Source organism: Armatimonadota bacterium, assembly GCA_031460175.1.
GTDB lineage: Bacteria > Sysuimicrobiota > Sysuimicrobiia > Sysuimicrobiales > Sysuimicrobiaceae > Sysuimicrobium > Sysuimicrobium tengchongense.
Genome location: JAVKGW010000003.1, coordinates 170649 through 226270, shown reverse-complemented (window position 1 = coordinate 226270; position 55622 = coordinate 170649). Strand labels below are relative to the sequence as shown.

Genomic DNA, 55622 nt, shown 5'->3' with positions numbered 1-55622 from the left:
CCGCGGTGGGGAAGACGGAGGTCGCGGTGCGGGTGGCAGAGCGGATCGGGGGAGAGATCGTCTGCGCGGACTCCCGCACCGTGTACCGGGGCATGGACATCGGAACCGCAAAGCCCACGTGGGAGATGCGGTCCCGGGTCCCCCACCACCTCCTGGACGTGGCGGATCCCCATGAGGTGTTCACGGTGCAGCTTTTCCAGCGGCTGGCCCGGGAGGCCATAGCCCAGATCCGGGCCCGGGGCCGGGTGCCGCTTCTGGTGGGAGGGACCGGGCTTTACATCCGGGCGGTGCTGGACGGGCTGCGGATCCCTCCCGTTCCCCCGGACTGGGAACTGCGCCAACAGCTGGAAGAGGAGGAGCGCCGCCACCCCGGGGTGCTCCATGCGCGGCTGAGGGAGGTGGATCCGGAAAGTGCCGCCCGGATCCATCCCACGAACCTCCGGCGCCTCGTCCGTGCCCTGGAGATCTGGCACCACCTGGGCGTGCCGCCCAGCCGGGTGCAGGCCCGGGGACCGGAGGAACCCTCCCTGCGGGTGGGCCTCACCATGGATCGCCGCGTGCTCGATGCCCGGATCGACCGCCGCATCGACGAGCAGCTGCAAGCGGGGTTCGTGGAGGAGGTGCGCAGACTGCTGGAAGAGGACGTGCCTCCCTCCGCGCCCGCCCTCCAGTCCCTGGGCTACCGGGAGATCGCGGCGTACCTGCGCGGGGAGCTGAGCTGGACGGAGGCGATCCGGCGGTGGCGCCGCAACACCCGCCGCTATGCCCGCCGCCAGCTCATCTGGTTCCGGGCGGAAGCCCGCATCCGGTGGCTGGACGTCACGGCCCTCCGGCCGGAGGAAGCCGCGGAGCGCATCGTCGAATGGTTCCTTGTGGAGGCGAGGGAAGGACTCGCCATCCGGTGACGCGGATCTCGACGGAGGCGGAGATGGAGTCCCGACGACTGCAGCGGATCCCGCCCTACCTCTTCGCGGACCTGGATCGCCGGAAGGAGGAGCTGGAGCGGGAAGGGGTGGAGGTGGTGAGCCTCGCGGTGGGGGATCCGGACCTCCCCACCCCGGATCACATCGTGCGTGCCCTCCAGGAGGCGGTCATGGACCCCGCCACCCATCCGTACCCGCCGTATGCGGGCACCCGGGGGTTCCGGGAGGCCGTGGCCGCCTGGTACGCGCGGCGGTTCGGCGTGACCTTGGATCCCGACCGGGAGGTACTGGCCCTCATCGGCTCCAAGGAAGGGATCGCGCACCTCCCTTGGGCCCTGGTCAACCCGGGGGACGTGGTGCTGGTGCCGGATCCCGGGTATCCCGTGTACGGCACCGCGACGCTCCTCGCGGACGGCATCCCGCACCCGTTACGGCTGCGGCCCGACCGGGGCTGGCTCCCCGATCTGGCCTCGGTCCCGACAGAGGTCGCCCGCCGGGCGCGGCTGCTGTTCTTGAACTACCCGAACAACCCCACGGGCGCCACCGCGGATCTGGGGGTATTCGAGGAAGTGGTCCGGTTTGCCCGGGAGTACGGCATCGTGGTGGCTCACGACAACTCCTACTCCGAGATCGCCTACGACGGCTACCAGCCCCCTTCCTTCCTGCAGGTGCGGGGTGCCCGGGAAGTGGGGGTGGAATTCCACTCCCTCTCGAAGACGTTCTGCATGACCGGATGGCGGCTGGGATTTGTGTGCGGGAACGCGGAGGTGGTGGCCGCCCTCGCGAAGCTGAAGACCCACCTGGACAGCGGGGTGTTCGTGGCCATCCAGCGGGCCGGGGAGGCCGCCCTCCGGGGTCCAGAGGGGCCCGTGCGGGAGCGGGTGCGGATCTACCAGGCCCGGCGGGATCTCGCGGTGGCGGCCCTCCAAGAGGCGGGCTGGCGGCTTGCGAAGCCCCGGGCCACCTTCTACCTGTGGGCGCGGGTGCCGGAGGGATTCCGCTCCGTGGACTTCGCGGCTCGGGTCCTGGACCAGACGGGTGTGCTGCTGACCCCCGGGATCGGCTACGGGGAGGGAGGGGAAGGGTACGTGCGCCTGTCCCTCACGGTTCCGGACCACCGCCTGCGTGAGGCCCTGAGCCGGCTGCAGCGGGTGGGCTAGGGTGCGGCTGCCGTTCCTCCTCGGGGTCCCGCCCAGGTTGAGCCCCTCCATCCGCCAGGAGCTCAGCCGGCTCCGCACCTTCGTGGTGCGGGAGGATCTCGCCTGTCCCCCGGAGCTGGCCCGGCAGCTGGCCTCCCTCGCCCACCGGATGCAGCGGGAGGTGGGGGTTCTGGTGAGCCGTCACGGCACCGTGGTGTACGGGCTCGTGGGGCGCAGCTGGCCGGGCCTGGAGGAACGGCTGCGGGGGCGGCGCAAGGGCTTGCTCTGTGGCCTGCGGTTGGTGCTCGCCTACAATCAGGCCCTCTCGGAACCCACGGAATCCGACCTCGACCTATTGGAGCGCGTCCGATTGGACCTGCTGGTCACCGTGGGACACCGGAAGGGCACGCCCACGGAGGCGTGGGTGAGTTTTCTGGACCACCGGGGACCCCGCGTGGAAGGACCGCTCGCCCTGGAGGAGTTGGAGACCGTGCGGAGCACGGAGCGGATCCGATCCGCAGAGGCTGCCCTCCGCCGTCTGCCGGGCGATCCGGAGGAAGATCGGAGGGTGGAACGGGCCATCCTGGTGGGCCTGCAGGTTCCCGGTCGGGACGGTTGGTCCACGGACGGGACCTTGGAGGAGCTCCGGCGGCTCGCGGAGACCGCGGGCGCGGAGGTGGTGGACGTGGTGCTGCAGACCCGTGCCCGGCCGGATCCGGGGACCCTGATCGGGAGGGGGAAGGTGGGGGAACTGCGGTCCCTGGTGGAGCTGGAGGCCGCGGATCTCGTGATCTTCGATGAAGAGCTGAGCCCGGCCCAGCAGCGGACCCTTGAGGAGGAGCTTGGAGTCAAGGTTCTGGATCGGACCGCCCTGGTGCTGGACATCTTCGCCCATCGGGCCCGCACCCGGGAAGGGGCCCTCCAGGTGGAACTCGCGCAGCTCACGTACCTGTTGCCGCGCCTGACCGGTAGAGGGGTCTTGCTCTCCCGCCTGGGCGGTGGGATCGGCACCCGGGGTCCGGGCGAGACGAAGCTGGAGACGGACCGCCGGAGGATTCGGGCCCGGATCACGGACCTGCAGCGGGAGATCGCGACCCTAAGCCGGGTACGGCGCACCCAGCGGAGGGCCCGGAAGCAGGCCAGGATGCCCGTGGTGGCCCTGGTAGGCTACACCAACGCGGGCAAGTCCACGCTCCTCAACGCCCTCACCCGGGCGGGGGTGTTGGTGGAGGACAGGCTCTTCGCCACCCTGGATCCCACCGCCCGTCGGGTGCGGCTTCCCGGCGGAGGAAGTGCGGTCCTCGTGGACACCGTTGGGTTCATCCGCAAGCTGCCGCCCCAGCTCATCGCGGCCTTCCGGGCCACCCTGGAGGAGGTGACGGAGGCGGACGTGCTCGTGCATGTCCTGGACGTCTCGCATCCCGACTGGCCGATGCAACGGAGGGTGGTGGAGGAGATCCTGGCGGATCTGGGCGCGGGCGCAAAACCCACGGTCCTCGCCCTCAACAAGACGGATCGCCTCCCCGCGGGCGAGGCGCAACGCATCGCGGCCCAGACGGGCGGGGTTCCCATCAGCGCCCTCCACGGCATCGGGCTGGAGGCCCTCCTCCTGAAAATCCAGCAGGTCCTCCCGGAGCCCGTCACCCGGGTCACGCTGGAGGTGCCGTACGCCCAGGCCGGAATCCTCCACGCCCTCTACGAACACGGCCGGGTCCTGGCTCGCCGGGACGGACCAGAGGGGATGCGGGTGGAGGTGGAGGCTCCCTGCTTCCTCGTACGCCGGATCCAGGCCCTCCTGCAGCGGGGGCTCAGCGGAGGCGACGAAGGAGGCCCACCGCCTTCCCCTCGATCACCACTTCCCTGGATTTGATGGGCTCCAGCAGGGGATTCTCAGGCTGCAGCCGGATGCCGTCCGGTTCCCGGTAGAACCGTTTCACCGTGGCCTCCTCCCCGATCCGGGCCACCACGATGTCCCCGTTCTCCGCATGGGATTGCCGGCGGACGATGAGGTAGTCCCCGTCGTAGATCCCCGCTCCGATCATGGAGTCTCCCCGGACCCGGAGGAGGAAGTGCTCTCCAGGACCCAGGAAGTCCTCGGGCAGGAGGAAGGCGTCCTCGATGTTCTGCTCCGCCAGGATCGGAGCACCCGCGGTCACCCGCCCCACCACGGGCAGCACCACGGGACGCTTGTGGGGAAGCGCCGCATCGTCCCGGATCACCTCGATGGCCCGAGGCTTGCTGGGATCCCGGCGGATGAATCCCTTCTTCTCCAGGGCGCTGAGGTGACTGTGGACGGTGGAGCTGCTGGTGAGGTGCAGGGCACTGCCGATGTCCCGCACGGACGGGGGATATCCGTGCCGACGGGTGTAGTCCACGATGTACTGAAGGATCTCCCTCTGCCTGCGGGTTAGGGGTCTAGGCATGGCTCCCTCCCACGGGTTCAAGTTTAGCAGACGGAAATTCGACATGCAAACACCTGTTCCCTTCCTTCCTTGACCCCATTTCCGGATGACGAATACAATTGGGGAAAAGAGGGAGGTGAGGCACCACGGACACCGCGATGGCCGTTCTCGTGGTCATGGCGGTGGGTGCGGTGGCCTTCCTCGCCGGATACGTCTTCCGGAAGTGGATCGCGGAATCCAAGATCCGCTCTGCGGAAGAAGAGGCGAAGCGAATCCTCCTGGATGCCCAGCGGGAGGCGGATGCGAAGCGGAAGGAAGCGCTCCTGGAAGCGAAGGATGAGGCTCTCCGGATCAAGCGCGAGGCGGAACGGGAGATCCGGGAGCAGCGGGCGGACCTCCAGCGGTTGGAACGGCGGCTGAGCCAGCGGGAAGAGGCGCTGGAACGGCGCGCGGAGCAGCTGGAACGCCGGGAGCGGACGCTTCAACAGCAGGAACAGGAACTCGCCGTCCGGACGGAGGAAGTTGCCGCACTCATCGCACAACAGCGTCGGACCCTGGAGGAGATCGCAGGGTTGACCCGGGAGGAAGCCCGACAGCGCCTCCTGGAGGAGGTGGAGGCCGAGGCCCGGGAAGACGCCCTGGCCCGGATCCGGAAAGTGGAGCGGGAGGCCCGGGAGGAGGCGGAGCGCCGGGTCCGAGAGATCCTCGCCCTGGCCATCCAGCGAACCGCCGCGGACCACACCGCGGAGCTCACGGTCTCCGTGGTGCCCCTGCCCACGGAGGAGATGAAGGGACGGATCATTGGCCGGGAAGGTCGGAACATTCGGACCCTAGAGGCCCTCACGGGGGTGGACTTCATCATCGACGACACCCCGGAGGCCGTGACCCTCTCCTCCTTCGATCCCGTGCGTCGGGAGATTGCGAAGATCGCTCTGGAGAAGCTCATGGCGGATGGCCGCATCCATCCCGCCCGGATCGAGGAGATGGTGGAGAAGGCCCAGCAGGAGCTGGATCGGCGGATCCAGGAGGCGGGGGAACAGGCGGCCTTCGAGGCCGGGGTGCACGGGCTGCACCCCGACCTGGTGAAGCTGCTGGGCCGGCTGAAGTTCCGAACCTCCTACGGCCAGAACGTCCTGCAGCACTCCGTAGAGGTGGCCCTCCTGGCGGGAGAGCTGGCGGCCCAGCTGGGGGCGGATGTCCACATGGCCCGGCGGGCGGGACTGCTCCACGACATCGGCAAGGCCCTCACCCATGAGGTTCAGGGAACCCACACCCAGATCGGGGTGGACATCGCCCGACGGTACCACGAACCGCCCCAGGTGATCAACGCCATCCTGTACCACCACGGGGAAGAGGAGGCAAAGTACCTGGAGTCCGTACTGGTGGCGGCCGCGGATGCCATCTCCGGATCCCGGCCGGGGGCCCGGAAGGAGTCCGTAGAGGCCTACATCAAGCGGCTGCAGGCCCTGGAGCAGCTCGCCCAATCCTTCCCGGGGGTGGAGAAGGCGTACGCCATCCAGGCGGGTCGGGAGATCCGGGTCATCGTTCGCAGCGGGGAGGTGGACGACCTGGCCGCGTACCGCATTGCCCGGGACCTGAGCCGCAGGATCGAGCAGGACCTGGAGTACCCGGGCCAGATCAAGGTGACCGTGGTGCGGGAGACCCGGATCGTGGAGTATGCCCGCTAGCCTCGCCATGTGGACCCTGCGCCCGGACCGTTCCCTTCCGGACAGCGCCAGCTTCTTGGCCACGCTCCTGGTGCGCTTCGGGGAGTTCTCCTCCGCGGCCCTGGATCCCGGGAGGGGAACCCTACGGCTTGTCCTCTTCCTCCCTCAGGCCCTCTCCCCGGCGGTCTACCGGGCCTTCCGGCGGCGGGTCCTGGACGCCCTTGCGGTCCTCCACGAGCTGGAACGCCGCCCCGCCCCTAGGGTGTGGATTCGACAGACGAGAACCCGACACTTCACCCGCATCGAGGTGGTTCGGGAGCTCGCGGACCTCATGTGCGAGGAGCTCGGTCTGGTGGCGCATCTGGCGCGCGAGATGCTGCCCTTGGAAGGACCGCGGGAGGACTGGCCGGAGGAGGAACGCGTGCGGCAGGAGGAACGGTTACGGGAACAGCTGGAGCACCTCCGGGAGCGGGGGAGCCTGCGTCCCCTGGTAGGACTCCGGGAGGAGGGCCACGTCTTCATCTACGCGGTGGGAGCAGGTCGGCAAACCACCCCGGACTAGGCCCGTGCGGATCCTGTTCATCGGGGACATCTGCGGCAAGCCCGGGCGGAAGCTGGTGGCCCGCCGGGTCCCGGCCCTCCGCCGGGAGCTGGCCTTGGACTTCGTCGTGGCCAATGCGGAGAACAGCGCGGGAGGAGCGGGCATTACCCCCGGCACTGTCCAGGAGCTGTTGCGCTGCGGGATCGACGTGCTCACGGGGGGGAACCACACCTGGCACCGGAAAGAGGCGTACGAGGTCCTGGACCGGGAGCCCTGCGTCCTGCGCCCCGCGAACTTCCCCCCGGGCGTGCCGGGCCGCGGCAGTACCGTGGTCCGGCGGGACACCCTCCGCCTCGCCGTGCTGAACCTGCAGGGGCGGGTGTTCATGGACCCCCTGGAGGATCCCTTCCGCTGGGGCCGGGCGGAAGCGATGCGTCTCCGGGAGATCACCCCTTATGTCCTCGTGGATTTCCACGCGGAGGCCACCAGTGAGAAAATGGCCCTTGCGTGGTACCTGGACGGCCTGGTCACCGCGGTGGTGGGGACCCACACCCACGTGCAGACCGCGGACGAGCGCATCCTCCCGGGCGGCACCGCCACCATCACGGACGTGGGGATGACGGGACCCGCCCACGGGATCATCGGGATGGACCGGGAGGCCATCCTGCAGCGGTTCCTCACGCACCTGCCCGTCCGGTTTGAGGTGGCCCAGGGTCCCGTGCAGTTCAACGCGGTGGTGGTGGAGGCGGATGAAACCGGGCGGGCCACCGCCATCCGCCGCATCTTCGAGGTACACGATGCGGATTGACCTGCACACCCACACCACGGCCTCCGATGGACTCTTGAATCCCCGGGACCTGGTCCACGCGGCCCGCAGGGCAGGCGTGGGAGTCCTGGGCGTGACGGACCATGACACCGTGGACGGGATCCCGGAAGCCTTGGAGGCGGCCCCAAACCTGGGCGTCACCGTCGTCCCAGGGGTCGAGCTGAGCGTGGAGTACGGAGAGGAGGAGTTGCACCTTCTGGGGTACTTCGTGGACCACCGGGCCGGCTGGTTCCGGGATCTCCTGCAGGAGTTGCGGGCGAGCCGGGTGGACCGGATTCGGGAGATGGTCTGCCGCTTGAGGAGACTTGGGGTTTCCGTCTCCTTCGACGAGGTGACGCGGTCAGGGCAGGGCGCCGTGGGGCGCGCACACCTGGCCAGAGCCCTGGTCTCCGCGGGATTCGTGCGCACCCCCGCGGAGGCCTTCGAACGATACCTCGGTCGGGGGAAGCCCGCGTGGGTCCCGCGGAGCACCCTCTCCCTGGAGGAAGCCCTGAGGGCCATCCGGGAGGCGGGGGGCCTGGCCATCCTGGCGCATCCTGGCCGGTCCAGAGTCCTCGCGCACGTGGCGGCCCTCAAGGCCGCGGGCCTGGATGGGATCGAGGTGTACTATCCCGAGCACACGCCCCAGCAGGTGGAGCGGCTTTTGGCCCTCGCCCGGGACCTCGGTCTCCTCGTGACGGGGGGAAGCGATTACCATGGCGATGGGGTCGGGACGGGGGCAACCCTAGGTGGTCAGTACGTCCCCCCCGAAGTGGTGCGGGCCTTAGAGGAACGGAGGAGGGTGCGGGATGCGGTGTCCGAAATGCGGAGCTGAGAACCGACCGGGGAAGATCGTTTGCGCCCGGTGCGGGACGCGGTTGCGCCCCACATCCCCCGCGCCTTCGCCGGTGACCCGGGAAACCCCCGAGGCCCTGGTCCACCGCGTGCGGTACGATCTGCTCCGGTTTCTGGCCTGCGTGGGGGTTGCCGTCGCCCTGGGGGCCGTGCTGGGGTTCGTGCTCCTGTGAGGGAGGACCGCTCGAAGGGATTGCACCAGCACCTGCGGCAGCTTCCCTCCGTGGATCGGGTGCTGTCCGCCCTGCGGATGCGGGACGGCGTGCGGGGAGTGGCGCACGCCGTCCTGGTCCGGCTCATCCGGGAGGTGGTGGAGGAGTACCGGGCAGAACTCCAGCGAGGCAATCGGGAACACGTGGACCTCACGGACCTCGCAGAGGCCGTGGAGACCCGGATCCAGGCGCTGGTCCGTCCCTCCCTGCGTCGGGTCCTCAACGCCACGGGTGCCCTCCTCCACACAAACCTGGGTCGGGCCCCCCTCGCCCCTGAGGCCCGGAGGGCGGTCCTGGAGGCCGCGGGAGCCTGCAATCTGGAGCTGGACCTGGCCTCGGGAGAACGGGGCTCCCGACAGGACCACGTGACCTCGCTGCTGCGGCGCCTCACGGGGGCGGAGGGAGCCCTCGTGGTGAACAACAACGCCGCCGCGGTCCTCCTGGCCCTGAGCGCCCTCGCTTCCGGCCGGGAGGTGGTGGTGGCCCGCAGCGAGCAGGTGGAGATCGGGGACTCTTTCCGGATGCCGGACGTGATGCGGGCGGCGGGAGTGCGACTGGTAGAGGTGGGGACCACGAACCGGGTGTACCTGCGGGATTACGAGGCCGCCATCACGCCCGATACCGCCCTGCTGTTGAAGGTGCACCGCAGCAATTTCCGGATTGTCGGGTTCGTGGCGGATGTCCCCCTGCAGGAGTTGGTGCACCTGGGACGGCGGGTGGGGGTTCCCGTGATGTACGACCTGGGGAGCGGGGGCATGGTGGACCTCCGGGGCCGCGGTCTCCCCTACGAGCCCTCGGTCCCGGAGGCCGTGGCGAGCGGCTGCGATCTCGTGCTCTTCAGCGGAGACAAGCTCCTCGGGGGGCCGCAGTCCGGCATCCTGGTCGGACGGACCTCCCTCCTCGAGCGGCTCCGGACACATCCCCTGTATCGGGTGGTCCGGGTGGACAAGTTGGACTTGGCGGCCCTGGAGGCCACGCTCCGGCTGTACCTGGATCCCGAGGTAGCCTGGCAGCGGATCCCCGTGCTGCGGATGCTCGGCGCTTCCGTGGAGGACCTGCAGGAGCGGGCCGAGCGTTTGGCCCGGCGCCTGAGGGAGGTGGGAGTCGCCGCCGAGGCGGTGCCCTCGGAGGCGGAAGCCGGGGGAGGTTCGCTTCCGGGGATGGTCCTCCCCTCCTATGCGGTCCGCCTCCGGCATTCTTCCCTTCCGGCCCACGCCCTGGCCGCCCGACTCCGGACCGCAGCCCCGCCGATCCTCGCGAGGGTCCAGGAGGAAGCGGTGCTCCTGGACCTCCGTTCGGTGCTTCCGGAGGACGATCCAGACCTGGAGGCAGGCCTTGTCGCGGTCCTCGCGGAGCGGTCCTGAGCCGAAGCAGGTGCGCACCGCGGTGGTGGGGACCGCGGGGCACGTGGATCACGGAAAGAGTACCCTCGTACGCGCCCTCACCGGGATCGACCCCGACCGGCTGGAGGAGGAGAAGCGGCGAGGGATGACCATCGACCTGGGGTTCGCCCACATGGATCTCCCGAGTGGAGTCCGGGTGGGATTCGTGGACGTGCCCGGACACGAACGCCTCATCCGGAACATGCTGGCCGGGGCCGCGGGCTTCGATGCGGTCCTCCTGGTGGTGGCGAGCGACGAAGGGGTCATGCCCCAGACCCGGGAGCACGTGGACATCCTGCGGTTTCTGCGGATCCCCACGGGGATCGTGGCCCTCACCAAGCGGGACCTGGTGGATGAGGAGTGGCTGGAGCTGGTCCGGGAGGACGTGCGTAGCTTCTTGCAGGGCACGTTTCTCGAGGCCGCGCCCGTGGTGGCGGTCTCCGCAAGGACGGGAGAGGGACTTGCGGATCTCGTCGCCGCCCTGGATCGCGTGGTGGCGCAGGGCTCCCCACGCCCGGCCGAGGGTCCCGTGCGGCTCCCCGTGGACCGATCCTTCCAGGTGGCCGGGTTCGGCACCGTGGTGACGGGGACCCTGTGGAGCGGCCGAATCCGCCCGGACGACACCCTGGAGGTCCTTCCCGCAGGTCGGACCGTCCGGGTACGGGGCATCCAATCCCACGGGGAGCCGGTCGCGGAGGTGCGGGCGGGACAGCGGGTAGCCCTCAACCTTCTGGGGGTTTCCCGGGACGAGGTGGAACGGGGAGACGTGATCGTTACCCCGGGGGCGTTCGAGCCCGCCACCACCCTGGACGTCCGCCTCCACCTCCTGCCGCACACCCCGCCCCTCCGGCACGGGGACCGGGTCCGGCTCTACCTGGGAACCGCGGAGGCCATCGGTCGGGCGTTCCTGCTGGAGGAGACGGTGCTCGCGCCCGGGGAGAGCGGCTTTGCGCACATCCGGTTAGAGCGGCCCATCACGGCCGCCTTCGGAGATCCCTTCGTCATTCGTCGGTTCTCGCCCTTGCTGACCTGGGGCGGAGGGGAGGTCCTTCGGGTAAACCCGCCCCGTTCCCGGAGGGGGGATCCCGTGGTCCTCGTGCACCTGCGGACCCTGGAGTCCCGGGATCCGGAGGGCGTGCTCCTGCTGGCCGTGGGGGCCTCCGGGACCGAGGGGAGCACGGTCGCGGATCTCGTCCGCCGTACGGGGATGGCCCCGGGTCAGATCCAGGGACTGCTGGCGCAGGCCCGGGCGAAGGGGCTGGTGTGGGACGTCCGGGATCGGTGGGTCCACGAGTCCGTCCTGGGCCGGGTCGAGGAGGAGGTCGTTCAGGCCCTCGCCGCGTACCACCGGGAGCGTCCTTGGCGGCGAGGGATGCCGCACGCGGAGTGGCTCACCCTGATCCGCCGCCTTGCGGGGGCGGCATGGGAGCTGGTGGCGGAGCGGGTGGCTTCCCGAACCGCAGGAGAGGGGGGATTCGTACGGCTGCCGGACCACCGTCCCACCCTAACACCGGATCAGGCCCGAGCGGTGGAGGCGCTCCGTTCGTGGATCGGGCGGTGCGGGCTGGAGGGACCGAGCCGGGAGGAAGTGGAGCAGGTCCTGGGGGGTCACGCGGAGGTGGCGGTGCAGTTCCTCCTGGATGCGGGCGAAGCGGTGGAGCTGCGGGGATTGCTGTACCATGGGAAGTCGGTGGAGCGCGCCGTCCAGGTGGTCTCCGAGGCGCTGCGGTCTCAGCCTGCGCTCACCGTGGCCGCGGTCCGGGATCTCCTGGGGACCTCCCGGAAGTACGTGCTGCCCCTCCTGGAGCACCTGGACACCGTGGGGATCACCCGGCGGCAAGGGGAGCTCCGGGTGCCGGGACCCAAGCTCGTGCGGGGAGCCTCTTAACGGAGGGCGAAGGGCCCTGGTGGGCCTCCCGGTCTTCAAAACCGGTGCCGCCCCGCTCGGGCGGGGTGGGTTCGATTCCCACCGCCCTCCGCCAGAAGGCATTCCCGCCTCCGGGATCGTATAGATCGCATAGTTAGGTTACCTGGGAGGAGGGTCGGCGCATCCCGGTCATGCCGCGCGTGGAGGTGCAGACGCTCATACGGGCTCCCGTGGAGACCGTCTATGCCCTCGCGAAGGACGTGGAGCGGTTCCCCGAGTTCATGCCGGATCTGGAGACCGTACGCCTGATCGCGCGGGACGGCCACCGGACCACCACGGAGTGGGTGGGGCGGGTCCAGGGGCGGCGGATCCGGTGGGTGGAGGAAGACACGTGGGACGACGCCACGCACACGTGTACCTTCCGCCAGCGGGAGGGGGACTTCGACCGATACGAGGGCGTGTGGACCTTTGAACCCGTGCAGACGGGGTGCCGGACCCGGCTCGTGGTGGAGTTCGAGCTGAGCATTCCCTTGCTCGGACCGCTGCTCGCAAACCTCGTCCTCCTGCTCATGCGTAAGAACGCGGAGAGGATGTTGGATGCCCTCCGACGACGGGCTGAGGAGGGAGCTCCCCCAGGCCCGGAAGCGGAGGAGGATCGGAGCTGGAGGTGACCCCATGCTGTTTTTGCTTCCCCTCCTGGAAACGCGGATGCGCAGCGCCCTGCGCCGTCTCGGACGAGATGAATCCGGCCAGGCGGAGCTCTTCGTGGTCCTGCTCCTGGCCTTCCTCATCTGGGTCCTGGCCACGAACCGGCGGGTGATCATCCAGTAATCGTCCTCCCCGCCCCCGACCCAGGACTTGCCCAGGGGAGACGATTCCAGAACATTCCGTTACCATGTTCAGTAGGATGATCCCCATCGCGCGGCCCGTGGTGACGGAGGAAGACCAGGCGAGGGTCCTGGAGGTGCTTGCCTCCGGGCAGCTCTCCCATGGGGATTGGGTGGAACGGTTTGAAGCGGCCTTCGCGGCCTACGTGGGGGCGCGCTTCGGGATCGCCACCTCCTCGGGGACCGCGGCCCTGCAGGTGGTGCTGGAGGCCGCGGGCATCGGACCCGGAGACCGGGTGATCGTTCCTCCCTTCACCTTCGTGGCCACCAGCAACGCGGTGGTACACCGGGGCGCGATCCCCGTATTTGTGGACATCGAGGAGGACACCTTTAACCTGGATCCCAACCGGGTGGAGGATGTCCTTCGCCGGCACCGGGGTGTGCGCGCCGTCCTGGTGGTGCACCTGTACGGGCTTCCGGCCCGCATGGAGGCCCTGTGCGACCTCACGCGGCGGTATGGGGTTGTGCTCATCGAGGACGCGGCGCAGGCGCATGGGGCCGCCTTCCGGGGACGGCGGGCAGGGTCCTTCGGGGACGCGGCCATCTTCAGCTTCTACCCCACGAAGAACATCACCACGGGGGAGGGCGGGATGATTGTCACCTCGGACGAGGCCCTGGCCCGCCGGGCACGCCTCCTGGTACACGCGGGAGCCCAGGATGGAACCTACGAGTACGAGGTGGTGGGGTACAACTTCCGGATGACGAACCTGGCGGCGGCCCTGGGCCTTTCCCAGCTCGAGCGGCTGGACGTCCTCAACGAGATCCGCCGGCGCAACGCGGCGTACCTCACCGCGCACTTGCGGGACGTTCCGGGCATCCGGACGCCCGTGGAGCCGCCGGAGATGTACCACGTGTACAACCAGTACACGGTCCGCGCCAAGGAACGGGACGCCCTCCAGGAATTCCTCGCGGGTCGAGGGATTGAGACTCGGGTCTACTACCCGAGGCCCGTTCCCGCCACCAGGGCCTACCGCCAGGTCCGATACGAGGGGGGACCCTGGCCCGAGACGGATCGGGCATGTCGGGAGGTCCTGTCCCTGCCGGTCCATCCCGCCCTCGGCCCGGAGGATCTCCGCGGGATCGTCGAGGCGATCCAGGCCTTCGCGGATTCCCGGGCCGTGGTGCAGAAGTGAAGGACAAGGTGGACTCCGCCCGGGGAGAGCGCGTGCGGGTGGCCGTGGTGGGGCTGGGACGGTGGGGCCGGCACCACGTCCGGATCTACCACGAGCTCCCGGAGGCGGACCTCCGGGCCGTGGTCTCCCCAAACCCCGCGGAGCTGGAGGAGTTCTCACACCGGTACCGCATCGCGGGCTATCTGGATCACCGGGAGCTCATCGGGAAGGTGGACGCGGTCAGCGTGGTGGCGCCCACCAGCCACCACTACGAGATCGCCCGGGACCTGGTGGAGGCCGGGATCCACGTCCTGGTGGAAAAGCCCATCACGGGTCGTGTGGAGGAGGCGGAGGAGCTCATCGCCCGGGCCCGTCGCAAGGGAGTCTTGCTGCTGGTGGGCCATGTGGAGCGGTTCAAGCCCGCGGTGGAAACCCTGCTCCATCGGGTGCGCGATCCCCTCTTCATCCGGGCCCGTCGGGTACGGCCCTTTCAGGCGGGTCGCGCCACGGATGTGGGGGTCGTGGTGGACCTCATGATCCACGACCTCGATCTGGTTCTCTCCCTCACCGGTTCGTCCCTCCGGTCCATCTCCGCGGTCGGCACCCGGCTGTGGGGAGACGGTGAGGACCTCGCGGCGGTGCAGCTGGTATTTGAGGGAGGCTGCACGGCAAGCCTTTTCGCGAGCCGCGTGGATTCCGCGAAGGCCGCGGAGATGGAGGTGGTCACCCCGGAGGAGCGGTGGCACCTGGATTTCCTGCGGGAGTCGCTGACGGTGTGGAGGGGGAACCGGCGGGAAGAGCTCCTCCTCTTGCGGGAGGAACCCCTCCGTGCGGAGCTCCGGCACTTCCTCGCCTGCGTCCGAGGAGAGCAAACCCCCCGGGTTCCCGGAGAAGCGGGGCTTGCCGCCCTTGTTCTCGCGCACCGGGTGCTGCAGGCGATGCACGTGGTGACCCCGCGCGTCCGAACCCCCTAGGCCACCGCCACGCAGGTCAGGACCTTTACCACCCCGTGGACCCGGCTCACCCGTTCCGTGATCTGCGGGATCTCCCGGGTGTGTTCCGCGCGGACGATGGCGATCACGTCGTAGTCGCCCAGAGTGGCGTGGGCCTCCGAGATCCCCGGGATGGTGCGGACCTCGCGGGCGGCCTGGGCCGGGGTGTTGCCATCCAGGGAGATCAACAGGAAGGCGATGTGCATGGTCCTCCTTTCCCGCCCTGCGGGTTCCCGATGCCAGGATGGTAACCCGGTGGCCCGGATCTGCCAAGGAGGGATCTCCCTTGCAGCACCCTCCTCCTCGGTGGTTTTACTTGGCCTGAGCCAGCTCCCGGATCACCCCGGCCAGGATCCCGGCTCCCCGGCGGACGTCCTCCAGGGAGAGGCCCCCGTATCCCAGGAGGATGCCGGTGCGGGTAGGGGATCCCAGGTAGTAGGGGGTCAGGGTCCGGACGCGCACCCCCCGTTGCGCGGCGCACCGGGCGACCTCTTCTGCGTCCAGGCCGCTTTGGAGCTCGAGGAACGCGTGAAGGCCCGCCTCCAAGCCCCGGAGGCGGGCCAGGGGCTCCACGGGACCGAGGGCGTCCCGGAGGGCCGCCCGCAGCTCCGCGTAGTGGCGCCGCATCCGCCGGATGTGGCGGTCGAAGTCGCCGCTCCTCAGGAGTGCCGCGAGGGCCCGCTGGACCGGCCAAGGCGTATGGGACTCCGAGGGATCCCGCACCCGCAGCAGACGCTCCCGCAAATCCGGGGGGGCCACCAAGTAGCCCACCCGCAGGCCGGGCAGGAGGACCTTGGAGAAGGTCCCCATGTACAGCACGCGCCCTGAGGCGTCGAGCCCTGCGAGGGCAGGAAGGGGCGGGCCGTGAAACCGGAGTTCGCTGTCGTAGTCGTCCTCCACCACCAGTGCGCCGGCGTTCCGAGCCCACTCCAGCAGGGCGAGCCGCCGGGCCAGGGGGAGACGGCCCCCCAGGGGGAACTGGTGGGAAGGGGTGACGTACACCGCGGCAGCCCGGGCAGGGAGCAGGTCCACGCGGATCCCGTCATCGTCCACGGGTACAGGTTCCACAACGAGTCCCCGGCTGAGGAGAACCCGGCGCGCCGCGGGATAGCCGGGCTCTTCGTAGGCCACCCGGTCTCCGGGCTGCAGGAAGGCCCGGGCCATGAGATCCACCGCCTCTGCGGCCCCGGAGGTGATGAGGACATCCTCCACGCTGCACCCCACTCCCCGGGCCCGGCCCAGGTAGGCGGCGATGGCCGCCCGCAAGTCCGGGTCCCCCGCGGGATCCCCGTATCCCGCGGGCGGCTGCTCCCGGGCCACCGCCCGCCACATCCGGCGCCAGGCAGCCGGATGCAACCGTTCCACCGAGGGCCTGCCCGGCACGAAGTCCACCACGTACTCGGGGGGCGGTTCTTCCCGAGGCGGGCTTTGGGGACCTGCGGGGCGCCGGGCAACCCTCGGAAACTCCGGGAGGGCCCGGGTCACATAGGTCCCGGATCCCCGCCATGCCTCCAGATACCCCTCCGCCACCAGCTCCTCGTACGCGGAGGTCACCACCACCCGGGAGACCCCCAGGGAGGCCGCAAGTACCCGGCTCGCAGGGAGCCGCTCCCCAGGCCTTAGCCTCCCCTCGAGGATGGCCTCCCGGATCTCCTCCGCCACCTGGCGGTACAGGGGCCTCCGGGCCTTCGGGTCAAGCCGAAGCGCGAGTTCCATGGATTGGCCCTACTTATCTTGCTTGTCATTGGTTCTTTTCTCAAGCCACTTTTGGACGTAAAACCCAACCAGACTTGTTTGCCGGAGGACCCCATGAGCACGCGGCACCTCACGTTGGGAGGTCTGGGTGTGGCGCTGGTGGTGGTCGCGACCCTGGTGATCCGCATCCCGATCCCCGCAACCCAGGGCTACATCAACCTCGGGGAGACCATGGTATACCTCACGGCCCTGCTCCTCGGCCCCGTGTTCGGGGCGGTGGCCGGAGGGGTGGGGTCAGCCCTCGCGGATCTCCTGGCGGGATATGGAGCCTTTGCGCCCTTCACCCTCGTGATCAAGGGGGTAGAAGGCGCGGTGTGCGGGTGGATTGCCGGGCGCATGTTCGGATGGCCGGAGGGGGAAGGTCCGAGGCTGGTGGGAGGAGGGATCGTGGCCTGTGCGGTTGCGGGGGCGTGGATGGTTCTGGGCTACTTCGTAGCGGAGGCCTACCTCATGGGCCTGGGTGGGGGGGCCGCGGCCGCGGAGGTGCCCGGGAACCTCTTCCAGGTCAGCAGCGGCATCGTGGTGGGGGTTCCGGCCGCGGCCTTGCTGCGGCGGTCTATTCTACGTCCCGCCTGATGCGGCCCGGTAAGGTTCCCCCGGAGCTCCTGCAGCGCCTGGTCTATCCCTACCTGGGGCGGCGCCCGGACGTGCTCGTGCACGCCTCCTGGGGGCAGGACTGTGCCGTACTGGACTTCGGGGAGTGGGTGTGCGTGGTGACCACGGATCCCATTACGGGGGCCAGCCGGCACCTGGGCCGGCTGGCGGTGCACGTGGCCTGCAACGACCTCGCGGCCACGGGCGCTGAGCCGGTAGGGCTGTTGCTGGACGTGCTCCTCCGGGAGGGAAGCACGGAGGAGGACCTCCGGGAGCTCATGGAGGAGGCGGGTTCCACCGCGGCGGAGATCGGGGTGGAGATCGTGGGAGGGCACACGGAAGTCACCCCGGGGATTGCCCGGACCCTGGTGGTCATGACCGCCCTGGGGAAGGCTCCGAGAGACGGCTACGTGACCACCGGGGGGGCCCGTCCGGGAGACACCCTCCTGGTCACCAAGGCCGCGGGGCTGGAGGGGACCGCCATTCTGGCCACGGACTTCGCCCCCTACTTTTCCGAGCGACTGGGCGAGGACCTCGTGCGGCGGGCCCAGGCCTTCCTGCAGGAGATCAGCGTGCTCCCGGAGGGGAGGGTGGCGGTGCGGGCGGGAGCCGTGGCCATGCACGACGCCACGGAGGGGGGGATCGTGGGCGCAGCCCTGGAGATGGCCCACGCCTCGGGGGTGGGTCTGGAGCTCTGGGTGGACCGGGTCCCGGTGCGGGAGGAGACCCGGAGGATCTGCGAGGTGGTGGGGATCGATCCGCTGGGTCTAGTCAGCAGCGGGAGCCTCCTCATCGCCACGCCGGACCCGGCCCGCACCGCGGGCGCCCTGGCGCAGGCCGGGATCCCCGCGGAGGCGGTGGGCCGGTTCGTGCCCCGTGGACGCATCCAGGTCCGGGACGGAAAGCGTACGGAGCTTGTGCCCTTTGCCCGGGACGAGCTGTGGCGGGCTTTGGAGCTCCTGGAGGAGGTGCGGGAATGAGGGAAGAGGGAACGGAGCGCATCAAGCGCGGGTTTGCGGCCATGCTGAAGGGCGGGGTGATCATGGACGTGACCACCCCGGAGGAAGCCCGGATCGCGGAGGAAGCCGGAGCCGTGGCGGTGATGGCCCTGGAGCGGGTGCCCGCGGACATCCGAGCCCAAGGGGGAGTGGCCCGGATGGCGGATCCGGCCCGCATCAAGGCCATCATGGAGGCGGTCAGCATCCCCGTGATGGCGAAGGTGCGCATCGGCCATTTCGTGGAGGCCCAGGTGCTGGAGGCCATCGGGGTGGACATGATCGACGAGAGCGAGGTCCTCACCCCCGCGGACGAACGGCATCACATCGACAAGCATCCCTTCCGAACGCCCTTCGTGTGCGGGGCACGGGATCTGGGAGAAGCCCTCCGCCGGATCGCGGAGGGGGCCGCCATGATCCGGACCAAGGGCGAGGCGGGGACCGGGAACGTGGTGGAGGCGGTGCGCCACGTGCGCCAGATCCTGGACGAGATCCGCCGGCTGCAGGCCCTCCCGGAGGAGGAGCTGGTGACGGTGGCCCGGGAGTTGGGAGCGCCCTTGGAGCTCGTGCGGGAAGTCCGGCGGCTGGGTAGGCTGCCGGTGGTGAACTTCGCCGCGGGAGGAATCGCCACCCCCGCGGACGCGGCCCTGATGATGCAACTGGGGTGCGATGGGGTGTTCGTGGGAAGCGGCATTTTCAAGAGCGGCGACCCCGCCCGGCGGGCCCTGGCCATCGTGGACGCGGTGGCCCACTTCGACGACCCGTACGTGATCGCCCGGGCCAGCGAGGACCTCGGGGAGCCCATGCGGGGGGTGGACGTGCGGGCGCTGACGGAACGGGAACTGCTCCAGACCCGGGGGGTGTAGGATGCCCAGAGTCGGAATCCTGGCCCTTCAAGGGGACGTGGCGGAGCATGCGGAGGTTTTGCGGCGGCTGGGCGCCAAACCCGTGGAGGTGCGGGACCCCGAAGATCTGGCTGACGTGGACGGGTTGGTGCTTCCCGGGGGCGAGAGTCCGGCCCAGAGCCGTCTGCTGGAGCGTGCGAACTTGAGGGAAGCCATCCAACGGCGCGCCCGCGCGGGCATGCCCGTTCTCGGGACGTGCGCGGGCCTCATCCTCCTCGCCCGGGAGGTCACAGGCGGTCCGGTCCGTACCCTGGAGCTGATGGACATCGCCGTGGTCCGCAATGCCTACGGGCGGCAGCGGGAGAGCTTCGAGGCGGAGGTGTGGGTGGAGCGCCTGAGTCCTCCCCCCCTTCGGGTGGCCTTCATCCGGGCTCCCCTCATCACCCGGGTGGGACCGGAAGTAGAGGTGCTCGCCACCTTCGAGGACCACCCCGTTCTGGTGCGACAGGGTCCGTGGTTGGGCGCGAGCTTCCACCCGGAGATCACGGGGGAGGTGCGCCTCCACCAGCTCTTCCTCTCCCAACTGGAAACCCTACGGCAAAGCCCGTAGCAGGAACCCCCCTCCGCAGGGTAGGCTTGTCGGCAGCACGCTATTTAAACAACGGTTGCTTCATGCACCAACCAAACCACCTTGCACCCCGTGCGATAATGTTGGGAGAAAAACCGAACAGCGGGCCCTGGGGGAGCTCGGTGAAGCCGGGCTGAGAGTGCGGCCGGCCCGAGCCGAAGCCCGGGGATCGGTCCAGCGATTCCCTGGGTGGTTCGGGCGATGTCGCAGACCCCGCTGAACCCGATCCAGGTAATGCTGGCGTGGGGAATGGGCGGCTTTCCCGCAACCGCCAGGTCCTCGATCGGGCCTGGCGGTTGCGTTTCAGAGCCATGGGGATCGCGGCGCGGTTGTGGGAGGAAAACCAGGACTTGGCGGAGAGATGCCTCCGGCACCCCTTCGTTCAGGGGATCGCCACTGGCCGGTTGGAGCGGTCCCGGTTCGCCTTCTACGTGGGACAGGACGCCTATTTCCTCGAGGCCTTTGCCCGGGCCTACGCCCTCGCCATGGCCAAGTGCCCGGACCGGGAGGGCTTTCGGGCGTGGAAGGAGCTGCTGGACGGGGTGCTGCAGGAACTGGAGCTGCACGCGGGATATGCCCGTGCCTGGGGCGTGGATCTCACCCCCCAACCCGCCCCGGCGACCCAGGCCTACACGGATTTCCTCCTGCGGGTGGCAGCCCTTGAGCCCGTGGGCCACATCGCCGCCGCCATGACCCCCTGCATGCGTCTGTACGCGTACCTGGGGCGGTCCCTGGAGCCCATCGCCCGCCCCGAGAGCCCCTACCTGGACTGGGTACACACCTACGGGAGCCCCGAGTTCGGCGCCCTGGCTCAGCAGCTGGAGACCCTGCTGGACCGGTACGGCACGGAAGGTCCGCGGATTCGGGACCTTTACCGGCGCGCCATGCAGCTCGAGTACGACTTCTTCGAATCCGCCTGGAGGTCGGCGTGAGGGTGCGGGAGCTGGTAGGGGCGTTGGCGGAACGGTGGCAGAGGGCCACCCGGCACCCCTTCCTCGCGGTCGTGCGGGACGGGACGCTGCCGCCACAAGCGTTTGCCACGTGGCTGGTGCAGGACTACCACTTCGTGCGGGGATTGCTGCCGTTCCAAGCGCGCCTGCTGGCCTTGGCCCCGCGGCGGGACCAGAAGGTGCTGGCCCGGGGGACTCTGAGCCTGGTGGAAGAGCTCGGGTGGTTTGAGGATCAGGCCGCGCGGCGCCACCTGGACCTGCAGGCGCCCGTCCACCCCGTCTGCCGCAACTACGTGAACTTCCTGTGGGCCCTTTCCTTCGGACCCTACGCCGCGCAGCTGGTAGCCTTATGGGCCCTGGAGCGCATCTACTTCGAAGCGTGGAGCCACGCGAAGCCGGGTGTGGAGCCGTACCGGGAGTTCGTGGAGCGCTGGACCCACCCCGGCTTCGAGGAGTACGTCGGGGAGCTGGAAGCGGCGGCGGACCGGGCCCTGGCGGAGGCGACCGAGAAAGAGCGGGAAGCGGCCCGGGGAGCGCTGGGGGAAACCGTCGAGCACGAGATCCGGTTCTGGGAGTTGAGCTGGGAGGGAGGAGCGTGACCGCGGCGGTGTACGAACGCGAGGCGGTGACGGAATGGGGGATCGACCCCATCCCGGAGGAACGTCGGCCGCTGGGAGGATGGGACATCTTCGTGCTGTGGCTCAACCTCGGCATCAGCCTGCTGCTCCTCGTGGCCGGGGCCCTGCTGGTCCCGGGGCTGGGCCTTCGGGATGCACTTCTCGCCACCGCGGTGGGCGTGGTGCTGGGGAACCTGCTCCTGGGATTGGGGGCGTGGATCGGGGTGCGCGCGGGGGTCCCCAGCATGGTCCTGCTGCGGGCGCCCCTGGGGATCGCGGGCTCCGCGGCGCCGACCGTGCTCAACATCCTTCAGAACGTCGGGTGGGGAGCGTTCGAACTCCTCATCATCGCCCAGAGCGCGGACGCGATTACACGCCGGGCCCTGGGAACCTCCAGCTACGTGGCCTGGGTGGCGGTCTTCGGGCTGTTGACCACCCTGATGGCCGTGGGCGGACCCATCGTGGTGGTGCGGCGGTGGCTGCGCAAGTACGCCGTCTGGCTCGTGATCGCCTCTACCCTTTACCTCACCGGGTACGCCCTGTTCCGGCTCGACGTCCGGAGCCTCTGGAGCCAGAAAGGGACAGGGCAACTGCCCTTCTGGCTGGGGGTGGACCTGGTGGTGGCCATGCCCGTCTCCTGGATCCCCCTCGTGGCGGACTACACCCGGTTCGGAGTAGGGCCCCGCGCGGCCTTCTGGGGCACGGCCCTGGGGTACGGGCTTGCGAACTTCTGGTTCTACGCCCTCGGAGCGCTCTTCATGCTGGCCCTGCGGGCCGAGGACCTGATCGCCGCGGTTCTGGCCATCCCCGTGGGGGCCGTGGCTCTCGGGATTCTCCTCGTGGACGAGACGGACGAGGCGTTCGCCAACCTCTACTCCACCTCCGTCTCGCTGCAGAACCTCTGGCCGCACGCGGACCGGAGGCGGCTCGCGGTGGGCGTGGGCATCGTCTGCTCCGCCCTCGCCGCCACCATTCCCCTCGCCCAGTACGAGGCCTTCCTGTTCCTCATCGGTGCCTTCTTCGTGCCCCTTTTCGGTGTCCTCGTGGCGGACTACTTCGTGGTGCGAGGCGGTCAGCTCGCGGCCGAGGATCTCTACGGGCCGCAGGCATCCGGCATCCGATGGACGGCCTTCGTGCCGTGGCTCGTGGGCTTTCTCCTGTACCAGTGGATCGTGCCCACGGAGGCCCCGGGGTGGAAGGATCTGCTGACCGTCCTGTTCCGGACCGTGGGACTTCCCTTCCCGCTGAGCGCCTCGGTTCCATGGCTGGGCGCCTCCATCCCCAGCTTCCTGGCCGCCTTCCTCCTCCACGCCCTCCTGGGAACTGTGCTGCGGAGGTCGCGCCGTGCCGCTTGACCCGCGGTTGTATGTGATCACGGACGCCACCTTCCGGGGCCGCACCCACGAGGAGGTGGCGGAGGCCGCGTTGCGGGGGGGAGCCACCGTGCTCCAGTTCCGGGAAAAGCACGCCACGACCCGCCAGCTGTACGAGATCGCCCGGCGCCTGAGGGAGCTGTGCCGGGCCTTTGCGGTGCCCTTCATCGTAAACGACCGGGTGGACATCGCGCTTGCGGTGGACGCGGACGGGGTACACGTGGGGCCGGACGACCTGCCCGTGGCCGTGGCCCGCCAGCTCCTGGGACCTCATCGCATCGTAGGGGCGAGCGCGGGGACCGTGCAGGAGGCCCTCCGGGCGCAGGAGGAGGGGGCGAGCTACCTGGGTGTGGGCGCCGTTTATGCCACGGGGACCAAGCCCGACGCGGGCGCCCCCATCGGACCCGGAGGCCTCGGGGAGATCGTCCGGGCCGTGCGGATCCCCGTGGTGGGGATCGGCGGCATCACCCAGGAGACCGTTCCGGAGGTGATCCGGGCCGGGGCGGCGGGGGTAGCGGTGATCTCCGCGGTGGCTTCAGCGGAGGACATGGTGCAGGCCACCCGGGCCCTGCGCCGGGCGGTGGATGAGGCCCTTGCCCGAAGAGGGGAGGTGGGTACGTGACCGTTCCCAGAGCCCTGACCATCGCGGGCTCCGATTCCGGAGGAGGAGCCGGTATCCAGGCAGACCTTAAAACCTTCTCCGCCCTCGGGGTCTTCGGGATGAGTGCCGTGACCGCCATCACGGCCCAGAACACCACGGGAGTCTACGCGGTGCACGAAGTGCCCCCGGAGGTGGTGGCCGCCCAGATCGACGCGGTGGTCACCGATATCGGGGTGGACGCGGCGAAGACCGGGATGCTCAGCAGCGCCCCCATCATCGAGGCGGTGGCGGACCGGGTTCGGGCACACCGCATCACCAGGCTCGTGGTCGATCCCGTCATGGTGGCGAAAAGCGGCGCGCCGCTTTTGCGTCCCGAAGCCCAAAAGACCCTGCGCACGCGCCTTTTGCCGCTCGCCCTGGTGGTGACCCCGAACCTGCCTGAGGCGCGGGTGCTCGTGGGTCGGGAGATCCGCAGTCTGCTGGAGATGCGGGAGGCCGCCCGGCGGCTTGCGGATCTGGGACCCCGGTACGTGCTCCTCAAGGGCGGGCACCTCCCGGGGGATCCCGTGGACGTCCTGTACGACGGGGAAGGGTTTTTGGAGCTTCCCGCTCCCCGGATCCCCACGCAGCACACCCACGGCACGGGCTGCGTGCTCTCCGCGGCCATCGCCGCCCACCTGGCCCGGGGACTGTCGCCCCAGGCGGCGGTCGAGGAGGGCAAACGTTTCGTCACCCGGGCCATCGAGGCGGGCCTCCCTCTGGGGAAAGGGGTCGGCCCCTGCAATCCCCTCTTCTCCCTGATCCGGCCCCCGGAAGACGATCCGTGAGGGTTCAGGGGCCCGGTGGGTGGTCGTGCGGAGGACGGATCCGGTGGCGGTGATCGTGAGCGGCGGCCGGGGCTCGTTGCCGAGGGGGCTGAGGGGCGCCGCCCTCGTCGTGTGTGCAGACGGCGGCGCCGTGCGGGCCCGGAAGGCAGGGTGGCACCCACACGTGGCGGTAGGCGATCTGGACTCCCTGGATCCGGACACCTTGGCGTGGCTGGAGCGGATCGGTGCGCAGGTCGTGGTGCATCCAAAAGACAAGGACAAGACAGATACGGAACTGGCCGTGGATCTCGTGGCAGAGCGGGGCTACCGGAGGGCATACCTTCTGAGCGCCCTCGGGGGACGTCCGGACCACCTCCTCGGGAACCTTCTCCTCCTGCACTACGCGGCCCAGCGGGGTCTTGACCTCCGGATCCGGCAGGGCGGGACCCTGGCCCAGGTGGTGCGGGGTCGGGTTCGACTGGATGCCCGCCCCGGGGACATGGTCTCCCTCTTTTCCCTGGCGCCGGTGAGCTCGGGAATCTCCACCCGGGGCTTGCGGTTTGCCCTCATGGAGGGCACCTTGAGGCTTGGGTCCTCCCGGGGGATCAGCAATGAGGTGGTGGACCCGGATCCGGAGGTGGAGGTGCGGGACGGAGAACTTCTGGCCATCCGAATCCGCAGGAGCCGGTGAGGGTCGCTCCGTGGATACCCTGGTGCGGGCGCTGGGAGCGGACGGGTCGGTTCGGGCGTTTGCCTCCGTGACCACGCGGCTGGTGGAGGAGGCAAGGCTTCGCCACGGGACCGCGCCCACGGCCACGGCAGCCCTGGGGCGGGCCCTGACCGCCTCCGGGCTGCTCGCGGGCACCCTCAAGCATGGCCAGAAGGTAACCCTTCGCATCCTGGGAGATGGTCCGCTTGGCGGGATCCTGGCGGACGGGACCGCGGAGGGGGCCGTGCGGGGATACGTCCAGAATCCCCACGTCCACCTCCCCCTCCGGCGACCCCGCAAGCTGGATGTAGGCGCCGCGGTGGGCCGGGGGACCCTCCACGTGACCCGGGACCTGGGTCTGCGATACCCGTATCACGGAAGCGCCCCCCTCGTCTCCGGGGAGATCGGGGAGGATCTGGCCTACTACTTCGCGCAGTCCGAACAGATCCCCTCCGTGGTGGCCTTGGGCGTGCTGGTGGAAGCCGACGGCCGGGTGGTCGCCGCGGGCGGTTTTCTCGTGCAGGTCCTGCCGCGGGCCCCTGAGCAGGTCCTCGCCTACCTGGACGCCCACGCCCGCGCGCTCCCGCCCGTCACGGCCCTCGTGCGGCAGGGGTTGCGGCCTGCGGAGATCCTCCAGGTGGCGCTTGGGGATCTGCCGTTTCAGGTGCTGGAAGAACGGCCCCTCCGGTTCCGGTGCACCTGCTCGACGGAGCGGGTGCGGGAGGTTCTCGCGAGCCTGGGCCCGCAGGAGCTCACCGCCCTCCTGGAGGAGCAGGGCCAAGCCGAGGTCCGGTGCCGGTTCTGCGGGGAGCGCTACCTGCTTGACGGTCCCGCCCTGCGCGACCTGCTCCGGAGTTTTGCCTAGACTGCCCGCCGGACGCGGCCCGAGCGCAGGCAGGTGGTGCAGACGGTGATCCGCCGGACCCCTCCTCCGATCCGGGCGCGTACCCGCTGGAGGTTTGGGAGAAAGCGCCGCTTCGTGTGCCGGTTGCTGAAGGAGACGCTATGACCGCTCGCCGGTCGCTTGCCGCAGATCTCGCACACCCGTGCCATGTTCCTCCCTCCTTGACCCGGCGCATTCTACCATAGGCGGGAAGGGAGCGAAAGGATCGGAGGAGATGAGACGGAAGGGTGCGAACACAACTCCTCGAATGGCCAGCGGGTCGGGTGGGCTGCAGCAGGGCGTAGAGGCGGTCCGGGGTGTGGGTCCCGCCCTCGCGGACCAGCTGCGCCGTCTGGGCCTGGAGACGGTGGAGGACCTCCTGTACCACGTCCCGCGCCGGTACGAAGACCGGCGGCACTTCAGCCGTCTCTACGACGCCCCCCACGGCGAGCACCGAACCTTCCGGGCCACCGTGGTGCGGCTGCACACCCCGCAACTGCGCACGGGGAGGACCCTGACGGAGGTGTACGTGACGGACGGCACCGCGGTAGGCGTGCTGAAGTTCTGGGGGAACCGGCACCTCCACAAAGCCCTCCAGCCCCGTACGGAGATCGTGGTTTGGGGACGGGTGCGCCGGGCCTTCGGCCAGATCGAGATCGAGAACCCGGAGTTCGAGGTCCTCACGGAGGGCACGGCTTCGTCCCTCCATACGGGCCGCATCGTCCCGGTCCACTCCGTCACGGAGGGCCTCTCCGCCCGGGTCCTCCGGCGGGTGATCCACACCGCGGTCCAGCAGTACGCCCGATGGGTCCCCGAAACCCTTCCGGAGGGAATTCGGGAGCGTTTCGGGCTTCTGCCGCTCGCCCAGGCCCTGCGGGCCGTGCACTTTCCCACGAGCCTGGAGGAGGCCGAACGTGCCCGACGGCGGCTGGCCTTTGAGGAGCTCCTGATCCTGCAGCTGGCCCTCCTGCTGCGCCGGCGGGAGGCGAGCACGGCCACGAAGCCCCACCGGTACCGGACGGAGGGCGGGATGCTGGAGGCCTTCTTTGCCTCCCTGCCCTTCTCCCTCACCCGGGCCCAGCAAAGGGCCATCCAGGAGATCGCACGGGACATGTATTCCCCGCATCCCATGAACCGCCTGCTGCAGGGAGAGGTGGGTTCCGGGAAGACCGCGGTGGCCGCGGCCGCGGTGGTGATCGCGGTCCAGGGAGGGTTCCAAGCGGCGGTCATGGCGCCCACGGAAATCCTGGCGGAGCAGCACTACCTCACCTTCCGTCGTCTGCTGGAACCCCTGGGCATCCGCACGGTCCTGCTCACGGGAGGTCTCGGACGAGGAGAGCGGGAGGCACGCCGGGCGGAGATCGCATCCGGAGAGGCCGATCTGGTGGTGGGCACGCACGCGCTCCTCCAGGAGGACGTGGCCTTTCACCGGCTGGCCTTGGTGATCGTGGACGAGCAGCACAAGTTTGGGGTTGCCCAGCGGGCCGCCCTCCGCCAGAAGGCCCGGGATCCGGACGTGCTGGTGATGACCGCCACCCCCATTCCCCGCACCCTGGCCCTCACCCTGTACGGGGATCTGGACATCTCCGTGCTCGACGAGCTTCCCCCCGGCCGCGTCCCCGTGCGCACCTACCTCCGGACGCCCGCGGACCGGGAGCGCATCTACGCCTTCGTCCGGCGGGAGGTGGAGGCGGGCCGTCAGGCGTACATCGTCTGTCCCCTTGTGGAGGAGTCCGAGAAGCTGGACGTGCAGGCGGCCACGGAGCTCTACGAGGACCTGCGCGGGCGCGTGTTCCCGGATCTGCGGGTGGGGCTCTTGCACGGACGGATGGAGGTGGAGCACAAGGAACGGGTTATGCAGGCCTTCCGGGAAGGAGAGATCTCCATCCTGGTGGCCACCCCCGTGATCGAGGTGGGGGTGGACGTGCCGAACGCCACCGTCATGGTGGTGGAGCACGCGGAGCGGTTCGGGCTCGCCCAGCTGCATCAGCTCCGGGGTCGGGTGGGGCGAGGCGGCCAGAGGGCTTACTGTATCCTGATCGCGGAGCCGAGCTCGGAGGAGGGGAGGCGGCGGCTGGAGGCCCTGGTCCGTACCAACGATGGCTTCGAGATCGCCCAGGTGGACCTGGAACTCCGGGGGCCGGGGGAGCTATTCGGGACGCGGCAGCACGGCCTTCCTGACTTCCGGGTCGCGAACCCCCTCCGGGACGGACCCCTCCTGGAGCGGGCGCGGGAAGCTGCCTCCCTCATCCTTACCGCGGATCCCCGGTTGGAGCAGCCCGAACACGAAGCCCTGCGGCGGACCCTTCTGGCCCGGTACGAGGGATCCGCGGCGCTGCTGGCGGTGGGCTGATCATGCGGATCGGGGCGGGGACGAGCAGAGGCAGGAGGATCCGGGTTCCCCCGGGGGTACGACCGACCCAGGAGCGAGCCCGGTCCGCCATCTTCAACATGCTGGGGGAACGGGTCCGGCAAGCCCGGGTCCTGGACCTCTTTGCCGGCGCGGGGACCTTGGGTCTGGAGGCCCTGAGCCGGGGAGCCCGGTGGGCCGTGTTCGTGGAGCGGGCACCTCGGGCGGTGCGGACGCTCCGGGCAAACCTCGCGGAAGGCGGGTGGGAGGACCAGGGGGAGGTATGGCCCATGGACGTCTTCCGGGCCCTAGTCTCCCTCGGACGACGAGGTCACCGGTTCGACCTCGTGTTCCTCGATCCCCCGTACGGGACGGGGCTCGTGGAACGGACGTTGGAGGCCCTCGCGACCTCCGGGCTGCTGGCTCCTGGGGCCGCCGTGGTGGCGGAGAGCGCGGTTCGGGAAGCGGTGCAGATCCCAGCGGGCTACGAGGTCGTGCGGGATCGGCGCTACGGGGACACCCGGGTGCGAATCCTGATCTGGAGGGGAACGTGACCATCGCGGTCTATCCGGGCACCTTCGATCCCATCCACCTCGGGCACCTGGACATCATCGTGCGGGCCGTCGGGCTCTTCCCTACCTTGGTGGTGGGGGTCGCCCACAACCCCGCAAAGCGCCCCCTCTTCAGCCCCGAGGAACGGGTGGAGATGATCCGGGAGGCGGTGGCTGGCCTTGGGGGGGTCCGGGTGGAGGCCTTCGAGGACCTCACCGTCTCCTTTGCACGGCGCTGCGGGGCTCGGGTGATCGTCAAGGGGCTGCGGGCGACCATGGATTTCGATGCGGAGATGAAGATGGCCATGATGAACCGGCGTCTCGCTCCGGAGGTGGAGACCCTCTTCTTGCCCACAAGCCCGGAGCTCGCCTACCTGAGCTCCACCCTCATCAAGGAAGTGGCCAGGCTGGGCGGAGACGTCTCGGAACTGGTCCCCCGTGGGGTGCTGGAGCGGCTTCGCGGGAAGGTGCAGCGGTAACCGTGGAGACGGTTTGGGAGTTGCTGGACCACCTGGAGCAGCTGGTCTCCTCGAAGCCCTCCCCGCGGGACCGCCGGGGGGCAGAGGAAAGGGAGGTACGCACCCTGCTCCAGATGATCCGGGCCCGCCTCCCCCGGGATCTCCAGGAAGCCCAGCGGATGCGGGCGGAGGCGGAGCAGCTGTTGATCCGGGCCCAGGAGGAGGCCCGGGAAATCGTCCTCCGGGCACAGGAGCATGCCCTGCGCCTGAGCGGGGAGCACGAGGTGGTGAAGCTGGCGCAGCGCCGGGCGGAGGAGATCCTCCACGCGGCCCAAATGGCGGCGGAGGAGACCCGGAGGGGGGCGGACGCGTACGCGCGGCAGGTCCTGGACGATCTGGAACAAGGAGTCCTGCGGGTCCTCCTGAGCATCCGGAAGGGGAAGCAGATGCTGGAGGATCGGAAGGAGAGGTAGCTCGAGGTGCGGGGATGAGGATCGCGGTTCCGGAAATCTTTCAGGATCCCGGGGGCGTGGTGGTGGACCTTCGCGGATCCGTCCCCTCGCAGATGGAAGACGTGGGCTTCGTGGGCCCCATGCGGGGCCGGGCTTGGGTGCGGGCCGAGGGGACGCGGATCCGATTAAGCGGGGAAGCCTCGGCGGACGTCCGGCAGACCTGTGCCCGCTGCCTACGGGAGTTCGTGGGGACGATCTCCGTCCAGGTCAACGAGCTCTTCGATCCCGCCCTTCAGCCGGCGTGGGGCGGGGAGCTGGAGGAGGGGGATTTCATCTTCCCCCTGGACGGGGACCTCGAGGTGGAGGAGATCTTCTGGCAGCACCTCCTGCTCGCCCTCCCGCAGGCCCCCTTGTGCCGCCCGGACTGCGCGGGCCTGTGCCCCGTGTGCGGGGCGGACCGAAACGTCGACCCTTGCGACTGCGTGCCCGTTGCCCGAGACCCACGTCTTGCCGTCCTGGAGCGCTTCAGAGTAGAGTGAGCGTAGTGTGTCCGGAGGTGAGCGGAGATGAGCCGGTCCATGCGGCACTCCCACATGCGGGTGGCCAGGCGCCGCGCCCTGTGGCGGGTGGAGCGGCCGAACCTGGTCCCGTGCCCGCGCTGTAAAGAGCCCGTCCTTCCCCACCGGGTCTGCCCCCGGTGCGGGTACTACAACGGCCGGGCCGTGATCCCCGAGGAGAAAGCAGGCCGATCCTAGATCCCCCACGCATCCACCGGAGCGTCGGACGGAGGAGGAAGACCGTGATCGGGTCCAGCCGCATTGCAGGGATGGGACGATGCATTCCGGAACGGGTCCTCACGAATGCGGACCTGGAGCAGCGGGTAAACACCACGGATGCGTGGATCACGACCCGCACGGGAATCCGGGAACGTCGCGTCGCCCGGGAGGACCAGGCGACCTCCGACCTGGCCCTAGAGGCCGCCCGGGAGGCCCTGCAGGCGGCCTCGGTATCCGCGGAGGACCTGGACCTCATCCTGGTGGGGACCGCGACGCCGGATGCCATCTTCCCGGCCACCGCCTGTATCCTGCAGGACCGGTTGGGCGCCCGGGCCGCGGCCGCGGTGGACATCTCCGCGGCCTGCAGCAGCTTCGTATACGCCATGGCCATGGGCCATGCCCACATCGTGGCAGGCATGGCACGGCGGGTGCTGGTGGTGGGCGCGGACACGCTGAGCAAGATCGTAAACTGGGAGGATCGAACCACGTGCGTGCTGTTCGGAGACGCCGCGGGGGCGGTGGTCATGGTCCCCTCGGATGGCCGCCGGGGAATCCTCTCCTTCTGGCTGGGGGCGGACGGCTCCGGGGCGTCCCTCATCGCTCAGCCCGCGGGCGGGAGCCGCCTGCCCGCCTCCCGGGAGACGGTGGAACGGGGTCTCCACTACATCACCATGAACGGACGGGAGGTGTTTAAGTTCGCCGCCCGGGTGATCCCCCGGGCCATCGAGGAGGCGTGCCGGCGGGCCGGCGTGGATCCTGAGGAGGTGGACCTCTTCATTCCCCACCAGGCGAACATCCGAATCATCCAGGCGGCGGCGGAGCGGCTGGGCCAACCCTTGGAGAAGTTCTTCGTGAATGTGGACCGGTACGGGAACACCTCCGCGGCTTCCGTCCCCGTGGCCCTCTACGAGGCGGTGGCCACGGGACGCCTACGATCCGGGGATCTCGCGGTGCTCGTGGCCTTCGGGGCCGGGCTGACCTGGGGAGCCTGTGCCCTGCGCTGGGGGTAACGGTGCGGCTGGCGTACGTGTTTCCCGGACAGGGCGCTCAGTACGTGGGGATGGGGGTGGAGATGGCGGAGGCCCATCCGGAGTCCCGGGCCCTGTTCGAGCGGGCGAGTCAGGTCTTGGGGATGGACCTGCTGGAGCTGTGTGCCCGGGGACCCGCCGATCTCCTCCAGCAGACCGCCAACACCCAGCCCGCCATCCTCACCACGAGCCTCGCGTGCCTTGTGGCCCTGCGGCCACACCTCCCGCCCCCCGCCTACGTCGCAGGCCTCAGCCTGGGAGAGTACACGGCCCTGGTGGCCGCGGGGGCCCTCTCCTTCGAGGATGCGGTGCGCGTGGTACGCCTGCGGGGGATCTTCATGCAGGAGGCCGCCGCCGGCCGGGAAGTGGCCATGGCGGCCATCCTGAACCTGGATGCGGAGGCGGTGGAGGAGATCTGCCAGAAAGCCGCGAAGGTGGGCGTCTGCGAGGTGGCCAACTACAACGGCCCCGATCAGGTGGTGGTGGCCGGGGACCGGACAGCGGTGGAGGAGGCCATTCGCCTCGCGAGAGCCCAAGGGGCCCGCAGGGCCGTGCCGCTTGCGGTCTCCGCTCCCTTCCACACGAGCCTGATGCGGCCGGCGGCGGAGCGGCTTGCCGCGGTGCTGGAGGAGGTACCGATCCGGGACCCGGAGGTCCCCGTGATCGCCAACGTCACCGCACGGCCCGTGCAACGGGGGGACGAGATCCGCCGGCTGCTCGTGGAGCAGGTGGCCCGTCCGGTTCGGTGGGCGCAGTCCGTGGCGTGGATGTCGGCGCAGGGCGTGGACACCTTCGTGGAGTGCGGCCCCGGGAGGGTCCTCTCCGGATTGATCCGGCGCCAGGTCCCGGGCGCCCTGGCCCTGTCCGTAGAAGATCGGGCGTCCCTGGCGGCCGCGCTGGAGGTCGTGGAGGCCCTGGACGGATGAACTGGTTTCGCCTGGACGGGAAAGTGGCCCTGGTGACGGGCGGGAGCGGGGCCATCGGCGGAGCCGTGTGTCGGGCCCTGGCGGAGGTGGGGTGCCGGGTGGTGGTGCACTACGGAACCCGACAGGAGGCCGCGGAGGCAGTGGTACGGGAGATCCGGCAGATGGGAGGGGAAGCCGTCGCCCTTCCTGCGGACGTGCGGCGGGAGGAGGAGGTGGCACGGCTGTTTGCCCAGGCCCGGGAGGTCTTCGGCCGGGTGGACGTCCTCGTGAACAACGCGGGGACCCTGCGGGATGTGTTGCTGGTACGGATGCGGCTGGAGGAATGGCAGCGGGTTGTGGAGACCAACCTCACGGGGACGTTCCTCTGTACCCGGGAGGCGCTCCGGGATATGCTACGGGCCCGGTGGGGGCGCGTGATCAACATCACCTCCGTGGTGGGGGAGGTGGGGAATGTGGGGCAGGCGAACTACGTAGCCGCGAAGGCGGGGATCATCGGGTTCACCCGGGCGGTGGCGCGAGAGGTGGCAAGCCGCAACATCACGGTGAATGCCGTGGCCCCGGGATATGTGGAGGCCGGGCTCGCGGAGGCGCTCACGGAGCAACAGCGGGCGGCGCTGCTGGCCAACATCCCCATGGGGAGGACCGCCCGGCCGGAGGAGGTCGCGGCCGCGGTCGTGTTCCTGGCCAGTGAGGCGGCCGGGTACATCACGGGGCAGGTCTTGAACGTGGATGGAGGTATGGTTATGAAATAGGAGGTTCCATGGCACACGGGAGGGGAGGAACGGGATGACCACATCGACCTTTGAGCGGGTGAAGGCCATCATCGTGGAGCAGCTGGGAGTCAACGGGGAGGAGGTGACGGAGGAGGCCTCCTTTGTGGAGGACCTGGGCGCGGACTCCCTGGACGTGGTGGAGCTGGTGATGGCCCTGGAGGAGGAGTTCGGGATCGAGATCCCGGATGAGGAGGCGGAGAAAATCCGGACCGTGGGGCAGGCAGTGCAGTACATCGAGCAGCGCCTGGCCGCCAAGGAACGTGCATGACCAAGCGCCGGGTCGTTGTCACGGGGATCGGGGTCGTCACCCCCATCGGGATCGGGAAGGATCGGTTCTGGAACGCCCTCATGGAGGGCCGGAGCGGGGTCCGTCCCATCCAGAGCTTTGACGCCTCGAGATATCCCACCCGCATCGCCGCGGAGGTCCTGGACTTCGACCCCCTGGACTGGATGGACCGGAAAGAGGCAAAGCGCAACGACCGATTCGTCCAATTCGCCATCGCGGCCACCCGCATGGCCCTGGAGGATGCGAGGTTCCGGGTCACGCGGGAGAACGCGGATCGTGTGGGCGTGGTGATCGGTTCCGGGATCGGAGGGGCCATCACGTGGGAGGAGCAGCACAAGGTCCTGCTGACCCGGGGACCGGATCGGGTCAGCCCCTTCTTCATCCCCATGCTCATCATCAACATGGCGGCGGGAGCGGTGAGCATCCTCACGGGCGCCCGGGGTCCGAACACGGCACCGGTGACCGCCTGCGCTACGGGCGGGCACGCCATCGGGGATGCCTTTCGGCTCATCCAGCGAGGGGAGGCGGACGTGGTGATCGCGGGCGGCACGGAGGCGGCCATCACGGAGCTCTCCATCGCAGGGTTCTGCGCCATGCGGGCCATGTCCACCCGGAACGAGGAGCCCGAAAAAGCGGTGCGCCCCTTCGATGCACAGCGGGACGGGTTCGTGATGGGGGAAGGGGCAGGGATCGTAATCCTGGAGGAGATGGAGCATGCGCTCCGTCGGGATGCTCGGATCTACTGCGAGTTGGTGGGGTACGGCATGAGCGCGGACGCCTACCACATCACCCAGCCGGACCCGGAAGGGGAAGGGGCCGCCCTGGCCATGGCCCGATGCTTGCGGGACGCGGAGCTGCGGCCGGAGGAGGTGGACTACATCAACGCGCACGGAACGAGCACTCCCTACAACGACAAGTATGAGACGCTGGCCATCAAGCGCGTATTCGGAGAGCATGCGTATCGGCTTGCGGTGAGCTCCACCAAGTCCATGACGGCCCATCTGCTGGGAGCGGCGGGCGGTGTGGAACTCATCGCCTGCGTGCTGGCCCTTTGGCATCAGGTCCTCCCACCCACCATCAACTACGAGGTTCCGGACCCGGATTGCGACCTGGACTACGTGCCGAACCGGCCTCGGCCCGCGGAGGTGCGGGTGGCCATGTCCAACGCCTTTGGATTCGGCGGGCACAACGCGTCCCTGGCCGTTCGGAGGCTTGAGCTCTGAGCGCGTCCTCCGTGTCGCATCCGTCCGGGACATCTCGCGGGGAGCAGATCCTCCAACTGGCGGAACGGTTGGGGGTTCGGTTCCGGGACCCGCGGATCCTGGAACGGGCCCTGGTACACGGCTCCTATGCCCATGAGGACACCTCGGGCAATCTGGAGTCGTACGAGCGACTGGAGTTCCTGGGGGACGCGGTTCTGAACCTGGTGGTGAGCGACCACCTGTACCGGCGATTCCCCGCGGCGCGGGAGGGGGAGTTGGCCCGGATGCGGGCGCGGCTGGTGAGCGAGCCGACGCTGGCGGAGATCGCCCGGAGCCTGGATCTGGGGCGGTACATCCTGCTGGGCAAGGGGGAGGAGCGGAGCGGCGGGCGGGAGCGGGCCTCGCTGTTGGCGGATGTGTTGGAGGCGGTGGTGGGGGCCGTGTACGTGGACGCGGGCTACGGGGTGGCCCACGCGCTGGTGAGCCGCTGGATCGGCCCCCTTCTGGGACGGCTGGAGGAGATGCGGGGGGATTTCAAGGGCCAGCTGCAGGAGGTGGTCCAGCGGCGGGACCGGGTGGTCCCCCAATACCGCATCACGGCCACGGAGGGGCCGGAGCACGCGAAGGTGTTCGTGGCGGTCGTGGAGGTGGCGGGGCGGGTGTTGGGGGAAGGGAGGGGAAAGAGCAAGAAGGAAGCCGAGCAGGCGGCGGCGGCGGATGCGCTGCGCCGGTTGGGGGTGTTGTGAACATGCGGCAGCTGTGGGCGCCCTGGCGACTGGAATACATCCAGGCCCCCCAGGAGGAAGGCTGCATTTTCTGCACGAAACCGCGGCAGGGAAAGGACGAGGAGAATCTCATCGTGTGGAGGGGAGAGTGGGCCTTTGTGATGCTGAACTTGTTCCCCTACAGCAGCGGGCACGTGATGGCCATCCCCTACCGGCACACCGCGGGCCTCGAGGAGTTGGGGGCGGAGGAGGCCTTGGGGCTGTGGGAGGCGGTGACGCGAACGGTTCGGGCCCTTCGACGGGCCTTCAGACCGGATGGGTTTAACGTGGGGATCAATTTGGGGCGGGCTGCGGGGGCGGGGATCGAGGACCACCTGCATGTTCACGTGGTCCCGCGGTGGTTTGGGGACACGAACTTCATGCCGGTGCTGGCGGAGGTGAAGGTCATCCCCCAGCACCTCCGGGAAACCTACCGGAGCTTGCGGGAGGCGTTCCTGTCTGAGGGGTAGAGACATGCTTAACATAATGTTCATTATGCGCAGATGATGGGTACTGGCTTGTAGCAACGGTTTCTACATGGACCAAACCACAAGACCAGAATCCTGGCTGGCCGCCCTCAACACCGCGCTCATCGCGGTGAGCGGGTTCGGGGTGGTGTCGGGTTACGTCTTCATCCGCAGGGGACAGGTCCATCGCCACCACACGGCGATGCTGGTTGCTGCTCTGTTCGCGGCCCTGTTCCTCGTGGTCTACCTCATCCGGTGGTCCCTCTTCGGATCCAAACCCTTCTCCGGAACGGGACTTCTCCGCATCGTCTACCTCGTCGTCTTGCTCACCCACACCGTGCTCGCCACCGCCCTTGTGCCCCTCGTGACCCTCACCCTCCTTCGGGCCTTCCGGGGCCAGTACCGGGCGCACCAGGCCGTCGCACGCATCACCTTCCCTCTATGGCTCTACGTGGCGGCCACCGGGTGGGGGATCTACGCCATGCTGTACTGGATGCCCTCAGGCGGACGGTAGCCGGAGGACGGCCCCTTCCGAGGCCGAGGAAACCAGGGCCGCGTAGCGGCGGAAGATCCCGGTGAGATCCGGAACGGGGCGGGGCCGAAAACGCACGCGACGCGCCTCGAGGACTTCCATTGGAATCTCCAGATCCAGCCTTCGGTTCTCCACGTCGACGGTGATGAGATCTCCCTCCTCCACCAGCGCGATCGGCCCGCCCACCTGGGCCTCGGGAGAGACGTGTCCGATCATCAGGCCTCGCGTTCCGCCCGAAAACCGGCCATCCGTCACCAGGGCGACCTCCGGGCCCAGGCCTTCTCCCACCAGGGCCGCGGTGACCGCGAGCATCTCCGGCATCCCCGGAGCCCCCTTGGGTCCCTCGTACCGGATCACCACCACGTCCCCGGCCCGGATCCGTCCCTCCAGCACCGCCCGCAGGGCTTGCTCCTCGCCATCGAATACCCGGGCAGGTCCCCGGAAGTACAACCGCTCCGTCCCCGCCAGCTTCAGCACCGCGCCCTCCGGAGCCAAAGACCCCCGCAGCACCACAAGCCCGCCGTGCGGCTTGAAGGGCCGGTCCGCGCTTCCCACCACCTGCTGCCCCGGGAGCTCCGTGGCGTCCGCCACCTCCTCCGCGAGGGTCCGCCCGGTCACCGTGCGCTGGTCGCCATCCAGAAGCCCTGCCTCCAGCAACCGCCGCACCACCAGCCGCGTCCCCCCCGCCTCGTAGAGCTCCCAGGCGGTGTATCTCCCCCAGGGCCGCAGGTCCGCGATCACGGGGGTGCGGCGGCTTACCGCGTCGAAATCGTCCAGGGTCAACGGCACGTCCGCCTCCCGGGCCAGGGCGAGCAGGTGCAGGACCGCGTTGGTGGACCCGCCCGTGGCCGCCACCGCGGCGATGGCGTTCAGGAAGGAGTTGCGGGTGAGGAACTCCCGGGGGGTGCGGTTGGCCCGAAGGGCGTCCAGCAGCACCCAGGCGGCCCGGCGCGTGGCCTCCCGCTTCTCCGGCACCACCGCGGGGATGCTGTTGTAGCCCATGGGGGAAAGCCCCAGCACCTCCATGGCCATGGCCATGGTATTCGCGGTGTACTGCCCGCCGCACGCCCCCGGCCCGGGAACCGCGTGCCGCTCCACGGCTTCCAGTTCCTTCTCCCCGATCCTCCCCGCGGCAAACTGCCCGATGGCCTCGTACACCTCCACGATGGTGAGCTTCCGGGCTTCCCACACTCCCGGTGCGATGGATCCCCCGTACAGGACCATTCCCGGCACCCCGCTCCGCAACAGGCCCATGGCCCCTCCAGGAATGGTCTTGTCGCAGCCCACGAGGACCACCATGGCGTCGTACAGGTAGCCCTGGGCCACCAGCTCCACCGCGTCCGCGATCACCTCCCGGCTGATGAGGCTCGCCCGCATCCCCGGCGTTCCCATGGAGATGCCATCCGCGATGGCGGGCGCCCCGAATTCAAAGGGCACCAGCCCCGCGTCCCGCATCCCCGCCCGCAGTTCCTCCGCGAGATCCCTCAGGTGCACGTTGCAGGGCATCCCGTCCGTCCACGTGTTCACCACGCCCACGAACGGCTTCCGGAAATCCTCATCCCGTACCCCCACCGCCCGGAGCATGGCCCGGGCCCCCGCGCGCGGAACACCGGATTTGATGAGGTCGCTGCGCATCCGGATCCCTCCTGGTCTTAGCCCTCGGCCACCCGCTTCGCCACGGCCCTCCCCACCTCCTCCGTGGAGGCGGATCCCCCGAGATCCGCCGGGCGCACCCCTTCCCGGAGCACCGCTTCCGTAGCCCGCTCCACCGCCGCCGCCGCCTCCTCCATCCCAAAGGAGTACCGGAGCATCATGGCCGCGCTGAGGATGGCCCCCACGGGGTTGGCGATCCCCTTCCCCGCGATATCCGGCGCGGACCCGTGCACGGGCTCGTAGAGAAAGGGGGGACGATCCCCCAGGCTCGCGGAGGGCAACAGCCCGATGGAGCCCACCACCGCGGCGGCTTCGTCGCTGAGGATGTCCCCGAAGGTGTTCTCCGTGAGGATGACGTCGAAGGCGGTGGGCCGACGCAGCAGTTCCATGGCGCAGGTGTCCACCAGCATGTGGTGCAATCGGACCCCGGGGAACTCCTCCGCCACCCGGGAGACCACCTCCCTCCAAAGCCGGGAGGTCTCCAGCACGTTCGCCTTGTCCACGGAGTGCACCATCCCACGCCTGCGCGCCGCGGCCCGGAAGGCCACCCGGGCCACCCGGGCCACTTCCTCCGCAGCGTAGGCCATGGTGTCCACCGCCTGCATTTCCGTCCGGAATTTGGGCTCCCCGAAGTACAGACCTCCCGTGAGCTCCCGCACCAGCAACAGATCCGTCCCCCGCACCACCTCCGGTCGAAGCGGGGAGCAACCTTCCAGGCCGTCGAACAGGACCGCGGGACGGAGGTTCGCGTACACCCCGAGGAGCCTGCGGAGCTCCAGCAATCCCGCCTCCGGCCGGACCTCTCCCTGGTCCCACTTTGGCCCCCCCACGGCCCCCAGCAGGACCGCGTCCACCTCCCGCAGCTTGCGGCGGGTCAAGGCGGGAAGGGGGTCTCCGTACTCGTCGATGGCGGCTCCGCCGATGGGCGCCTCCTCGAACTGGAAGCGAATTCCCCATCGTCCGGAGACCGCTTCCAGGACCCGTACCGCCTCCCCGGTCACCTCCGGCCCGATCCCGTCTCCGCCCAGCAGGAGGACCCGAAACTCACGCATCCGAGGTCTGAGGGACCGAGGGGATCCGGGTACGGTTTCGCCAGAGCGCGTAGTTCAGGCTGTCCACCAGGGCGATCCAGCTGGCCTCCACCACGTTCTCCGAAACCCCCACCGTCCCCCACTGCTCCACGCCGTCCGTGGACTGGATGAGAACCCGGACCCGGGCCGCGGTCGCTGCCTCCGCGTTCAGCACCCGCACCTTATAGTCCACCAGCCGAATCCGCCGGATCTCCGGGTAGAACCGCTCCAAGGCCTTCCGCAGAGCCCGGTCCAGAGCATGCACGGGACCGTTCCCTTCCGCGGCGGTGTGCTCCTCCACCCCATCCACCCGCACCCGCACCGTGGCTTCCGCGCGGGCCTGCCCGTCCGTCCGGTGGACCACCACCAGGAAGGGGCCCGCCTCGAAGCCGTCCACCGGCTCCCCCAGGAGCCGCCGGGCCAGCAGTTCGAAGGAAGCTTCTGCACCCTCGAACTGGTACCCGGTGTACTCCAACCACTTCACCTGCTCGAGGATGCGGGCGGTGGTCGGACTATGGGGATCCAGCTGGAGTCCCAGCTCCTCCGCCTTGCTCACGATGTTGGCCCGGCCCGAGAGGTCGGAGACCACGAACCGACGACGATTCCCGACCTGCTCCGGAGCCACGTGCTCGTAGGTGGTGGGGTCCGCACGCACCGCGCTCCCGTGTACGCCTCCCTTGTGGGCAAAGGCGTTGCGGCCCACATACGGTTGGTACTCGTCGGGAGGAAGGTTCGCGAGCTCCGCCACCAGGTGGCTGATGTGCACCAGCTGCACGAGGGCATCGGGTTGAAGACACGCGTATCCCAGCTTAAGCACCAGGTTGGGAATGACCACGCACAGATCCGCGTTCCCGCATCGCTCCCCGTATCCGTTGATCGTCCCCTGAACGTGCACGCATCCCGCGCGGACCGCCTCCACCGTGTTGGCCACCGCACAGCCCGTGTCGTTGTGGGTGTGGATGCCCAGGGGGACAGAGAGCCGTTCCCGCACCGTGCGCACCACGGGCCCGATCTCGTGGGGAAGCCGCCCCCCGTTCGTATCGCACAGCACGATCCGATCCGCCCCGGCCTCCGCGGCAACCCGCACCGTGGCCAGGGCATACTCCGGATTCGCGTAGAACCCGTCGAAGAAGTGCTCCGCATCGTAGATCACCCGTCTGCCCTGGGCCCGGAGGTACCGGACGGAGTCCTCGATCATCCGGAGGTTCTCCTCCAGGGTGGTGCGCAGGGCTTTGCGGACGTGCAGGTCCCAGCTCTTCCCGAAAACCGTCACCCACTCCGTCCCCGCCTCGAGGAGGGCCCGCAGGTTGGGATCCGCGTGGGCCTCCAGACCTGCCCGACGGGTGCTGCCGAAGGCCACGAGGCGCGCGGATCTCCAGGGAATCTCCCGGGCCAACCGGAAGAACTCCATGTCCCGCGGGTTGCTGCCGGGCCACCCTCCTTCGATGAAATCCACGCCCAGCTGATCCAGGGCTCGGGCACAGCGCAGCTTGTCCTCCGCGGAGAACTCCACGCCCGCCCCCTGGGTCCCGTCCCGCAAGGTGGTGTCGTAGATCTCGATCCGCTCCATGCTACCGGAGGATCCCCAACCGCTGCTGGACGTACGGGATGAGGCCTCCCGCCTCCACCAGCTGGCGCATGAAGGGGGGAATGGGACGCGCCCGGTACATCTCGCCCCGGGTGAGGTTGCGGATCTCCCCCGTCTCCAGGACGATCCGGAGCTCATCCCCGTCCTGAACGGAACGGCTGGCCTCGGGACACTCCAGGAGCACCAACCCGTTGTTGAACGCGTTGCGGTAGAAGATGCGGGCGAAGGAAGCGGCCACCACCACCCGCACCCCCGCGCCCAGGATGGCGAGGGGGGCGTGCTCGCGGGAGCTGCCCTGTCCGAAGTTCTCCCCCGCCACCAGGATGTCGCCTGGTCGGATCCGGGTCCGAAGATCGGGATCGAGATCTTCGAACAGATGCTCCGCGAGCCGCTGTGGGTCCGTGGTGACCAGGTACCGTCCCGCGATGATGAGGTCCGTATCGATGTGATCGCCCAGCCGGTGTGCCCTGCCCTGAAACTCCATCTTCCTCACCTCAGGCCGCCACGGAACTTCCCACCACCTCTGCGGGATGCACGATCTTCCCCGCCACCGCGGCGGCCGCGGCCACCGCGGCGTTGGAGAGGTACACGCGGCTGCCCCGATGCCCCATCCGGCCGATGAAGTTCCGGCTGCTGGTGGACACGCACACCTCGCCGTCCGCCAGCACTCCCATGTGGCCGCCGATGCACGGTCCGCACGTCGCCGTGCTCACCGCGGCCCCTGCCTCCAGGAAAATCTGGATGAGGCCCTCTTCCAGGGCCTGCCGGTAGATGTGCGGGGTGGCGGGGATCACGATGAGCCGCACATCCGGATGCACCCGGCGTCCCGCCAGCACCCGGGCGGCCTGTCGCAGATCCTCGATCCGACCATTGGTGCAGGTGCCGATGAAACACTGGTCCACCCGCACCCCCTGCACCTCCGTCACGGGGACCACGTTGTCCGGGGACGGAGGAGCGGCCACCACGGGCTCCATGTCCGTGACGTCGTACTCGTACACCGCCGCATACTCCGCGTCCGGGTCCCCGTACACGGGGACGAACGGCCGCCGGGCTCGGGGCCGCACCCACTCCAACACCACCTCGTCCGGTTCCATGATCCCGTTCTTGGCGCCCGCCTCCACCGCCATGTTGGTGATGGAGAAGCGCTCGTCCAAGCTGAGCTGTTGCAGCACCGGCCCACTGAACTCCATGGCCGCATACCGGGCCCCGTCCACCCCGATGTCCCCGATGACGCGAAGCACCAAATCCTTCCCCGTCACCCAGGGGCGCAGGCTCCCGGTGAACACGAACTTCAGGGTGTGCGGCACCCGGAACCACAGCCGGCCCGTGGCCATGGCGGCCGCCAGGTCTGAACTCCCCACCCCCGTGGCGAACGCGCCCAGGGCTCCGTGGTTGCAGGTATGGGAGTCCGCCCCCACGAAGAGCTCCCCGGGCAGGACAAACCCCTCCTCCGCCAGAAGGACGTGGGCGATCCCCGCCCGGCCCACGTCGTAGAAGTGCGGGAGGCCGTGCCGGCGCACGAACTCCCGCGTAATGCGGCACTGCTCCGCGCTCGCGATGTCCTTGGCGGGGGAATAGTGGTCGAGCACGAAGGCCACCCGATCCGGATCGAAGACCCGATCCACCCCGATGCGCTCGAACTGCTGAATGGCCAGAGGCGCGGTGATGTCGTTGGCGAAGAGCATGTCCACCCGGCACTCCACCAGGTCCCCGGGCTTCACCGCGGGAAGGTCCGCGTGCCGGGCCAGGATCTTCTCCGTCATGGTCATCCCCATGCGCCGCCTCCTATCCCACCGCGGTCTGTGTGGGGGCCCGACGAGGCTGGGGGAGTTGCTCGGCCAGCTTGTTCAGGGCCGCGAGGTAGGCGAGGGCGCTGGCTTCCAGCACGTCCGTGCTGCTCCCCCGGCCCGTCGCCACCCGGTCCTCCTTCCGCAGCCGGCACACCGCTTCCCCCAACGCATCGCTCCCCCCGGTGGCGCTGCGCAGGCTGTAGTCCAAAAGCTCCACCCGCTGCCCGCTCGCGGCCTGGATGGCGGCGAAGAGGGCGTCCACGGGGCCGTCCCCCGTCGCCTCCGCCACCACCGTACGGCCTCCCACTTCCAGACGCACCGCCGCGTGCGGAGGTTCATCGCTCGCGGTACTGACCCGGAAGGACACCAGCCGGTAGGTCTCGGGAGGCGCGGTGACTCCCTCCTGCACCAGGGCTACGAGATCTCCTACTTCCACCCGCTTCTTCCGGTCGCACAGCACCTTAAACCGGGTGTACACCCGCTCCATCTCCTCCTCCGTCAGGCTGAACCCCATTTGCTGGAGCGTGTGCGCGAGGGCGTGCCGGCCGGAGTGCTTGCCCAGAACCAGCTTGTTGGTGGGAACCCCCACGGAGGCGGGCGTCATGATCTCGTAGGTGCGGGGATCGCTCAGCACGCCGTGCTGATGGATGCCGGCCTCGTGCGCGAAGGCGTTCGCGCCCACGATGGCCTTGTTCGGCTGCACCTCCACGCCCGTGATGGCCACCAGCAGGCGACTTGTGGGGTAGATCTGCGTGGTGTCCACTCCGGTTCGCACCCCGAACTGATCGCGGCGTACGTGGAGGGCCATGACGATCTCTTCCAGGGCCGCGTTCCCCGCCCGTTCCCCGATCCCGTTGATGGTGGCCTCCACCTGACGCGCCCCCGCCCGGATCCCGGCCAGGGAGTTGGCCACGGCCAGCCCGAGGTCGTCGTGGCAGTGCACGCTCCAGATGACCCGATCGGAGTTGGGCACCCGCTCCCGCAGGGTGCGGATGAGGGCCGCGTACTCCTCGGGGGTTGTGTATCCCACGGTGTCGGGGATGTTGATGACCGCGGCCCCTTCCGCGATGGCCGCCTCCACGACCCGACAGAGGAAGTCCACCTCCGACCGAGTGGCATCCTCACAGCTGAACTCCACCTCCGGGCACAGACGGCGCGCGAGGCGCACGGCAGCCCGGGCCGCCTCCAGCACCTCGTCGGGTCGCATCCGCAACTTGCGCTCCATGTGGATGGGGGAGGTGGCGATGAAGGTGTGGATCCGCGGCCGCTCTGCTTCCCGCACGCCCTCCCAGCACGCTTCGATGTCCTTGGGGTGGGCCCGAGCGAGCCCGCAGATCACCGGACCCCGCACCTCCCGGGCGATGAGCTGCACCGCGGCGAGGTCGCCGGGGGAGCTGATGGGAAAGCCCGCCTCGATCACGTCCACCCGCAGGCGTGCGAGCGCGCGGGCCATCTCCAGCTTCTCGTGAACCGTCATGGAAAAGCCCGGGGACTGCTCGCCGTCCCGGAGGGTGGTGTCGAAAATGTACACGCGATCCGTCATCCCGTCCCTCCCACCTGCGTGGGCTGCTTTTTGGCCTTGAGCCAGGGCATCATGCTGCGGAGCCGTTCTCCCACCTCCTCGATGGGATGGTTCGCAGCTTCCCGCCGCAGCCCGTAAAATCCTGGAAAGCCGCTCTCCGCCTCCTGGATCCACTCTCGGGCGAACTCCCCGGACTGGATCTCTCGCAGGATCTCCCGCATGCGCTGCCGCACGTGCTCGTCGATGATTCGGGGGCCCCGGGTGTAGTCTCCGTACTCCGCGGTGTCCGACACGGAGTGCCGCATCCACCGGAGCCCTCCCTCGTACATGAGGTCCACGATGAGCTTCAGCTCGTGCAGACACTCGAAGTACGCCACCTCCGGCTGGTACCCCGCCTCCACCAGGGTTTCGAAGCCCGCCAGGATCAGGGCGGAAACTCCCCCGCACAGGACCGCCTGCTCTCCGAAGAGGTCCGTTTCCGTCTCCTCCCGGAAGGTGGTTTCCAGGACCCCGGCCCGCAGGCACCCGATCCCCCACGCGTACGCGAGAGCCCGCTCCCGGGCGAGTCCGGTGGCATCCTGATGGACCGCCAGGAGCCCCGGAACCCCTCCGCCCTCCCGGAACACCTCCCGCATGCGATGTCCCGGGGCCTTGGGGGCCACGAGGAAGACGTCCACGGTCCTGGGGGGGGTGACCTGGCCGTAGTGGACCGTAAATCCGTGGGCGAACACCAGGGCCTGTCCCGGCCGCAGATGAGGCTCGATCTCGGCCCGGTACACCGCGGCCTGGGCCATGTCCGGGATGAGGACGGCGAGGACGTCCGCGGACCGGGTCGCCTCCGCCACCGTCATCACCGGGAACCCGTCCGCCTGCGCCGCCTGCCAGGAGGTCCCTCCGGGCCGCGCGCCGACCACCACCTCCACCCCCTGGTCCCGGAGGTTCTGGGCATGGGCGTGCCCCTGGCTTCCGTACCCCAGGACGGCCACGCGCTGGGTCCGGATCCTCTCCGGATTCGCGTCTTGCTCGTAGTACAGCCGCGCCATGGCTCCTCCTCTCCGGGGATCAGGTAACAGCCGTCCCCCGCAGCAGGGCGATGGCCCCCGTGCGCACCACCTCGCGGATCCCGTACTGGCGGAGGACGTCGATCAGGGCATCGATCTTCTCGCTGCCTCCCGTCACCTCGAGGGTGACGGTCCGCTCCGTGAGGTCCACGGGGCGGGCCCGGAAGACCCGGGCGGCCTCCAGGACCTCGTGCCGGACCTCCGGGGAAGCGTTCACCTTCACCAGGGCCAGCTCCCGCTCCGTCCGCTTGGCATCCGTGATGTCCCGCACCCAGTGCACCTCGATGAGCTTGCGCAGCTGCCGGAGCACCACGTCCATGCGGGCCGCGGGACAGTCCACCACCATGGTGATGCGGGAGATCTTCGGATCCTCCGTCACGGAGACCGCGAGGCTGTGGATGTTGATGCCCCGCCGGCGGAACAGGGCGGAGATCCGCATGAGCACGCCCGGCGCATTGTCCACCACCAGGGACAGCATGCGCCGCTCCGACGCAGGTTGGGCCGCAGCCGCCAGCGCCTCACTCACCGAGGATCATCTCCTTAACGGACTGTCCGGAGGGGATCATGGGGTAACAGTTCTCCTCCGGGTCCACGATGAAGTCCACCACCACGGGGCGGTCCCGGACCTCCAGGGACCGCTGGATCGCCGCATGCATCTCCTCCTCCGTCTCCACCCGGATCCCCACGGCCCCGAAGGCCTCCGCCACCCGGGCGAAGTCCGGGTTCCGAAGGAACACGTGGGAGTAGCGCTCGTTGTAGAAGAGCTGCTGCCACTGTCGCACCATACCGTGCGCCCCGTTGTTGATCACGTAGATCTTGAGGGGCAGACGCCACTCCACCGCGGTGATGAGGTCCTGGAGGGTCATCTGGAATCCCCCATCGCCCACGATGGCGACCACCAGGTCATCCGGCCGGGCGAACTGGGCCCCCATGGCCGCGGGGAACCCGAACCCCATGGCCCCCAGCCCTCCGGAGGTGATGAACTGCCGGGGCCGCCGGCACTTGTAGTACTGGGCGGCCCACATCTGGTGCTGCCCCACATCCGTCACCACCAGGGCCTCTCCCCGGGTGGCCTGGTAGATGGCCTCGATCACCTGCTGGGGTTTCAGCATCCGTCCGGGTCGCCACCGAAGGGGATAGCGCGTGCGCCACTCCTCGATCTGCCGCCACCACGCGTCCACATCGGGCGGCTGCACGAGCGGCTCCAGAGCCTCCAGGACCCGTCGGGCGTCCCCCACGATGGGGATGTGGGCGGGCTTGTTCTTGCCGATCTCGGAGGGATCGATGTCGATGTGGATGAACCGGGCGTGCGGGCAGAAGTCCTTCAACCGACCCGTCACCCGGTCGTCGAACCGGGCGCCCACGGCGATCACCAGATCCGCCTCGTTGATGGCGTAGTTCGCGTACGCGGTGCCGTGCATCCCCAGCATGCCCAGGCACAGAGGATCCGTCTCGTCAAAGGCGCCCTTCCCCATAAGGGTCACGGTGACGGGGATGCGGCAGCGGCGGGCCAGGCGCGCGAGCGGTTCGGAGGCTCCCTGGGCTCCTCCTCCCACGTACAGGATGGGCCGGCGGCTGCGGGAGATGGCCTCCGCCGCCTCCGCGATGCGGGCGGGATCCCCGTCCAGGATCGGCTGATAGCGGGGTTCGAACGGGGCCCGGAGGAGCTCTGCGGGGATCTCCGCCTGGAGGACGTCCCGGGGGATGTCTACCAGGACGGGGCCCGGCCGCCCCGCCCGGCACAGGTAGTAGGCCTCCTGTACGACCCGGGGGAGTTCCGCGGGATCCATGACCAGGTAGTTGTGCTTGGTGACGGGCATGGTGATGGCGGTGACGTCCGCCTCCTGGAAGGCGTCCGTGCCGATGTTGGGCCGCACCACCTGCCCCGTGATGGCCAGGACGGGGGCGGAGTCCATGAAGGCATCCGCCAGGCCCGTGACGAGATTCGTCGCTCCGGGGCCTGAGGTGGCGGTGCATACCCCCACGTCCCCGCTCGCCCGGGCGTACCCGGTGGCCGCGTGGGCCGCCACCTGTTCGTGGCGTACGAGCACGTGCTGGATTCCGTGTGCGTCGTAAAGGGCGTCGTACAGGGGCAAAGAGGCCCCCCCGGGGATCCCGAAGATCCACCGGACCCCAAGCTCCTCCAGGAGTCGCACGACCACCTCCGCGCCCTTGAGCGTCCGGGTGGTGCGGTCCACCATCGTCTTCGCCATCGTCCTCTCCTCCCTGCGGATTCCGAACGAAAAGCGGGGAGCCAGCCTAAGGACGGGCCAGCTCCCCGCGGTACCACCTTAGTTCCACGGATCCCCCTCTTCCAGGGACCCGTGGCCCTCTCCCCCTTCACGCGGGTCCACGACCGGAGTACTCAGGCATCTCCCTTTCCCCTCGGTAGCTCTGGGACGAGGTTCAGGACCCGCCCCCGGCCGGCTTCCACCTCTCCCGGCTCTCTGTGCGGTACGTGATCCCTACTCCTTCCCTTCCTCGCCCAACTATGCGGCGGGCCCTGGAACCGGGCCCGCGGGCTTTGCCCTCTCTACTACCAGGCCGGACGGGCCGGTGTCAACCGAGGGATGATCGAGGTTCCTTATCAAACGGCGGGAACCGGGGACCGGAAACGTCCCACGGCCTGGGCGATGGCCGTCACCTCCCGCATCAGGCGGGCGAACTCCCCGGGCCGCAGCTGCTGGGCACCGTCGCTGAGGGCCCGCTCCGGATCCGGGTGCACCTCCACGATGAGCCCGTCGGCTCCCGCGGCCACCGCGGCCCGGGCCAGGGCGGGCACGTAGGCCCGCTTGCCCGCGGGGTGACTGGGATCCACGATCACGGGCAGATGCGTGAGCTGCTTGAGAACCACCACGGCTCCGATGTCCAGCACGAACCGGGTGTGGTTGTCGAATCCCCGAATGCCCCGCTCGCACAGGACCACCTGACGGTTGCCCTCGCTGAGGATGTATTCCGCGGCAAGAAGGGTTTCCTCCAGGGTGGCACTGGGACCCCGTTTAAGGAGCACCGGCTTGCGCAGACGCCCCACATCCCGAAGCAGGGTGTAGTTCTGCATGTTCCGGGCCCCGATCTGTATCATGTCCGCGTACTGGGCCACCAGTTCCAGCTGCCGGTGGTCCATGGCCTCCGTCACCACCGGCAGCCCCGTGGCCTCCCGGGCCTCCGCCAGAAGCCGCAGGCCTTCCTCCTCCAGCCCCTGGAAGGAGTACGGAGAGGTGCGGGGTTTAAAGGCGCCTCCCCGGAGCATGCGGGCACCGGCCTCCTTCACCGCCCGGGCGGTCGTCAGGATCTGCTCGCGGCTTTCCACGGAGCACGGCCCCGCGATCACCACCAGCTCCTCCCCGCCACCGAACCGTACCCCCCGAACCTCCACCACGGTGTCCTCCGGCTGGAACTCCCGGCTCACGAGCTTGTAGGGTTGGAGCACCTTCACCACCTTCTCCACGCCCTCCATGGCCTCCAACATCCCCCGGAGCTGCTCTTTGGTCCGGTCGTCCCCGATCACCCCGATCACCGTCCGGAGATCTCCCACGGAGACGTGGGCCCGCAGCCCTGCCTCCCGGATCCGGGCAGCCACCTGCTCGACCTGCTCCGGATGTGCGTCCTGGCGCATCACCACGATCATGCCCATCCCTCCCAGAAACAGAATCACCTCCCGTCCCCGCCGGGACGGGAGGTGAAGACCTCCCGCGGTACCACCCGCGTTCCGCCGGAGCGCCCTCCGACGGCCCTCTCGGGACGGGGCATGGGGCCCGGTCCCGCCTGCGGCGTTCACGGGGCAGGACTCCCGTCGGCGCCTACTGGATCCCGCGGAAGAACGCGAAATCGTTCAGGCCGCCCCTCCCGGGTGAACTCAACCGGCCGGAACCCTACCGCACTCCCACCCGCACGCGGCTCTCTGCAGGGCTCCGGATCGGCCTACACGTCCCGATCCTCGGGTTTACCGCTACCTTACCCTCCTGCCCCCGCCTCCGTCAACGGGGCAGGCCATGCACGTTGTTTATTAATCCGACGCTCCTCCGCGGCCGAGAGCGCGCGCCGGACCAAGCGGACAAACTGCTGGGCCCGCTCTCCCAGCCCGCGGCCCCGGAGGTAGATGAGGTCCACGTGCCGCTTGGGGAGGTCTGCTCCCGCGAGTCGCACCGGGATCAGGGTTCCCTCCGCGATCTCCCGACGGATGGCCATCTTCGGGAGGAGGGAGATCCCCACCTCCCGCTCGACCATCTTCTTCGCCGCCTCGATGGTATCCAGCTCCAGCACCACGTTGGGCAACAGAGCCCGCTGGCGGAAGGCCGCGGTGAGGAGGGTCCAGTCACTGCTCCCGCGGTCGTAGAAGATGAGGGGTTCACTGGCCACCTCGTCCAACCGAACCCGACCTGCCCGCGCGAACCGATGCCGGGGGTAAACCACGAGGACGAAGGGATCCTGGGCAAGGTGAATGGTCTCCACCTGAGGGTGGGAGAGGGAGCGGGCCAGCCCCAGCTCGGCCTCCTCGTTGAGCACCATCTGGAGGACCTCCCGGGAGTGACCCGTGCGGATCAGGACCTTGCAGTCCGTGCACTCCTGCCGGAAGCGTTTCACCACCTCGGGCAGAAGGTAGGTGCAGATGGTGGGCACCGCGGCCAAGGTGAGGGGTCCTGCGGCGCGGGCAGAACTCTGCTGGACCGCGTGCTGTCCTTCCGCCACCGCCTGGATGGCGCGCTCCGCGTAGGGCAGGAGGGCCTCCCCCGCCTCCGTGAGACGGACCGTCCGGCCGTCCCGCTCGAAGAGGCGCTTGCCCAGGGCACGCTCCAAGGCCTGGATCCGGGCACTCACCGCGGGCTGCGAGAGGTACAGGGCCTCCGCGGCCCGGTGAAAGCTCCGGAAGGTGGCCACCGCCACGAACGCTTCCAGCTGGTGGAGCTCCATGGCCCCTCGATCACTAGATTTTATCATACATAATGCCGCCCTACCCCCGGCCGGTTCCCCGAAACGCGCCGCGCACCGAGGGAGGGGACGAGGGCGCCGGGGGGATCGCGCTCGGTTCGAGCCGGGAGGGGGCGCGCCGGAACTCCGGCTTCCACCGGAGCCAGTACCGCTCCAGTCCCGTAAACAGGCCGAAGAGGGCCAGGATCACGCCCACCACGAGGAGCACCAGGGCGAGGGTGAGGCGGGCGTTGTAGGTGCTCTGCGCAAAGGAGAGGAGGTACCCGAGTCCGCGGCTTGCCGCCACGAATTCTCCCACCACCGCCCCCGTGAAGGCGAACCCCACCGCCACCTTGAGCCCGCTTACAAGCCACGCGGCCAGGGAGGGGAGGTACACCTCCCGGACCACGTCCACGGAGCGCCCGCCCAAAGTCCGCACCCGATCCACCAGGCGCGGGTCCACCTCCCGGATGCCGGTGTAGATCGCGAAGAACACCACCACGCACACCAGCACGAAGCTCAACGCCACCTTGGAGGCCAAGCCGATCCCCAGCCAGATGACAAACAGCGGCGCGAGGATGACCCGGGGGATGGCGTTCAGCAGGGCCATCACCGGCTCCAGGATCTCCGCCGCGGGTTCGAAGGTAGCCGCAGCAAGCCCCAAGATCCCGCCCACACCTACCCCCAGGCCCAGCCCGCCCAGGGCCTCCAGAAGCGTGGTGCGCACGTGTCCCCAGAATCCCGGGCTTGTGCCCAGCCCGTAGAGAACGCCCGCCACCTCCGTGGGGGGTGGGAAAAGCAGGGGATCCAGCCACCGCAACCGGGCCGCAACCTCCCAGGCCACAAGCCCCACCACAAGGACCGCGGTGCGCCTCACGCCGCCCCCTCCCACCCCATCCGGGCCACCTCCCGCCGGAGATCCTCCCAGATCCGGGCGAGGATCTCTCCGAACCGGGGATCGGCCCGCAGCCCCATGAGGTCCCGCGGCCGGGGGAACGGCACCTCATAGGTGCTCACCACCCGGGCGCGGGGGCCCGCGGACATCACCGCCACCCGGTCTGAGAGGAGCAGCGCTTCTTCTAAGTCGTGCGTGACCAGCAGGACCGTGAGACGCTCCTGCTCCGCCAGGACCAGAAAGTCCCGCTCCACCAGGTGCCGCACGATGGCGTCCAGGTTCGCAAAGGGCTCGTCCATGAGCAGCACCCGTGGCCGGCTCGCCAGGACCTGAGCCAGGGCCACCCGCTTTTTCATCCCGCCCGACAGCTCCGCCGGGTAGTGTCGGGCAAACGCGCCGAGTCCCACCCGCTCGAGCCAGCGGAGGGCTTCCTCCTGGGCTTCGGCCCGGCCCGCGCCCCGGAACCGCAACCCCAGGGCCACGTTCTCCTGAGCGGTGCGCCAGGGCAGGAGCGCGTCCTCCTGAAACAAGATCCCCACCACGGGACTGGGGCCGTTTACGGGCTGGCCCAGGACGCGAACATCACCATGCGTAGGCCGCAACAGCCCCGCGATACACCGCAGGAGCGTGCTCTTCCCGCACCCGCTCGGCCCCACCAGACCGACGAACTGGCTCTCCGGCACTTCCAGGTGGAGGTCGGAGAGCACCCGGTGCGGCCCGTAGTCCACGGTAAGCCCGAAAACCTCCACGGCGTTCATAGGCTGCCGACGACCTCGTTGGACACGAGCTCCTCCACGCGGACAGCCCCCGGCAGCAGCCCTGCCTGCCGCTGGATCTCCGCCACCCGTCGCACCGCCTCCAGGTCGATGCGGCCCTCCTGGGGGTACAGGGACCGCCGGTGCCGGGCCAGTACCCGCTCGAAGAGGCCCTGTTCCCCGCCCGCGATCAGCTCCCGGGGAAGCGCCTGCACCACGAGCTTCGGGGTCCCGTAGTGGACGTAGCGGAGGGCACGGGTGAGCGCTCGGGCAAGGGCCCGCATCTCGTCCAGCCGGGCGGACCACTCGTCCCGGCGCACCGCCACCCCCATGAACTCATACGGCCCCCCGAGGAAGCGCTCCGCCTGTTGGAGATCCATGAGGTTTACAAGCACGCGCCCCCCTGCCCGCTCGATCAAGGTCAGGGCAGGCTCCTGAACCATGCCCGCGTCCACATGCCCCACCCGGAGGGCGTCGAAGAGGTTGGGGCCCAGGACCGCGAACTGCACCCGATCGGGCCGAACCCCTGCCCGACGCAGGAGGTAGAGGGCGAGGGCATGGTCCGCGTTCCCGAGCCCGGAAACCCCGACGGTACGGCCCTCAAGATCCCCCAGCGCACGGATGGCGGAGGCTGTCCGAGGAGCGGTGGCGAGGGCAAAGAGCGGCAGGCGGCCCGTGGAGAAAAAGCGCACGATCCGGGCACCTCTGGCGAAGGCCGCAAGCGCCACGTCGAAGGAGGTGGCCGCGTAGTCCACGGCCCCACCCACCAGAGCCTGCATGGCCGCGGTCCCGCCCCGGAAGTACACGAGCTCCACCTCCAGCCCCTGCTCCGCGAAGTACTTCTGAAAGCGGGCTACCTCATAGGGCACCACGCACAGCAGCTGCCCGCAGAACCCGAGCCGGATGCGGCGCGTTCCCTGGCCCCAGGCGGGCAGGCCCCATCCCGCAAGGCCCATGACGCCCGCCCGCACAAGCCAGGCGAGGAAGGCCCGGCGGGAAACGGGGAAGTCTCCTTCGAGTTCCTGGCAGCAACTAGAAGCAAGCTCACGCGGGACGCGCATCCTCAACACCTCCCGTCCGGAATCTCAGGTAAGGAGGGCATGCGGAGGCTAGGCGGACTTCCCGCCTACCCCCGCCGGGGACACAAGGGGCAACCGCGCGGAGGAAGCGTGCGAGGCGAAAGGATCACGGTCATCTCACGGGGATTCTACCACGGCTTTCCCGCAGGCAGGGAGACCCGGGAGGGGGAAGCCCGGGAGGCTCCGCACCGCCTCGGAGAGGTCCTCGAACCGGTCCACGTCGTGCAGAAGCCCCAACGTCCGGACTTCCTCCACGACAACGCCCGCGGCCGTTAGCCGCCTCCGGTGGCGTTCTGCACTTCCCGGGCCGAAGGCAGGGGCAAACGGACAGCGGGGCGGAAGGAGCAGCGCATTGGTCCCGCCGTCCCGGGAAGGCGCGAGCGCAGCAGCCCCCCGCGCCTGCCACGGACGGATCAGCCGCAGGAGGTCCTCCGGACGGAGCAGCGGCAGGTCCGCGGCCACGAGCAGACACGTGCCCGCCCCCCGCACGAGGGTCAGGGTCTTCCCGAGGGTCTGGTTGAGATCGCCCCCCAGTTCGGGGAGCAGGCCCGCCCCGTAGCGCCTCGACAGCTCCGCGATCCGCTCGTCCCCACCCACCACGTAGACCTCGGAAAGCCCCGCCTCCCGGCAGCTGCGGAGCACCCGATGCAGCATCCACAGGCTCAGCTCCGCCCGCTCCTCCGGGGTCAGCAGAGGGTTCAGGCGGGTCTTCGCGGCCCGCAGGGGTTTCACCGGAATCAGCACCCGCATCCCGCAAGCTCCAGGAGGCGCCGGGCAAGCGAGCGCCGGTCCTCCGGGGTCCGCATCACCGTCTGGGCCACCACCGCCCGCATCCCCAGCCGTTCCACCTCCGGTGCCAACGCCGCATCCGCGGCATCCAGCACGAACACCTCCACCAGGCCCCGATACAGTGCAGCCACGCCCACCGCATCGGGTCGGTGGCCGAGGGACCGCATCATGGCATCCGCGGGTCCCTTGAGGGCCCGACCCGCCACGAGGGGACTGACGGCCACCTTCGAGGCAGGACTGCGCCGGATGGCTTCCTGAACCCCCGGAACCGCCAGGATGGGACCGATGCTCACAAACGGATTGGAGGGGCCAAGCACGATGGTCTCGGCCTTCTCCAGGGCTTCCAGGACCTCCGCCGTGGGCCGGGCCTGCTCGATCCCCGCAAACCGGATCTCCAACACCGGATCCCGATGTCCTCTGCGCACGAAGTACGTCTGAAAATCCAGCTCCCCCTCCGGCGTCCGGACCATCGTGCGCACGGGGTCGTCCGTCATGGGGAGGACGCGGTGGGGCACGCCCAGCCACCTGCTCAGCCGTTGCATGACCTCCGTAAGCCGCATCCCCTGTCGCAACCAGTGGGTGCGCAGGAGGCTCGTGGCCAGATCCCGATCCCCCACCCGGAACCATGGATCCTCCCCGTACACGGCCAGCTGAGCCAGCACGGCGAAGGTGTCCCCCCGAATCCCCCACCCCCGATTCGGGTCCACCTCTCCCACCAGGGTGTACAGCAGGGTGTCCAGATCCGGACAGATCCGCAAACCGTACCAGTCGAGGTCGTCTCCCGTGTTCCCCACGATGGCCAGTCGACCGGGAGGCAGGACGGCCGCGAGTCCCTCCGCGAGTTTCGCTCCCCCTCCGCCTCCAGACAGGAGGACCACTAGATCACCCACAGGACCTCCTCCGGGGCCTTCCGGGGTGGGGTCGGCGGGTGGTGTCGGGGGTATCCGAGGGTGATGAAGGCCTGGGGCTCCCAGGTGCGAGGCAGCCGGAGGATCCGGCGCACGAGGCCCTGGCAGAACAGCGGGGCGCAGCACCAGCAGGCCCCCAGTCCCAGGGCATGGGCCGCCAGGAGCAGGTTCTGGATGGCCGCGGCCACGCTCTGGACGGCCATGGTGTGCTCCGCCCGCCGCTGATGGCGACGGGGATACCGGTCCATGTCCTCCATGGTGAGGCAGGGCATCAGCAGCAGCGGGGCCGCGATGAACCGCTCCAGGGAGAACCGGATCTCCACCCGGATCACCTTCTCGTCCACTCCCCGCTCCCGCATCTCCCGCTCCCAACGCCGGGCCATGGCCAGGACCAGACGGTGCCGCACCTCCGGATCCTGCAGGACCACGAACCGCCACGGCTGCGCGTTGTGGGCGGAGGGTGCCAGGGTGGCCGCCTCCAGAAGCCGGTGCAGGACCTCCGGAGGGAGACGGTCGGGGGTGTAGAACCGCACGGACCGCCTCCCCCAAAGCACGGACCAGAAGGGAGCTTCACCGCCCTCCTTCATCCGCCCGCTCCGGCTATAGCCCGGCCCGGTTCCGTCATCCTCGCGGGATCCAGGATTCGGGCGAGTTCCTCCTCCGAAAGGCTGGTGCGCTCCCGGGCCACCTCCCGGATGGTCCGGCCCGTCCGGGCGGCCTCCTGAGCGATCTTGGCCGCAGCGTCGTAGCCGATCACGGGGGCGAGCGCGGTGGCCAGCATCAGGCCCCGCTCCACAGTTTCCGGCCCACGGCTCGTGGCCCGCAGTCCCGCGATGCACTGCCGGGCGAAGTTCCGGCTGGCGCTGGCCAGCAGGACGATGGCCTCCAGGAGGTTGTGGGTCATCACGGGCATCATGGTGTTCAGCTCGAAGTTCCCCCACGTGTTGCCCACGGCCACCACGAGGTCGTTGCCCAGCACGTGCGCGCAGACCTGGATCACGGATTCCGGGATCACGGGGTTGACTTTGCCGGGCATGATGGAGGACCCCGGCTGCACCGCAGGCAGTTCCAGTTCCCCCAGGCCCGCGTGCGGGCCAGAGCCCATCCACCGGATGTCGTTCGCGATCTTCATGAGGGCGGTGGCGTAGGCGCGTAGGGCGCCGCTACAGAACACCACGGCATCTAGGCACGCCTGGGCCTGGAAGTGGTTGTCCGTCTCCCGCAGGGGCATCCCCAACGCCTCCGAGAGGCGGGCGATGACCCGGCGGGCGAACTCCGGATGTGCCCCGATCCCGGTCCCCACCGCGGTTCCTCCGAGGGGCAGCTCCTGGAGCTCCTCCTCCGCCTTCTGCAGGCGTCTCAGGGCCCGCTCCACCTGTCCCGCGTACCCCAGGAACTCCTGCCCGAGCCGGATGGGTGTGGCGTCCATGAGGTGGGTGCGGCCCGTCTTGATGACGGGCATGAACTCCTCCGCCTTGTGCCGGAAGACCTCCAGGAGC

The 55622-nt window shown here is 69.4% G+C and carries 61 protein-coding genes, 1 tRNA gene and 1 riboswitch (2 of these 63 cut by a window edge); of the genes, 40 read left to right on the top strand and 22 right to left on the bottom strand.

From position 1 onward, the window contains the following. The 3 genes in view from miaA to hflX are tightly spaced (at most 23 nt apart) and all read left to right on the top strand, a layout consistent with a single transcriptional unit that may run on beyond the window. Positions 1-905, top strand: the 3' portion of a protein-coding gene (miaA, locus tag QN206_05985; GenBank protein ID MDR7614358.1) for a tRNA (adenosine(37)-N6)-dimethylallyltransferase MiaA. Its footprint begins 34 nt before the window's first position; 905 of the gene's 939 nt are visible here — the last part of the coding sequence; its start codon lies beyond the left edge, outside the window; its stop codon occupies positions 903-905. A gap of 23 nt (positions 906-928) precedes the next feature. Further along, complete coding sequence (locus QN206_05980; GenBank protein ID MDR7614357.1) at positions 929-2083, top strand: LL-diaminopimelate aminotransferase; 1155 nt, start codon at positions 929-931, stop codon at positions 2081-2083. A 1-nt stretch (position 2084) separates the two neighbouring features. Beyond that, positions 2085-3932 carry a GTPase HflX gene (gene hflX / locus QN206_05975; protein ID MDR7614356.1) on the top strand — a complete coding sequence of 616 codons (1848 nt, stop codon included), beginning with the start codon at positions 2085-2087 and terminating at the stop codon, positions 3930-3932. On the opposite strand, the gene lexA is transcribed toward hflX, so the two are convergent. After that, a complete protein-coding gene (gene lexA / locus QN206_05970) occupies positions 3871-4485 on the bottom strand; it encodes a transcriptional repressor LexA (GenBank protein MDR7614355.1) in 615 nt (204 codons plus the stop codon). The genes hflX and lexA overlap by 62 nt on opposite strands. A 137-nt stretch (positions 4486-4622) precedes the next feature. Between lexA and rny the strand changes: the two genes are divergently transcribed. The 12 genes from rny to QN206_05910 all read left to right on the top strand — a co-directional run bounded on the left by rny (position 4623) and on the right by QN206_05910 (position 14766). Continuing rightward, positions 4623-6152 carry a ribonuclease Y gene (gene rny / locus QN206_05965; GenBank protein MDR7614354.1) on the top strand — a complete coding sequence of 510 codons (1530 nt, stop codon included), beginning with the start codon at positions 4623-4625 and terminating at the stop codon, positions 6150-6152. Further along, positions 6142-6693: a hypothetical protein gene (locus QN206_05960; GenBank protein MDR7614353.1), complete on the top strand. Its 552-nt coding sequence runs from the start codon at positions 6142-6144 to the stop codon at positions 6691-6693. Before rny ends, QN206_05960 begins: the two co-directional genes overlap by 11 nt. A 4-nt stretch (positions 6694-6697) precedes the next feature. Further along, the gene (locus tag QN206_05955; GenBank protein ID MDR7614352.1) at positions 6698-7480 is read left to right on the top strand and encodes a TIGR00282 family metallophosphoesterase; all 783 of its coding nucleotides are present in this window, start codon (positions 6698-6700) and stop codon (positions 7478-7480) included. Beyond that, positions 7470-8312, top strand: a complete 843-nt coding sequence (locus QN206_05950) for a PHP domain-containing protein (protein ID MDR7614351.1) — start codon at positions 7470-7472, stop codon at positions 8310-8312. The genes QN206_05955 and QN206_05950 overlap by 11 nt, the downstream gene beginning before the upstream one ends. Beyond that, a complete protein-coding gene (locus tag QN206_05945; GenBank protein ID MDR7614350.1) occupies positions 8287-8505 on the top strand; it encodes a zinc ribbon domain-containing protein in 219 nt (72 codons plus the stop codon). Before QN206_05950 ends, QN206_05945 begins: the two co-directional genes overlap by 26 nt. 20 nt (positions 8506-8525) lie before the next feature. After that, a complete protein-coding gene (selA, locus tag QN206_05940) occupies positions 8526-9908 on the top strand; it encodes an L-seryl-tRNA(Sec) selenium transferase (protein ID MDR7614349.1) in 1383 nt (460 codons plus the stop codon). Further along, positions 9880-11814 (top strand): selenocysteine-specific translation elongation factor, encoded by a 1935-nt coding sequence (gene selB / locus QN206_05935; GenBank protein ID MDR7614348.1) that lies wholly within the window; start codon positions 9880-9882, stop codon positions 11812-11814. Before selA ends, selB begins: the two co-directional genes overlap by 29 nt. A gap of 1 nt (position 11815) precedes the next feature. Beyond that, a tRNA-Sec gene (locus tag QN206_05930) sits at positions 11816-11908 on the top strand. A gap of 76 nt (positions 11909-11984) precedes the next feature. After that, positions 11985-12464 carry an SRPBCC family protein gene (locus tag QN206_05925; GenBank protein MDR7614347.1) on the top strand — a complete coding sequence of 160 codons (480 nt, stop codon included), beginning with the start codon at positions 11985-11987 and terminating at the stop codon, positions 12462-12464. Between the two features lie 4 nt (positions 12465-12468). Continuing rightward, positions 12469-12624, top strand: a complete 156-nt coding sequence (locus tag QN206_05920) for a hypothetical protein (GenBank protein ID MDR7614346.1) — start codon at positions 12469-12471, stop codon at positions 12622-12624. A 76-nt stretch (positions 12625-12700) separates the two neighbouring features. Continuing rightward, on the top strand, positions 12701-13813 hold the full coding sequence (locus tag QN206_05915) for a DegT/DnrJ/EryC1/StrS family aminotransferase (GenBank protein MDR7614345.1): 1113 nt from the start codon (positions 12701-12703) through the stop codon (positions 13811-13813). Positions 13814-13821: 8 nt separating this feature from the next. Further along, a complete protein-coding gene (locus tag QN206_05910; GenBank protein ID MDR7614344.1) occupies positions 13822-14766 on the top strand; it encodes a Gfo/Idh/MocA family oxidoreductase in 945 nt (314 codons plus the stop codon). On the opposite strand, the gene QN206_05905 is transcribed toward QN206_05910, so the two are convergent. Both QN206_05905 and QN206_05900 read right to left on the bottom strand, forming a co-directional pair. Further along, positions 14763-14990 (bottom strand): Lrp/AsnC ligand binding domain-containing protein, encoded by a 228-nt coding sequence (locus QN206_05905; protein MDR7614343.1) that lies wholly within the window; start codon positions 14988-14990, stop codon positions 14763-14765. The genes QN206_05910 and QN206_05905 overlap by 4 nt on opposite strands. A gap of 106 nt (positions 14991-15096) precedes the next feature. Next, complete coding sequence (locus QN206_05900; protein ID MDR7614342.1) at positions 15097-16500, bottom strand: PLP-dependent aminotransferase family protein; 1404 nt, start codon at positions 16498-16500, stop codon at positions 15097-15099. 93 nt (positions 16501-16593) lie between these two features. Between QN206_05900 and QN206_05895 the strand changes: the two genes are divergently transcribed. The 11 genes from QN206_05895 to hslO all read left to right on the top strand — a co-directional run bounded on the left by QN206_05895 (position 16594) and on the right by hslO (position 25522). Beyond that, positions 16594-17115: an ECF transporter S component gene (locus tag QN206_05895; protein ID MDR7614341.1), complete on the top strand. Its 522-nt coding sequence runs from the start codon at positions 16594-16596 to the stop codon at positions 17113-17115. Further along, entirely contained in the window at positions 17115-18113 is a 999-nt protein-coding gene (locus QN206_05890; GenBank protein MDR7614340.1) for an AIR synthase family protein, read from the top strand. The genes QN206_05895 and QN206_05890 overlap by 1 nt, the downstream gene beginning before the upstream one ends. After that, positions 18110-18994, top strand: a complete 885-nt coding sequence (pdxS, locus tag QN206_05885) for a pyridoxal 5'-phosphate synthase lyase subunit PdxS (protein ID MDR7614339.1) — start codon at positions 18110-18112, stop codon at positions 18992-18994. The genes QN206_05890 and pdxS overlap by 4 nt, the downstream gene beginning before the upstream one ends. 1 nt (position 18995) lies before the next feature. Then, the gene (pdxT, locus tag QN206_05880; GenBank protein ID MDR7614338.1) at positions 18996-19583 is read left to right on the top strand and encodes a pyridoxal 5'-phosphate synthase glutaminase subunit PdxT; all 588 of its coding nucleotides are present in this window, start codon (positions 18996-18998) and stop codon (positions 19581-19583) included. Positions 19584-19702: 119 nt separating this feature from the next. Then, positions 19703-19868: riboswitch (TPP riboswitch) on the top strand. Between the two features lie 83 nt (positions 19869-19951). Then, positions 19952-20533 carry a TenA family protein gene (locus QN206_05875; protein ID MDR7614337.1) on the top strand — a complete coding sequence of 194 codons (582 nt, stop codon included), beginning with the start codon at positions 19952-19954 and terminating at the stop codon, positions 20531-20533. Then, the gene (locus QN206_05870) at positions 20530-21150 is read left to right on the top strand and encodes a TenA family transcriptional regulator (GenBank protein ID MDR7614336.1); all 621 of its coding nucleotides are present in this window, start codon (positions 20530-20532) and stop codon (positions 21148-21150) included. The genes QN206_05875 and QN206_05870 overlap by 4 nt, the downstream gene beginning before the upstream one ends. Further along, on the top strand, positions 21147-22523 hold the full coding sequence (cytX, locus tag QN206_05865; protein ID MDR7614335.1) for a putative hydroxymethylpyrimidine transporter CytX: 1377 nt from the start codon (positions 21147-21149) through the stop codon (positions 22521-22523). The genes QN206_05870 and cytX overlap by 4 nt, the downstream gene beginning before the upstream one ends. Continuing rightward, positions 22513-23163 carry a thiamine phosphate synthase gene (gene thiE / locus QN206_05860; protein ID MDR7614334.1) on the top strand — a complete coding sequence of 217 codons (651 nt, stop codon included), beginning with the start codon at positions 22513-22515 and terminating at the stop codon, positions 23161-23163. Before cytX ends, thiE begins: the two co-directional genes overlap by 11 nt. Beyond that, entirely contained in the window at positions 23160-23969 is an 810-nt protein-coding gene (gene thiD / locus QN206_05855) for a bifunctional hydroxymethylpyrimidine kinase/phosphomethylpyrimidine kinase (protein ID MDR7614333.1), read from the top strand. Before thiE ends, thiD begins: the two co-directional genes overlap by 4 nt. Before the next feature lie 25 nt (positions 23970-23994). Beyond that, a complete protein-coding gene (locus QN206_05850; GenBank protein ID MDR7614332.1) occupies positions 23995-24639 on the top strand; it encodes a thiamine diphosphokinase in 645 nt (214 codons plus the stop codon). A 10-nt stretch (positions 24640-24649) separates the two neighbouring features. Continuing rightward, complete coding sequence (gene hslO, locus QN206_05845; protein ID MDR7614331.1) at positions 24650-25522, top strand: Hsp33 family molecular chaperone HslO; 873 nt, start codon at positions 24650-24652, stop codon at positions 25520-25522. Here hslO and rpmB read toward each other — a convergent pair. Continuing rightward, positions 25519-25710: a 50S ribosomal protein L28 gene (gene rpmB / locus QN206_05840; protein ID MDR7614330.1), complete on the bottom strand. Its 192-nt coding sequence runs from the start codon at positions 25708-25710 to the stop codon at positions 25519-25521. The two genes, hslO and rpmB, sit on opposite strands and share 4 nt — an antisense overlap. A 65-nt stretch (positions 25711-25775) precedes the next feature. Here rpmB and recG point away from each other — a divergent pair, with 65 nt between their 5' ends. The 14 genes from recG (at position 25776) to QN206_05770 (ending at position 36087) form a co-directional block, all read left to right on the top strand. Beyond that, the gene (gene recG, locus QN206_05835) at positions 25776-27893 is read left to right on the top strand and encodes an ATP-dependent DNA helicase RecG (GenBank protein MDR7614329.1); all 2118 of its coding nucleotides are present in this window, start codon (positions 25776-25778) and stop codon (positions 27891-27893) included. A gap of 2 nt (positions 27894-27895) precedes the next feature. Beyond that, on the top strand, positions 27896-28444 hold the full coding sequence (gene rsmD / locus QN206_05830) for a 16S rRNA (guanine(966)-N(2))-methyltransferase RsmD (GenBank protein MDR7614328.1): 549 nt from the start codon (positions 27896-27898) through the stop codon (positions 28442-28444). Beyond that, positions 28441-28920, top strand: a complete 480-nt coding sequence (gene coaD / locus QN206_05825) for a pantetheine-phosphate adenylyltransferase (protein ID MDR7614327.1) — start codon at positions 28441-28443, stop codon at positions 28918-28920. The genes rsmD and coaD overlap by 4 nt, the downstream gene beginning before the upstream one ends. 2 nt (positions 28921-28922) lie before the next feature. Then, positions 28923-29372: a hypothetical protein gene (locus QN206_05820; GenBank protein ID MDR7614326.1), complete on the top strand. Its 450-nt coding sequence runs from the start codon at positions 28923-28925 to the stop codon at positions 29370-29372. 14 nt (positions 29373-29386) lie between these two features. Next, positions 29387-29890, top strand: a complete 504-nt coding sequence (locus tag QN206_05815; GenBank protein ID MDR7614325.1) for a DUF177 domain-containing protein — start codon at positions 29387-29389, stop codon at positions 29888-29890. 27 nt (positions 29891-29917) lie between these two features. Beyond that, complete coding sequence (gene rpmF / locus QN206_05810; protein MDR7614324.1) at positions 29918-30106, top strand: 50S ribosomal protein L32; 189 nt, start codon at positions 29918-29920, stop codon at positions 30104-30106. 44 nt (positions 30107-30150) lie between these two features. Then, entirely contained in the window at positions 30151-31137 is a 987-nt protein-coding gene (locus QN206_05805; protein MDR7614323.1) for a beta-ketoacyl-ACP synthase III, read from the top strand. A gap of 2 nt (positions 31138-31139) precedes the next feature. After that, positions 31140-32081, top strand: a complete 942-nt coding sequence (gene fabD, locus QN206_05800) for an ACP S-malonyltransferase (protein MDR7614322.1) — start codon at positions 31140-31142, stop codon at positions 32079-32081. Then, entirely contained in the window at positions 32078-32833 is a 756-nt protein-coding gene (gene fabG / locus QN206_05795) for a 3-oxoacyl-[acyl-carrier-protein] reductase (protein MDR7614321.1), read from the top strand. The genes fabD and fabG overlap by 4 nt, the downstream gene beginning before the upstream one ends. A gap of 34 nt (positions 32834-32867) precedes the next feature. Next, entirely contained in the window at positions 32868-33122 is a 255-nt protein-coding gene (acpP, locus tag QN206_05790; GenBank protein ID MDR7614320.1) for an acyl carrier protein, read from the top strand. Then, positions 33119-34363 (top strand): beta-ketoacyl-ACP synthase II, encoded by a 1245-nt coding sequence (fabF, locus tag QN206_05785; GenBank protein ID MDR7614319.1) that lies wholly within the window; start codon positions 33119-33121, stop codon positions 34361-34363. Before acpP ends, fabF begins: the two co-directional genes overlap by 4 nt. Before the next feature lie 11 nt (positions 34364-34374). After that, positions 34375-35088 carry a ribonuclease III gene (rnc, locus tag QN206_05780; GenBank protein ID MDR7614318.1) on the top strand — a complete coding sequence of 238 codons (714 nt, stop codon included), beginning with the start codon at positions 34375-34377 and terminating at the stop codon, positions 35086-35088. A 2-nt stretch (positions 35089-35090) separates the two neighbouring features. Next, positions 35091-35576: an HIT domain-containing protein gene (locus tag QN206_05775; GenBank protein ID MDR7614317.1), complete on the top strand. Its 486-nt coding sequence runs from the start codon at positions 35091-35093 to the stop codon at positions 35574-35576. Positions 35577-35643: 67 nt separating this feature from the next. Then, positions 35644-36087 carry a DUF420 domain-containing protein gene (locus QN206_05770; GenBank protein ID MDR7614316.1) on the top strand — a complete coding sequence of 148 codons (444 nt, stop codon included), beginning with the start codon at positions 35644-35646 and terminating at the stop codon, positions 36085-36087. Here QN206_05770 and ilvD read toward each other — a convergent pair. The 18 genes from ilvD to QN206_05680 all read right to left on the bottom strand — a co-directional run. Next, the gene (ilvD, locus tag QN206_05765; protein MDR7614315.1) at positions 36073-37740 is read right to left on the bottom strand and encodes a dihydroxy-acid dehydratase; all 1668 of its coding nucleotides are present in this window, start codon (positions 37738-37740) and stop codon (positions 36073-36075) included. The two genes, QN206_05770 and ilvD, sit on opposite strands and share 15 nt — an antisense overlap. A gap of 17 nt (positions 37741-37757) precedes the next feature. After that, positions 37758-38810 carry a 3-isopropylmalate dehydrogenase gene (leuB, locus tag QN206_05760; GenBank protein MDR7614314.1) on the bottom strand — a complete coding sequence of 351 codons (1053 nt, stop codon included), beginning with the start codon at positions 38808-38810 and terminating at the stop codon, positions 37758-37760. Then, positions 38803-40398: a citramalate synthase gene (gene cimA, locus QN206_05755; GenBank protein MDR7614313.1), complete on the bottom strand. Its 1596-nt coding sequence runs from the start codon at positions 40396-40398 to the stop codon at positions 38803-38805. Before cimA ends, leuB begins: the two co-directional genes overlap by 8 nt. A gap of 1 nt (position 40399) precedes the next feature. Further along, the gene (locus QN206_05750; protein MDR7614312.1) at positions 40400-40900 is read right to left on the bottom strand and encodes a 3-isopropylmalate dehydratase small subunit; all 501 of its coding nucleotides are present in this window, start codon (positions 40898-40900) and stop codon (positions 40400-40402) included. Positions 40901-40910: 10 nt separating this feature from the next. Continuing rightward, positions 40911-42191: a 3-isopropylmalate dehydratase large subunit gene (gene leuC, locus QN206_05745; protein ID MDR7614311.1), complete on the bottom strand. Its 1281-nt coding sequence runs from the start codon at positions 42189-42191 to the stop codon at positions 40911-40913. A 10-nt stretch (positions 42192-42201) separates the two neighbouring features. Beyond that, positions 42202-43749: a 2-isopropylmalate synthase gene (locus QN206_05740; protein ID MDR7614310.1), complete on the bottom strand. Its 1548-nt coding sequence runs from the start codon at positions 43747-43749 to the stop codon at positions 42202-42204. Continuing rightward, positions 43746-44771, bottom strand: coding sequence for a ketol-acid reductoisomerase (gene ilvC, locus QN206_05735; protein ID MDR7614309.1), 1026 nt, complete (start codon positions 44769-44771; stop codon positions 43746-43748). The genes QN206_05740 and ilvC overlap by 4 nt, the downstream gene beginning before the upstream one ends. Before the next feature lie 19 nt (positions 44772-44790). Next, positions 44791-45315 carry an acetolactate synthase small subunit gene (ilvN, locus tag QN206_05730; protein ID MDR7614308.1) on the bottom strand — a complete coding sequence of 175 codons (525 nt, stop codon included), beginning with the start codon at positions 45313-45315 and terminating at the stop codon, positions 44791-44793. Beyond that, positions 45308-47002 carry a biosynthetic-type acetolactate synthase large subunit gene (gene ilvB, locus QN206_05725; GenBank protein ID MDR7614307.1) on the bottom strand — a complete coding sequence of 565 codons (1695 nt, stop codon included), beginning with the start codon at positions 47000-47002 and terminating at the stop codon, positions 45308-45310. The genes ilvN and ilvB overlap by 8 nt, the downstream gene beginning before the upstream one ends. Positions 47003-47376: 374 nt before the next feature. After that, complete coding sequence (aroF, locus tag QN206_05720; protein MDR7614306.1) at positions 47377-48417, bottom strand: 3-deoxy-7-phosphoheptulonate synthase; 1041 nt, start codon at positions 48415-48417, stop codon at positions 47377-47379. 326 nt (positions 48418-48743) lie between these two features. Then, positions 48744-49700: a LysR family transcriptional regulator gene (locus tag QN206_05715; GenBank protein ID MDR7614305.1), complete on the bottom strand. Its 957-nt coding sequence runs from the start codon at positions 49698-49700 to the stop codon at positions 48744-48746. Positions 49701-49740: 40 nt separating this feature from the next. Next, the gene (locus QN206_05710) at positions 49741-50574 is read right to left on the bottom strand and encodes an ABC transporter permease subunit (protein ID MDR7614304.1); all 834 of its coding nucleotides are present in this window, start codon (positions 50572-50574) and stop codon (positions 49741-49743) included. Continuing rightward, complete coding sequence (locus tag QN206_05705) at positions 50571-51350, bottom strand: ABC transporter ATP-binding protein (protein ID MDR7614303.1); 780 nt, start codon at positions 51348-51350, stop codon at positions 50571-50573. The genes QN206_05710 and QN206_05705 overlap by 4 nt, the downstream gene beginning before the upstream one ends. Further along, positions 51347-52408: an ABC transporter substrate-binding protein gene (locus QN206_05700; GenBank protein MDR7614302.1), complete on the bottom strand. Its 1062-nt coding sequence runs from the start codon at positions 52406-52408 to the stop codon at positions 51347-51349. The genes QN206_05705 and QN206_05700 overlap by 4 nt, the downstream gene beginning before the upstream one ends. Positions 52409-52543: 135 nt before the next feature. Next, positions 52544-53176: a 2-phospho-L-lactate guanylyltransferase gene (gene cofC / locus QN206_05695; protein MDR7614301.1), complete on the bottom strand. Its 633-nt coding sequence runs from the start codon at positions 53174-53176 to the stop codon at positions 52544-52546. Further along, positions 53164-54105, bottom strand: a complete 942-nt coding sequence (cofD, locus tag QN206_05690) for a 2-phospho-L-lactate transferase (protein MDR7614300.1) — start codon at positions 54103-54105, stop codon at positions 53164-53166. The genes cofC and cofD overlap by 13 nt, the downstream gene beginning before the upstream one ends. After that, positions 54093-54710, bottom strand: a complete 618-nt coding sequence (locus QN206_05685; protein MDR7614299.1) for a nitroreductase family protein — start codon at positions 54708-54710, stop codon at positions 54093-54095. The genes cofD and QN206_05685 overlap by 13 nt, the downstream gene beginning before the upstream one ends. Then, positions 54707-55622 carry the 3' portion of a class II fumarate hydratase gene (locus QN206_05680; GenBank protein MDR7614298.1) on the bottom strand. 506 nt of this gene lie beyond the right edge of the window, so 916 of the gene's 1422 nt are visible here — the last part of the coding sequence; its start codon lies beyond the right edge, outside the window; it ends in the stop codon at positions 54707-54709. Before QN206_05680 ends, QN206_05685 begins: the two co-directional genes overlap by 4 nt.

Excerpts from the sequence above, each read along its gene's own strand:
- cimA (MDR7614313.1), bottom strand. The coding sequence starts at position 40,398 with ATGGAGCGGATCGAGATCTACGACACCACCTTGCGGGACGGGACCCAG.
- rny (MDR7614354.1), top strand. The coding sequence starts at position 4,623 with ATGGCCGTTCTCGTGGTCATGGCGGTGGGTGCGGTGGCCTTCCTCGCC.
- QN206_05740 (MDR7614310.1), bottom strand. The coding sequence starts at position 43,749 with ATGACGGATCGCGTGTACATTTTCGACACCACCCTCCGGGACGGCGAG.
- QN206_05925 (MDR7614347.1), top strand. The coding sequence starts at position 11,985 with ATGCCGCGCGTGGAGGTGCAGACGCTCATACGGGCTCCCGTGGAGACC.
- QN206_05770 (MDR7614316.1), top strand. The coding sequence starts at position 35,644 with ATGGACCAAACCACAAGACCAGAATCCTGGCTGGCCGCCCTCAACACC.
- ilvD (MDR7614315.1), bottom strand. The coding sequence starts at position 37,740 with ATGCGCAGCGACCTCATCAAATCCGGTGTTCCGCGCGCGGGGGCCCGG.
- QN206_05895 (MDR7614341.1), top strand. The coding sequence starts at position 16,594 with ATGAGCACGCGGCACCTCACGTTGGGAGGTCTGGGTGTGGCGCTGGTG.
- QN206_05980 (MDR7614357.1), top strand. The coding sequence starts at position 929 with ATGGAGTCCCGACGACTGCAGCGGATCCCGCCCTACCTCTTCGCGGAC.
- QN206_05905 (MDR7614343.1), bottom strand. The coding sequence starts at position 14,990 with ATGCACATCGCCTTCCTGTTGATCTCCCTGGATGGCAACACCCCGGCC.
- leuC (MDR7614311.1), bottom strand. The coding sequence starts at position 42,191 with ATGGGGATGACCATGACGGAGAAGATCCTGGCCCGGCACGCGGACCTT.
- QN206_05750 (MDR7614312.1), bottom strand. The coding sequence starts at position 40,900 with ATGGAGTTTCAGGGCAGGGCACACCGGCTGGGCGATCACATCGATACG.
- QN206_05715 (MDR7614305.1), bottom strand. The coding sequence starts at position 49,700 with ATGGAGCTCCACCAGCTGGAAGCGTTCGTGGCGGTGGCCACCTTCCGG.
- QN206_05920 (MDR7614346.1), top strand. The coding sequence starts at position 12,469 with ATGCTGTTTTTGCTTCCCCTCCTGGAAACGCGGATGCGCAGCGCCCTG.
- recG (MDR7614329.1), top strand. The coding sequence starts at position 25,776 with ATGAGACGGAAGGGTGCGAACACAACTCCTCGAATGGCCAGCGGGTCG.
- cofC (MDR7614301.1), bottom strand. The coding sequence starts at position 53,176 with ATGCGGGTGCTGATTCCGGTGAAACCCCTGCGGGCCGCGAAGACCCGC.
- pdxT (MDR7614338.1), top strand. The coding sequence starts at position 18,996 with ATGCCCAGAGTCGGAATCCTGGCCCTTCAAGGGGACGTGGCGGAGCAT.
- QN206_05815 (MDR7614325.1), top strand. The coding sequence starts at position 29,387 with ATGAGGATCGCGGTTCCGGAAATCTTTCAGGATCCCGGGGGCGTGGTG.
- ilvB (MDR7614307.1), bottom strand. The coding sequence starts at position 47,002 with ATGGCGAAGACGATGGTGGACCGCACCACCCGGACGCTCAAGGGCGCG.
- QN206_05945 (MDR7614350.1), top strand. The coding sequence starts at position 8,287 with ATGCGGTGTCCGAAATGCGGAGCTGAGAACCGACCGGGGAAGATCGTT.
- QN206_05700 (MDR7614302.1), bottom strand. The coding sequence starts at position 52,408 with ATGCGCGTCCCGCGTGAGCTTGCTTCTAGTTGCTGCCAGGAACTCGAA.
- QN206_05950 (MDR7614351.1), top strand. The coding sequence starts at position 7,470 with ATGCGGATTGACCTGCACACCCACACCACGGCCTCCGATGGACTCTTG.
- acpP (MDR7614320.1), top strand. The coding sequence starts at position 32,868 with ATGACCACATCGACCTTTGAGCGGGTGAAGGCCATCATCGTGGAGCAG.
- QN206_05890 (MDR7614340.1), top strand. The coding sequence starts at position 17,115 with ATGCGGCCCGGTAAGGTTCCCCCGGAGCTCCTGCAGCGCCTGGTCTAT.
- aroF (MDR7614306.1), bottom strand. The coding sequence starts at position 48,417 with ATGATCGTGGTGATGCGCCAGGACGCACATCCGGAGCAGGTCGAGCAG.
- QN206_05900 (MDR7614342.1), bottom strand. The coding sequence starts at position 16,500 with ATGGAACTCGCGCTTCGGCTTGACCCGAAGGCCCGGAGGCCCCTGTAC.
- rsmD (MDR7614328.1), top strand. The coding sequence starts at position 27,896 with ATGCGGATCGGGGCGGGGACGAGCAGAGGCAGGAGGATCCGGGTTCCC.
- lexA (MDR7614355.1), bottom strand. The coding sequence starts at position 4,485 with ATGCCTAGACCCCTAACCCGCAGGCAGAGGGAGATCCTTCAGTACATC.
- QN206_05775 (MDR7614317.1), top strand. The coding sequence starts at position 35,091 with ATGCGGCAGCTGTGGGCGCCCTGGCGACTGGAATACATCCAGGCCCCC.
- leuB (MDR7614314.1), bottom strand. The coding sequence starts at position 38,810 with ATGCGTGAGTTTCGGGTCCTCCTGCTGGGCGGAGACGGGATCGGGCCG.
- fabG (MDR7614321.1), top strand. The coding sequence starts at position 32,078 with ATGAACTGGTTTCGCCTGGACGGGAAAGTGGCCCTGGTGACGGGCGGG.
- fabF (MDR7614319.1), top strand. The coding sequence starts at position 33,119 with ATGACCAAGCGCCGGGTCGTTGTCACGGGGATCGGGGTCGTCACCCCC.
- QN206_05915 (MDR7614345.1), top strand. The coding sequence starts at position 12,701 with ATGATCCCCATCGCGCGGCCCGTGGTGACGGAGGAAGACCAGGCGAGG.
- rpmF (MDR7614324.1), top strand. The coding sequence starts at position 29,918 with ATGAGCCGGTCCATGCGGCACTCCCACATGCGGGTGGCCAGGCGCCGC.
- rpmB (MDR7614330.1), bottom strand. The coding sequence starts at position 25,710 with ATGGCACGGGTGTGCGAGATCTGCGGCAAGCGACCGGCGAGCGGTCAT.
- QN206_05705 (MDR7614303.1), bottom strand. The coding sequence starts at position 51,350 with ATGAACGCCGTGGAGGTTTTCGGGCTTACCGTGGACTACGGGCCGCAC.
- QN206_05685 (MDR7614299.1), bottom strand. The coding sequence starts at position 54,710 with ATGAAGGAGGGCGGTGAAGCTCCCTTCTGGTCCGTGCTTTGGGGGAGG.
- QN206_05960 (MDR7614353.1), top strand. The coding sequence starts at position 6,142 with ATGCCCGCTAGCCTCGCCATGTGGACCCTGCGCCCGGACCGTTCCCTT.
- pdxS (MDR7614339.1), top strand. The coding sequence starts at position 18,110 with ATGAGGGAAGAGGGAACGGAGCGCATCAAGCGCGGGTTTGCGGCCATG.
- ilvC (MDR7614309.1), bottom strand. The coding sequence starts at position 44,771 with ATGGCGCGGCTGTACTACGAGCAAGACGCGAATCCGGAGAGGATCCGG.